At 37.6% G+C, this 57,671-nt stretch carries 52 protein-coding genes (2 of these 52 only partly in view); 36 read left to right on the top strand and 16 right to left on the bottom strand.

What is annotated here, in order from left to right; genetic code table 11:
• The 4 genes in view from porW to NAT51_RS00990 are tightly spaced (at most 5 nt apart) and all read left to right on the top strand, a layout consistent with a single transcriptional unit that may run on beyond the window.
• Positions 1-2,462, top strand: the 3' portion of a protein-coding gene (porW, locus tag NAT51_RS01005) for a type IX secretion system periplasmic lipoprotein PorW/SprE (protein ID WP_250594178.1). The gene continues 139 nt to the left of window position 1, outside the view; 2,462 of the gene's 2,601 nt are visible here — the last part of the coding sequence; the start codon falls outside the window, past its left edge; the stop codon is at positions 2,460-2,462.
• Between the two features lie 5 nt (positions 2,463-2,467).
• Complete coding sequence (locus tag NAT51_RS01000) at positions 2,468-2,854, top strand: bactofilin family protein (protein ID WP_250594176.1); 387 nt, start codon at positions 2,468-2,470, stop codon at positions 2,852-2,854.
• Positions 2,844-3,074: an AtpZ/AtpI family protein gene (locus tag NAT51_RS00995; RefSeq protein ID WP_250594174.1), complete on the top strand. Its 231-nt coding sequence runs from the start codon at positions 2,844-2,846 to the stop codon at positions 3,072-3,074. The genes NAT51_RS01000 and NAT51_RS00995 overlap by 11 nt, the downstream gene beginning before the upstream one ends.
• A gap of 3 nt (positions 3,075-3,077) precedes the next feature.
• Complete coding sequence (locus tag NAT51_RS00990; RefSeq protein WP_250594172.1) at positions 3,078-3,467, top strand: hypothetical protein; 390 nt, start codon at positions 3,078-3,080, stop codon at positions 3,465-3,467.
• Here NAT51_RS00990 and NAT51_RS00985 read toward each other — a convergent pair.
• Positions 3,457-4,848, bottom strand: coding sequence for an RCC1 domain-containing protein (locus NAT51_RS00985; RefSeq protein ID WP_250594170.1), 1,392 nt, complete (start codon positions 4,846-4,848; stop codon positions 3,457-3,459). The genes NAT51_RS00990 and NAT51_RS00985 overlap by 11 nt on opposite strands.
• A 301-nt stretch (positions 4,849-5,149) precedes the next feature.
• Between NAT51_RS00985 and atpB the strand changes: the two genes are divergently transcribed.
• The 6 genes from atpB to atpG all read left to right on the top strand — a co-directional run bounded on the left by atpB (position 5,150) and on the right by atpG (position 10,195).
• A complete protein-coding gene (gene atpB, locus NAT51_RS00980) occupies positions 5,150-6,319 on the top strand; it encodes a F0F1 ATP synthase subunit A (RefSeq protein WP_250594168.1) in 1,170 nt (389 codons plus the stop codon).
• A gap of 43 nt (positions 6,320-6,362) precedes the next feature.
• Positions 6,363-6,554, top strand: a complete 192-nt coding sequence (gene atpE, locus NAT51_RS00975; protein ID WP_073308008.1) for an ATP synthase F0 subunit C — start codon at positions 6,363-6,365, stop codon at positions 6,552-6,554.
• A gap of 81 nt (positions 6,555-6,635) precedes the next feature.
• Positions 6,636-7,133 (top strand): F0F1 ATP synthase subunit B, encoded by a 498-nt coding sequence (locus NAT51_RS00970; RefSeq protein ID WP_262921774.1) that lies wholly within the window; start codon positions 6,636-6,638, stop codon positions 7,131-7,133.
• A gap of 7 nt (positions 7,134-7,140) precedes the next feature.
• Positions 7,141-7,674, top strand: coding sequence for an ATP synthase F1 subunit delta (gene atpH / locus NAT51_RS00965; protein ID WP_250594166.1), 534 nt, complete (start codon positions 7,141-7,143; stop codon positions 7,672-7,674).
• Between the two features lie 14 nt (positions 7,675-7,688).
• On the top strand, positions 7,689-9,266 hold the full coding sequence (gene atpA / locus NAT51_RS00960) for a F0F1 ATP synthase subunit alpha (protein WP_250594164.1): 1,578 nt from the start codon (positions 7,689-7,691) through the stop codon (positions 9,264-9,266).
• Between the two features lie 71 nt (positions 9,267-9,337).
• Positions 9,338-10,195 (top strand): ATP synthase F1 subunit gamma, encoded by an 858-nt coding sequence (atpG, locus tag NAT51_RS00955; protein WP_250594162.1) that lies wholly within the window; start codon positions 9,338-9,340, stop codon positions 10,193-10,195.
• Positions 10,196-10,260: 65 nt separating this feature from the next.
• Here the strand turns inward: atpG and NAT51_RS00950 are convergent, their stop codons facing one another.
• Positions 10,261-12,339, bottom strand: a complete 2,079-nt coding sequence (locus tag NAT51_RS00950; protein WP_250594160.1) for a prolyl oligopeptidase family serine peptidase — start codon at positions 12,337-12,339, stop codon at positions 10,261-10,263.
• Positions 12,340-12,392: 53 nt separating this feature from the next.
• Between NAT51_RS00950 and NAT51_RS00945 the strand changes: the two genes are divergently transcribed.
• From NAT51_RS00945 to NAT51_RS00880, 14 genes are all read left to right on the top strand, one after another.
• On the top strand, positions 12,393-12,833 hold the full coding sequence (locus NAT51_RS00945) for a GNAT family N-acetyltransferase (RefSeq protein WP_250594158.1): 441 nt from the start codon (positions 12,393-12,395) through the stop codon (positions 12,831-12,833).
• Positions 12,834-12,922: 89 nt separating this feature from the next.
• Complete coding sequence (locus NAT51_RS00940; RefSeq protein WP_250594156.1) at positions 12,923-13,585, top strand: kinetochore protein SPC24; 663 nt, start codon at positions 12,923-12,925, stop codon at positions 13,583-13,585.
• 1 nt (position 13,586) lies between these two features.
• Entirely contained in the window at positions 13,587-14,708 is a 1,122-nt protein-coding gene (locus NAT51_RS00935; RefSeq protein WP_250594154.1) for an MFS transporter, read from the top strand.
• A gap of 31 nt (positions 14,709-14,739) precedes the next feature.
• Complete coding sequence (locus NAT51_RS00930; RefSeq protein WP_250594152.1) at positions 14,740-16,554, top strand: OmpA family protein; 1,815 nt, start codon at positions 14,740-14,742, stop codon at positions 16,552-16,554.
• 51 nt (positions 16,555-16,605) lie between these two features.
• On the top strand, positions 16,606-17,376 hold the full coding sequence (locus NAT51_RS00925) for an ABC transporter permease (protein WP_250594150.1): 771 nt from the start codon (positions 16,606-16,608) through the stop codon (positions 17,374-17,376).
• A gap of 3 nt (positions 17,377-17,379) precedes the next feature.
• Positions 17,380-18,210 (top strand): ATP-binding cassette domain-containing protein, encoded by an 831-nt coding sequence (locus NAT51_RS00920; RefSeq protein WP_250594148.1) that lies wholly within the window; start codon positions 17,380-17,382, stop codon positions 18,208-18,210.
• A gap of 11 nt (positions 18,211-18,221) precedes the next feature.
• Positions 18,222-19,736, top strand: coding sequence for an AAA family ATPase (locus NAT51_RS00915; protein WP_250594146.1), 1,515 nt, complete (start codon positions 18,222-18,224; stop codon positions 19,734-19,736).
• 2 nt (positions 19,737-19,738) lie between these two features.
• Positions 19,739-20,209 carry a hypothetical protein gene (locus tag NAT51_RS00910; protein WP_250594144.1) on the top strand — a complete coding sequence of 157 codons (471 nt, stop codon included), beginning with the start codon at positions 19,739-19,741 and terminating at the stop codon, positions 20,207-20,209.
• 25 nt (positions 20,210-20,234) lie between these two features.
• A complete protein-coding gene (locus NAT51_RS00905) occupies positions 20,235-21,683 on the top strand; it encodes a lipopolysaccharide biosynthesis protein (RefSeq protein WP_250594141.1) in 1,449 nt (482 codons plus the stop codon).
• A 163-nt stretch (positions 21,684-21,846) separates the two neighbouring features.
• A complete protein-coding gene (gene dut / locus NAT51_RS00900; protein ID WP_250594139.1) occupies positions 21,847-22,281 on the top strand; it encodes a dUTP diphosphatase in 435 nt (144 codons plus the stop codon).
• Positions 22,282-22,359: 78 nt separating this feature from the next.
• A complete protein-coding gene (locus tag NAT51_RS00895) occupies positions 22,360-23,373 on the top strand; it encodes a sugar phosphate nucleotidyltransferase (RefSeq protein WP_250594137.1) in 1,014 nt (337 codons plus the stop codon).
• On the top strand, positions 23,374-24,720 hold the full coding sequence (locus NAT51_RS00890; protein WP_250594135.1) for a tetratricopeptide repeat protein: 1,347 nt from the start codon (positions 23,374-23,376) through the stop codon (positions 24,718-24,720).
• Between the two features lie 4 nt (positions 24,721-24,724).
• Positions 24,725-25,504 (top strand): DUF4292 domain-containing protein, encoded by a 780-nt coding sequence (locus NAT51_RS00885; RefSeq protein ID WP_250594133.1) that lies wholly within the window; start codon positions 24,725-24,727, stop codon positions 25,502-25,504.
• 14 nt (positions 25,505-25,518) lie between these two features.
• Entirely contained in the window at positions 25,519-26,733 is a 1,215-nt protein-coding gene (locus tag NAT51_RS00880) for a murein hydrolase activator EnvC family protein (RefSeq protein WP_250594131.1), read from the top strand.
• A gap of 36 nt (positions 26,734-26,769) precedes the next feature.
• Here the strand turns inward: NAT51_RS00880 and NAT51_RS00875 are convergent, their stop codons facing one another.
• Together NAT51_RS00875 and NAT51_RS00870 are read right to left on the bottom strand one after the other, a co-directional pair.
• Positions 26,770-27,282, bottom strand: a complete 513-nt coding sequence (locus tag NAT51_RS00875) for an acyl-CoA thioesterase (protein WP_250594129.1) — start codon at positions 27,280-27,282, stop codon at positions 26,770-26,772.
• Positions 27,283-27,361: 79 nt separating this feature from the next.
• Complete coding sequence (locus NAT51_RS00870; RefSeq protein WP_250594127.1) at positions 27,362-28,297, bottom strand: HU domain-containing protein; 936 nt, start codon at positions 28,295-28,297, stop codon at positions 27,362-27,364.
• 100 nt (positions 28,298-28,397) lie between these two features.
• Between NAT51_RS00870 and dprA the strand changes: the two genes are divergently transcribed.
• From dprA to NAT51_RS00820, 10 genes are all read left to right on the top strand, one after another.
• Positions 28,398-29,501 (top strand): DNA-processing protein DprA, encoded by a 1,104-nt coding sequence (gene dprA, locus NAT51_RS00865; protein ID WP_250594125.1) that lies wholly within the window; start codon positions 28,398-28,400, stop codon positions 29,499-29,501.
• 74 nt (positions 29,502-29,575) lie between these two features.
• On the top strand, positions 29,576-30,943 hold the full coding sequence (trhO, locus tag NAT51_RS00860; protein WP_250594123.1) for an oxygen-dependent tRNA uridine(34) hydroxylase TrhO: 1,368 nt from the start codon (positions 29,576-29,578) through the stop codon (positions 30,941-30,943).
• A 162-nt stretch (positions 30,944-31,105) separates the two neighbouring features.
• Positions 31,106-32,401, top strand: a complete 1,296-nt coding sequence (locus NAT51_RS00855; protein WP_250594121.1) for a PSP1 domain-containing protein — start codon at positions 31,106-31,108, stop codon at positions 32,399-32,401.
• Positions 32,376-32,876 carry a gliding motility lipoprotein GldH gene (locus tag NAT51_RS00850; protein WP_250594119.1) on the top strand — a complete coding sequence of 167 codons (501 nt, stop codon included), beginning with the start codon at positions 32,376-32,378 and terminating at the stop codon, positions 32,874-32,876. The genes NAT51_RS00855 and NAT51_RS00850 overlap by 26 nt, the downstream gene beginning before the upstream one ends.
• A gap of 1 nt (position 32,877) precedes the next feature.
• Positions 32,878-35,214 carry a penicillin-binding protein 1A gene (locus NAT51_RS00845; RefSeq protein ID WP_250594117.1) on the top strand — a complete coding sequence of 779 codons (2,337 nt, stop codon included), beginning with the start codon at positions 32,878-32,880 and terminating at the stop codon, positions 35,212-35,214.
• A 96-nt stretch (positions 35,215-35,310) separates the two neighbouring features.
• Positions 35,311-36,012: a CoA transferase subunit A gene (locus NAT51_RS00840; protein ID WP_250594116.1), complete on the top strand. Its 702-nt coding sequence runs from the start codon at positions 35,311-35,313 to the stop codon at positions 36,010-36,012.
• Positions 36,013-36,014: 2 nt separating this feature from the next.
• The gene (locus tag NAT51_RS00835; protein WP_250594114.1) at positions 36,015-36,671 is read left to right on the top strand and encodes a CoA transferase subunit B; all 657 of its coding nucleotides are present in this window, start codon (positions 36,015-36,017) and stop codon (positions 36,669-36,671) included.
• Between the two features lie 264 nt (positions 36,672-36,935).
• The gene (locus NAT51_RS00830; RefSeq protein ID WP_250594112.1) at positions 36,936-39,668 is read left to right on the top strand and encodes a M4 family metallopeptidase; all 2,733 of its coding nucleotides are present in this window, start codon (positions 36,936-36,938) and stop codon (positions 39,666-39,668) included.
• 59 nt (positions 39,669-39,727) lie between these two features.
• A complete protein-coding gene (locus NAT51_RS00825; RefSeq protein WP_250594110.1) occupies positions 39,728-42,970 on the top strand; it encodes a GEVED domain-containing protein in 3,243 nt (1,080 codons plus the stop codon).
• 199 nt (positions 42,971-43,169) lie between these two features.
• A complete protein-coding gene (locus NAT51_RS00820; protein WP_250594108.1) occupies positions 43,170-44,336 on the top strand; it encodes a class I SAM-dependent rRNA methyltransferase in 1,167 nt (388 codons plus the stop codon).
• Positions 44,337-44,418: 82 nt separating this feature from the next.
• Here the strand turns inward: NAT51_RS00820 and NAT51_RS00815 are convergent, their stop codons facing one another.
• The 7 genes from NAT51_RS00815 to hemB form a co-directional block, all read right to left on the bottom strand.
• On the bottom strand, positions 44,419-46,020 hold the full coding sequence (locus NAT51_RS00815) for a fumarate hydratase (protein ID WP_250594106.1): 1,602 nt from the start codon (positions 46,018-46,020) through the stop codon (positions 44,419-44,421).
• Between the two features lie 72 nt (positions 46,021-46,092).
• Complete coding sequence (locus NAT51_RS00810; RefSeq protein WP_250594104.1) at positions 46,093-47,022, bottom strand: leucine-rich repeat domain-containing protein; 930 nt, start codon at positions 47,020-47,022, stop codon at positions 46,093-46,095.
• A 107-nt stretch (positions 47,023-47,129) separates the two neighbouring features.
• Entirely contained in the window at positions 47,130-48,569 is a 1,440-nt protein-coding gene (locus tag NAT51_RS00805) for a nucleoside recognition domain-containing protein (protein WP_250594103.1), read from the bottom strand.
• Positions 48,570-48,633: 64 nt separating this feature from the next.
• Positions 48,634-49,347 carry a 3'-5' exonuclease gene (locus NAT51_RS00800; protein ID WP_250594101.1) on the bottom strand — a complete coding sequence of 238 codons (714 nt, stop codon included), beginning with the start codon at positions 49,345-49,347 and terminating at the stop codon, positions 48,634-48,636.
• A 74-nt stretch (positions 49,348-49,421) separates the two neighbouring features.
• Positions 49,422-49,892 (bottom strand): methylated-DNA--[protein]-cysteine S-methyltransferase, encoded by a 471-nt coding sequence (locus NAT51_RS00795; protein ID WP_250594487.1) that lies wholly within the window; start codon positions 49,890-49,892, stop codon positions 49,422-49,424.
• A 59-nt stretch (positions 49,893-49,951) separates the two neighbouring features.
• On the bottom strand, positions 49,952-50,332 hold the full coding sequence (locus NAT51_RS00790; RefSeq protein WP_250594099.1) for a c-type cytochrome: 381 nt from the start codon (positions 50,330-50,332) through the stop codon (positions 49,952-49,954).
• Positions 50,332-51,330 (bottom strand): porphobilinogen synthase, encoded by a 999-nt coding sequence (gene hemB / locus NAT51_RS00785; protein ID WP_250594097.1) that lies wholly within the window; start codon positions 51,328-51,330, stop codon positions 50,332-50,334. Before hemB ends, NAT51_RS00790 begins: the two co-directional genes overlap by 1 nt.
• A gap of 111 nt (positions 51,331-51,441) precedes the next feature.
• Here hemB and NAT51_RS00780 point away from each other — a divergent pair, with 111 nt between their 5' ends.
• Both NAT51_RS00780 and NAT51_RS00775 read left to right on the top strand, forming a co-directional pair.
• On the top strand, positions 51,442-52,065 hold the full coding sequence (locus tag NAT51_RS00780; protein ID WP_250594095.1) for a hypothetical protein: 624 nt from the start codon (positions 51,442-51,444) through the stop codon (positions 52,063-52,065).
• A gap of 6 nt (positions 52,066-52,071) precedes the next feature.
• A complete protein-coding gene (locus NAT51_RS00775; RefSeq protein WP_250594093.1) occupies positions 52,072-53,934 on the top strand; it encodes a hypothetical protein in 1,863 nt (620 codons plus the stop codon).
• Positions 53,935-54,243: 309 nt separating this feature from the next.
• On the opposite strand, the gene hemF is transcribed toward NAT51_RS00775, so the two are convergent.
• The 5 genes from hemF to hemC all read right to left on the bottom strand — a co-directional run.
• Positions 54,244-55,167, bottom strand: coding sequence for an oxygen-dependent coproporphyrinogen oxidase (hemF, locus tag NAT51_RS00770; RefSeq protein WP_250594091.1), 924 nt, complete (start codon positions 55,165-55,167; stop codon positions 54,244-54,246).
• Positions 55,157-55,723, bottom strand: coding sequence for a DUF3575 domain-containing protein (locus NAT51_RS00765; protein WP_250594089.1), 567 nt, complete (start codon positions 55,721-55,723; stop codon positions 55,157-55,159). The genes hemF and NAT51_RS00765 overlap by 11 nt, the downstream gene beginning before the upstream one ends.
• A complete protein-coding gene (gene hemE / locus NAT51_RS00760) occupies positions 55,724-56,749 on the bottom strand; it encodes a uroporphyrinogen decarboxylase (protein ID WP_250594087.1) in 1,026 nt (341 codons plus the stop codon).
• A gap of 74 nt (positions 56,750-56,823) precedes the next feature.
• A complete protein-coding gene (locus NAT51_RS00755; protein ID WP_250594085.1) occupies positions 56,824-57,504 on the bottom strand; it encodes a uroporphyrinogen-III synthase in 681 nt (226 codons plus the stop codon).
• A gap of 2 nt (positions 57,505-57,506) precedes the next feature.
• A protein-coding gene (gene hemC, locus NAT51_RS00750) for a hydroxymethylbilane synthase (RefSeq protein ID WP_250594083.1) crosses the window boundary here: on the bottom strand, positions 57,507-57,671 show its 3' end. The gene runs 855 nt beyond the window's last position; only the last 165 of its 1,020 coding nucleotides appear in the window; its start codon lies off the right edge, out of view — the gene reads right to left on this strand; it ends in the stop codon at positions 57,507-57,509.

Here is a 57,671-nt window from a genome sequence, read left to right as displayed (position 1 = left end):
GTGACCTTGCATTGGAATCCGGGATTAACGAACTGAAGTCAGGTTACTCAGATAATTTCTGGGAATTGCTGCCGGTTGAACGTATGCAGATTTCTGAAGAAGCTTTGTTACCGGGTGAAAAAGGGAAAAACAAAAATTTTGAGCGTGCCGAAGAAAAAGCGACCAAGGCCATCCAGAAGCATTCGATGAATATTGAAGGCAAGGAAAAAAACATGCAAATGGACGAAGCACACCTGCTTTTGGGTAAAGCCCGTTATTATGACAAGAGATTTGTACCTGCTTTAGAAGCATTCAATTATATTTTATACAAGTATTCCAATTCGGATAAAATTTATGAAGCTAAAGTATGGCGTGAAAAAACCAATATCCGTCTTGAAAATGATGCATTGGCTATCAAGAATTTGAAATTGATGTTGAGAAGAAACCAATTAAAATCCCAGGTTAAAGCTGATGCAAATGCGATTTTAGCCCAGGCATTCATCAATTTGGAAGAAAAAGACAGCGCAATTACTCCGTTAAAGATAGCAATCGAATCAACAAAACATAAAGAAGAAAAAGCACGCTATCATTTTATCTTAGGTCAAATTTACCAGTCGTTACAATACAGTGACAGTGCTTATGCACAGTTTCAGGAAATTATCGACATGAAACGTAAATCACCACGTCATTATGTAATCAGGGCACATTCAAAACAGGCACAACTTGTAGATCATACTAAAGACACCATTGCATTTCTTGAAAAATATGCCAAGTTGATGAAAGACAGGGAAAACAGACCTTATCTTGATGTACTGAACTTTGAAATAGGATTGTTTTATGACCATTTGAATAAAGAAAAAGAAGCAGTTAAATTTTATAATAAATCATTGCGTTCACCATCAACCGATAGTTATCTTCAAGCTACAACATATAAAAACCTTGCTGCAATTTATTTCGACAAAGCTGAATATACAATTGCCGGAAAATATTACGACAGTACGTTAACACGTTTGGTGAAAAAAAATAAAGAATATTTCAGTATTGCCAAAAAACGCGAAAACCTGAATGATGTTATTAAATACGAAGGAATCGTTAAATACAATGACAGTATTTTAAATGTAGTTTCATTATCACAGGAAGGACGTATTAATTTTTACGAAAAACACATTGAACAATTAAAGGCTAAGGAAGCTGCCAGAAAAGAACTGGAGAAAAAGCAAAAAGAAGCAGCTGAAAATGCAAGAGGTGTAGAGGAATTTAAACCTGCAGAATTAGCTGTAAAACCTAATGGTCAAACCGGTGATCCTACATTAAGTCCGCCAGGATTTAACACAACACAGGATAAATCTCTGTTTTATTTTTATACACCAACAACAGTAGCTTACGGAAAGGTGGAATTCCAAAAAAGATGGGGTAAGAGAGCTTTAAAAGATAATTGGCGTTGGTCTGCCCAAACAGAAACCGACAAAGCAACGGAAGAAAATAAAAACACAGACGTAAAAACTGAAGAACCTGTTTCCGAAATTTACACTGTCGATTATTATTTAAAACAAATACCAACTTCACAAACCAGATTGGACAGTTTAGCCCGTGAACGCAATTTTGCCAATTATCAGTTGGGAGTTATTTATAAAGAGAAATTTCAGGAGCCGGATTTGGCCTCCACTAAATTTGAAAGAGTATTGAGCAGTAATCCTGAAGAAAGATTAGTGCTACCTTCGATGTATAACCTGTATTTGATTTACCAGACTAAAAATCCGTCTAAAGCAGAAGATTTAAAACGAAACATCATTACCAATTATCCTAATACAAGATATGCGCAAATCCTTAGCGGACAAATTTCCGAAGAACCTTCGTTGAATTTAACCCCTAATGAAGTTTATAATAATACGTTTAAATTGTTTGGAAACCAGGAGTATGTTCAGGTATTGCAAACCATTGATAAATGCCTGACACAGTTCGCAGGAGATGATCTGATTCCTAAATTCGAATTATTGAAAGCAAGTGCAATTGGTAAATTACGTGGTGTTGAAGAATATAAAAAAGCAGTTAATTATGTTGCTTTGACCTACCCCGAAAGCAAAGAAGGAAAACAGGCTGAGGATATTTTAAAAGTGAGTGTTCCTGTTTTGGAACAAATGGCTATTTCATTGGATACAGTTTCAACCAACTGGAAAGTACTTTATAAAGTTGGCAAGAAAGATGATCCTGTAACAGTTCAGTTAATCGAAAAAATTAATAAGTATATTAAAGAGAAAGATTACAGCAAATTCAAAGTTTCGTATGACGTATATAATGAAACAGAAAGTTTTGTGGTTATTCACGGAATTTCTTCAAAAGAATTTTCAGTATACTTGATTGAATTGCTCCAAACCACCAAAGATTATAAAATTAAAACACCGGCTCAGGTTATTTCTTCCGAAAATTACGCAGTTATTCAGGTAAGAAAGAATTACAACCTGTTTTTAGAACTTAAAATTTAGAATCGATGTTTAAAGAAAGCTCAAAATCTTATACCGATGCTCTCGGGAAAACGAACCGAATTGTAGAAGGAACATCCATTGAAGGGAATATAGAATCACTAGCCGATTTCAGATTAGACGGTAAACTGGTTGGTAATTTCACATCAAAGGGCAAATTGGTTGTAGGTCCAGCCGGAAGTGTGGTTGGAGATATCAATTGCGTTAATGTGGATGTGGAAGGAAAAGTTGAAGGTAAAATTGTGGTGTCTGAAATTTTGAATGTGAAATCTAATGCGATTGTTAACGGGGAAGTAACCTGCGGTAAACTTGCCGTGGAACCCGGTGCCGATTTCAATGCCAGCTGTGTAATGAAGACACCGGTGAATAATTCTGCACTAACTGATGGAAAATAATAAACCGGAACCTAAAAAAGCAAACAAATGGTTGGTTTTAATCAATATCCCTATTCAAATGGGATTAATCATTTTTTTGTTTTTTAAACTTGGGGAATGGCTTGACATCAATCATCCTAACGATAAAATTTATTATAGTAAACTACTAACGGTTGTGGGTGTTTTTTTAGCATTGTACAGCGTAATCAAACAAGTGAACAGGTTAGGGAATAATAATTAATTAATGGAATTAAGGGAAAATAAACCTGTCCTGCAAATAACAGGTATTGGTTTTTTGGTTTACAGTATTCAAAAAATTCTTTTTGCGGTATTCAATATAGATATTTCGTCTTTTCAAATTCCTTTGGAAGTAATGCATATTATAATGCTTTTCTTTTCAGTGGTAATCATGCTGATACTTAATATGGTTTTTATAAAAAATAAAGATGTAGTGGGAATGACTTTTTTGCTTCTTACTTCTATAAAAGTATCAGGTATTTATTTTATTGGATCGTTTTTTATCCTTGAAGAAGGAAGTATTGTTGAAAAATGGAATTTTTATGGGCTTTTTGCTTTGTATCTCGCTTTGGAGACTCTTTTTACAGCCCGAAGATTAAATAGGACTAATTTCTGATGAATTTAGCCTGGTATAATTGACCATTGGCAGCAGCCTGAATGAAATACATGCCAGAAGATAAGCCTTCCACATTTATTTCTTCTGAGACAAGAGGTTCAATTAAAACTTTCCCAAATAAATCTATAACCTTTATAGATGTAAAAGAAAGATTTTTTTCATTTCTTATACTTATAAAAGAATGCGCCGGATTTGGATATATGGCAATGGATTCCTGATTTTCAAAATCAGTAGTGGTCAATGTTGGACAAGTAATGGCAACGGGAGAACTTTTGGCTATTTGGGAACCATCTCCTAATTGTCCCCAAAGATTACTTCCCCAGGTGAATAAACTCCCATCTGCTTTTATCGCAACGGTGTGTGTTATCTTTGAATCAATATATGCCCAGTTATTACTGAAAGTGTTTTCCTGAGTTGGAACTAATGTTGGTGATGGTGGTGTTGGTGTTAGTGATGAACCAATGCCCAATTGTCCGGTTGCATTTCCTCCCCATGACCATATAGATCCATCATTTTTGATGACTGCTGTATGTTGGTGTCCTTTTGCTATTTTGACTGCACCGTTTAAGGAAGCAATATTAATAGGAGTGGTTTTGTCGACAGTGCTTCCGTCTCCCAATTGTCCTGTTGTATTTCCTCCCCAAGTCCAGAATGTTCCGTTTGTTTTTATTCCCACACCATGATCACGTCCGGCCAAAACTTTTGACCAGTCAGTATCTGTACCTATTTGCATGGGTGCGTAAGAAGTCGCTGGTGTATTGGTTCCGAATCTTGACGTATTGTTTGTTCCCCAAGCCCATAATTCCCCATTGGTTTTTACAGCAAGAGAATGTTGTGTGCCTGCCGAAATACTTACCCAATTTGTTGCGGTACCAATTTGAACAGGAGCATTCCGGTCATCGGTTGAATTATCACCCAACTGTCCGAAGAAATTATCACCCCATGCCCAAAGCGTCCCGTTTGTTTTTAATGCAAGAGAAAATTCATCACCAGCTGAAATATATGCCCAATCAGTGTCTGTTCCTATTTGCTGTGGAGTGTTAAAGCTGGATGCATTTGAACCAATACCAATTTGTCCGTCAGAATTTCTTCCCCACGCCCAAAGTGTTCCATCTGTTTTTATTGCCAAATTATGTGAATTACCGGCGGAAATTCTTGACCAGTTGCCGTCTGTTCCTACCTGTTTTGGTGATTTATTAATGGTTGAATTGTTCTCTCCGGTTCCTAATTGCCCCGAATTATTCCTTCCCCATGACCACAAAGTCCCACCATCTCTTAAGCCTATTGAGTGTATTCCACCGGGAGAAACTTCGGTCCAACACTGAGAATGAGCTATTAAGGAGTATAAAATGAGAGTATAACAAAGTAAAGTTTTTCGCATATATTTCAGATTTAAGGAGCCTACTAAAGTATAAAAAAATAAGTTATTAACAATTTTGAATGTTTCTTATCGACGAAATACTTGTTTTGTCGCTGAAATACAGCATTTTACGCTTATAAAATACGTTAAAATTGTTGATAACTCCATCGGAACGAGTTGATTTTTAAGGGAAAAGGATCTAAAATAAGCACTCAAAAAGTCTTAAAAACAGCTTCAAATAAAAAAAATAATTTAAACGTTTTGGATATTAATAAAAAATGTACCTTTGCACCAAAATTAAACACTAGCATAATAGTTTTTTATGGCGATTACAAAAAAACCGGTATCATTAATATTGTCAGCAATTTTTGGGCTGTTTGCCTCAGCTGTTTTAGCTAATCCTACCACTGATTCTACAAAGGTAACTTCACACGAAAAACATGAGACCCATGCTGTTGCTCATGATTCAACTCATGCAGCTGCTGCTCATGAAGAAAAAGAACTAACCCCAGCTGAAGAAAGAAAAGAGTTTATCCAGCACCACCTTTTGGATTCGCACGATTTTACTCTGTTTTCTTATGATAAAGAATCAGGTCATGAAAAACATTTTGGATTTTCACTACCGGTAATTTTATGGGAAGATGGACTGCATATCTTTTCGTCTGCAAAATTCGAACATGAAACTGCTGTAGTTGAATCTAACGGGAAATACTTCAAAATCGAACACGGTTTAATATACAATTCTGACAAGGATGGTCATATAGATCATGAAGCTCATTTAAATCCGTTAAAAAGGCCACTTGATTTGTCAATTACTAAGAATGTATTGATGATGATTATTGTTGGTTTTTTGATGATTTTATTATTCACAGGTTTGGCAAAATCTTATAAGAAACACGGAAGTGTTCCAAAAGGAATAGGAAGATTTTTTGAGCCTATCATTGTATACATCCGTGATGAAATCGCAATCCCTAACATTGGTGAAAAGAACTATAGAAAATACATGCCGTTTTTATTAACGATTTTCTTCTTTGTTTGGTTCTTGAACATGTTCGGATTAACACCACTGGGAGTGAATGTAACAGGAAACATTGCTGTTACTGCTGCATTGGCAATCTTAGTTTATCTAATAACAACGCTTACAGCTAAGAAAGATTACTGGTTGCATATTTTATGGATGCCGGGAGTTCCAACATGGATGAAGCCAATCTTAGCACCAATTGAATTGTTGGGTACAATTATTAAGCCGTTCTCACTTACAATACGTCTTTATGCTAATATTTTAGCAGGTCACGTTGTATTAATGAGTATCATTGCGTTGATGTATACATTCAACAATGTGGTAGGAAGTGGTTTGTCATTCTTCCTAGCTTTTGTACTTTCATTATTGGAAATTTTAGTAGCATTATTACAAGCATACGTGTTTACTATGTTATCAGCATTATATTTTGGTGCTGCCAGTGAAGAACATCACCATGATGACCATCACTAAGAATTTAAAAATTTGAATGTTTAATTAATTTAATATACACATTATGACTATTCCAAACATTGTAGGAGCTGGTTTGATCGTTATCGGAGCAGCATTAGGAATTGGTAGAATCGGTGGTTCTGCTATGGACGCTATTGCTCGTCAACCAGAAGCTTCAGGTAAAATCCAAACTGCTATGCTTATCGCTGCAGCTCTTATTGAGGGTATTGGTTTCGCTGCGTTATTCGCTGCTTAATAAACCGAAAGCAAACAATAGCATTAACGGTTGGTTAATGCTGTTGTTTTTAAATCAAATTAAAATTAAAATCTATATATAATGAATTTATTAGGTCAATTTTCATTAGGATTATTTATAATTCAAGCTGCATTATTTGTATTACTAGTTATCTTGTTAAGAAAATTTGCATGGAAACCAATCCTTGAGGCAGTTAATACAAGAGAAGAAGGAATCAGAGATGCTTTAAAAGCTGCTGAAAATGCAAAAAAAGAAATGCAGGATTTGCAGGCTAACAATGAGCGTATTTTACAGGAAGCACGTTTAGAGCGTGACACTATGCTAAAAGAAGCCCGTGAGATCAAAGAAAAAATGATTGCTGATGCAAAAGAAGAAGCACAAACGCAAGGTCAAAAAATGATTGAGCAGGCTAAAGCTTCTATCGAAGGTGAGAAAAATGCTGCTATGGCTGAATTGAAATCTCATGTATCTTCACTTTCATTGGAAATCGCTGAAAAATTATTAAAAGAGGAATTGTCTAACAAAGAATCTCAAGTAAAATTAGTTGAGAAATTGTTAGGGGATGTAAAATTAAACTAATTCGAGCATGTCAGGTACAAGAGCAGCCATTCGCTATGCGAAAGCAATTTTAGACTTAGCCAACTCAAAGAGCGTTGCTTCAGAGGTGAGCCAAGACATGACTTTGATTGCGAATACTATTAAAGAAAACAAAGAGTTACAGGCTTTTATTGAAAACCCTACTCTTAAAAATGAAGTAAAAAACAGTGCATTGTTAGAAGTGTTCGCTTCAGTAAATGGTGTTACTAAAGGTTTATTTCGATTGTTGTTCGAAAACAAACGATTCGAGATTTTAGAATTGATTGCTGTAGAATACAACAGATTGTTTGATGAGGCTAATGGAGTTGAAGTAGCTAAAGTTACTACTGCCATCGCAATGACTTCTGAAATTGAAGCAAAAGTTTTGGCTAAAATTAAAGAGTTTTCAAGCAAAAAAATAAGCATTGAAAATATTGTAGATCCTGCAATTATCGGAGGATTTATTTTAAGAATAGGCGATCAGCAGTACAATGCTTCTGTTGCCAACAGGTTACAAGTTTTAAAAAGAGAATTAAGTAATTAATTATTTATATAATTATGGCGGATATTAAACCTGCTGAGATTTCAGCAATATTAAAAAAGCAATTATCAGGTTTTGAATCTGGTGCTACGCTAGAAGAAGTAGGAACAGTACTTCAAGTTGGAGATGGTATTGCTCGTATCTTCGGGCTTTCAAACGTTCAATACGGTGAGTTAGTAGAATTTGATAACGGTATGGAAGGTATCGTTTTGAATCTTGAAGAAGATAATGTTGGTGTGGTATTATTAGGCCCTTCAACAGGTTTGAAAGAAGGTTCTACTGCTAAAAGAACTCAACGTATCGCTTCTCTTAAAGTAGGTGAGCAAATGGTAGGACGTGTAGTAAACACTTTAGGACAGCCAATTGATGGTAAAGGTCCTATCGGTGGTGACTTATACGAAATGCCTTTGGAGCGTAAAGCACCGGGAGTAATTTTCCGTCAACCGGTAACTGAACCGTTACAAACAGGTATCAAAGCAGTAGATGCTATGATTCCGGTTGGACGTGGTCAGCGTGAGTTGGTAATTGGTGACCGTCAAACTGGTAAATCTACAGTTTGTTTGGATACCATCCTTAATCAAAAAGAATTTTATGATGCTGGTAAACCAGTATTCTGTATATATGTAGCGGTTGGTCAAAAAGCATCAACAGTTGCAGGAATTGCAAAAATGTTAGAAGAAAAGGGAGCAATGGCATACACGGTTATCGTTGCAGCTAACGCTTCTGACCCAGCTCCAATGCAGGTTTATGCTCCATTCGCAGGTGCTGCAATCGGTGAGTATTTCCGTGATACAGGTCGTCCGGCTTTAATCGTTTATGATGATTTATCAAAACAAGCGGTTGCTTACCGTGAGGTGTCTTTGTTATTAAGAAGACCACCGGGGCGTGAGGCATATCCTGGAGACGTTTTCTACTTACACTCTCGTTTATTAGAGCGTGCTGCAAAAGTTATCGCTGATGACGATATCGCTAAAAACATGAACGACTTACCTGAGTCATTGAAATCAATCGTTAAAGGTGGTGGATCATTAACAGCTTTACCGATCATTGAAACACAAGCAGGTGACGTTTCTGCATATATCCCAACTAACGTAATTTCGATTACTGACGGACAGATTTTCTTAGAGTCTGATTTATTCAACTCTGGTGTACGTCCTGCGATTAACGTAGGTATTTCTGTATCTCGTGTTGGAGGTAATGCACAAATCAAATCAATGAAGAAAGTATCTGGTACATTGAAGTTAGACCAGGCTCAATTCCGTGAATTGGAAGCATTCGCGAAATTTGGTTCTGATTTGGATGCAGCTACATTAAACGTAATCGAAAAAGGTAAACGTAACGTTGAAATCCTTAAACAAGGATTAAACGCTCCGTTCACAGTTGAAGATCAGGTAGCAATTATCTATGCAGGTTCTAAAAACTTGTTAAGAAACGTACCAGTAAATAAAGTGAAAGAATTCGAGAAGGATTTCTTGGAATTTTTGAACGCAAAACACAGAGATACATTGGATGCTTTGAAAGCTGGTAAACTTGATGACAACATTACTGATGTTATCGAAAAGGTTGCAAAAGAAGTATCTGCAAAGTATAACTAATAAAGTAAATAGTAAATAGTGATTAGTAATAGCTAATCACTATTTACTAGTCACTAATTACTAAAGTAAGAATGGCTAATTTAAAAGAAATCCGTAATAGAATTACTTCCGTATCATCGACGATGCAAATTACATCTGCGATGAAAATGGTTTCGGCTGCTAAGCTTAAAAAAGCACAAGATGCTATTACAGCTATGCGTCCTTACGCTGAAAAATTAACCGAATTATTGCAAAATCTTTCGGCTACTTTAGAAGGTGAGGTAGGTGGAGACTATACTACACAAAGAGAAGTAAAGAAAGTGTTGTTGGTAGCAATTACCTCAAACAGAGGTTTGTGTGGTGCTTTTAACACGAACGTGATTAAAGAAATCAAAAACATCACGGATAAATATCAGGGAGTTCAGGTAGATGTATTGGCTATCGGGAAAAAAGGAAACGATGTCCTGAAGAAAACACATACTATTGTTGAAAACCAAAGTGCTATTTTTGATAATCTTACATTTGATAATGCAGCAACTGTGGCTTCATTGCTAACAGATAAATTTGTTGCAGGTGAGTATGACCGTATCGAATTGGTTTACAATCAGTTTAAAAATGCCGCAACGCAAATTGTGAAAGCAGAACAGTTTTTACCATTGGCACCAATTGAGAAAGGTACTGCAGTTGCGGGTGATTATATCTTTGAACCTTCGAAAGAAGAAATTGTAATGACTTTGATTCCTAAATCATTGAAGACACAATTGTACAAAGCTATCCGTGATTCATTTGCTGCTGAGCACGGAGCACGTATGACGGCTATGCATAAAGCAACTGATAATGCAACAGAATTGAGAAATCAATTGAAATTAACATACAACAAAGCGCGTCAGGCAGCAATTACAGGAGAAATCTTAGAGATTGTTGGTGGAGCGGAAGCGTTGAACGGTTAAGATTGAACAAAATAATAATAAAAAAAGAGTCCATTTTGGACTCTTTTTTTATTAACGATGTTTATTTATTGTTTCATCAAATAATAGATCAAGTAATCATAAAACTCAGCATCTTCCTCTACACTTTTATGATATGTATTTCCTCCATAATGGCCTAAGTTCTTTTTGGTAACTAAGAAAACAGGATTTTTTTGAGCTTCACGATTTTGTAGTGTCGCTGCAAATTTATAGGAATGCAACGGTGGAACACGATCATCATTATCCGCTGTGAAGATTATGGTAGTTGGATAGTTTATATTGTCTTTTATTTTATGTAAAGGAGAATAACTGAATAATGATTTGAAACCGGTTTCCTTTTCAGGATCACCAAATTCATCAAGATGATACCTTCCTACAGTGTATTTATGGGCAATCATCATGTCAAATACTCCCACTTTTGGCAAAGCTAATTTATACAAATCGGGTCTTTCGGTTAAAGCATATCCTACAACTAAACCACCGTGAGAACCACCTGTTATGGCTAATTTTTGCGGATTTGTATATTTTTCTTTTATTAAAAATTCTGAAGCATCTATAAAATCATTTAGACCATTGATTTTATTTAATCCGCTTCCTTTTTTATGCCAATCGTTTCCTTTTTCACCACCTCCTCTTATTTCAGCAAAAGCGTATACTCCTCCTTTGTTAATAAAATTCAATAATGAATTGTCATAATGAGCAGAACTGATTAATCCAAAACCACCATAAGCTTCAAGAAGACATGGAGTGCTTCCGTCAAACTTTATATTTTTTTTGTAAACGACAGTAATCGGAATATCTATATTTTCCCTGTTTTTAAAGCTTATGCATTTTACCTGAAAATCCTGATAATCATAAACTACTTCTTCATTGGGATTAAGAAGTATTGCATTTTCTTTTGAAAGATTTATTTTAAAATTTTTTCGCGGATTAGTATACGAATCAATATTGAAATATAAATCGTTTTCCTTTTCGTCAAAATCGCTATACGTTATATTGGAACCTTCTGGAGCCTGTATTTTTTTTATGAATTTACCATCATAATCATAAACTGATAAATAAGTTTTTCCTTGGGTTTTATACTGGCAAATTATGTTCTTGTCAGTAAAATCATGATCAACAAGTAAATTGTTATAGTATTGGGGAATAATTTGTTTGTCATCTTCTTTGTTATTTAAATCAAAACAACGCACTTCACCCCAATTGTATTTTTTTGTAGAGTAATATATTCTTCCTTTGTGGTAATTTATAAAGTTAAATGAATTATCGAAATCTTCGTGAAATAGAATCAGTTCAAATTTTCCTTTATTTAAATCAGCATAATAATATCTTTTTTTAAATAATTTTTCGTTCTTTTCAATTAAGAAAAACATCGATTTGTCATTAAAAAAACTAATCTCAGAATTTATGTCAGTTCCTTCAAATATTAAGGAATCAACGCTTTGAGATGTGTTTAATTTATGATAGAAAACTCTATAGGTAGAATCTTTTGCAAAATGACGTTTATTGATATTCAATTTGTAAAACACACCCTCGTCTTTATTCCATGAAATATTAGAGAATTTTACATTCGTTAAACTGTCTTTAATCATTTTGTTTGAGTTCAAATCAACAAATCGAACCTCAAGGCGATCGCTTCCGTTTACTCGTAGTGCACATGATAAATATTTAGAATTTAACGAATTGGAAATATCATCAATAGAAACGTTTTTCTTTTTATATACTTTGTTTGGATTAAGAACTTCTACAAATTTTGAATTTTCATCTCTTTGAAGAAACAAAAGGGGAGATTCTTTTGGATTTATGGTCGAATAATAAAATTTAAAACCTTTTTTGAAATTTATTGCGACAGAACCAGTAGTTTCGGAGTTGTATATTTTTAGTTTTTCAATGGTTGATACTTTCTTTTTTACTTTTGAATAATTTGTAGAAGAAATTGAATTTTGATTATTTATCCATTGTTTTACTTCATCCGAATCAAGATTTTCCAACCAGGAATACGCATCATTAAATTGTAAATCAAATTTGGAAATTTTATTGTCAATTTTTTTTGTTAACAAAGAGCCGGTTTGAGAAAAAACATTTGCACTCAGGAAAACAAAAAAGAAAAAGCTTTTTAAATTCATAGTATTATTTTTTGCAAAAGTACCGTAAATTTATAGATGTTAAAAGAACATTTATGCAACTAAAAGAACTCACCACCCTTGAAGAAATGTTGGATCAGCTCGAAACCATTCATTTTCTGTATCCCAAAATGACCCACGAAAAGTACGAAAGTTACCTTCGGTTAATGATCCCACATAATTATAAACAATTGGCTGTTTTTGAAGGAGACAAATGTGTTGGAATTACCGGTTTTTGGAAAGGTGTTAAGCTCTGGTCTGGACCTTATATCGAAATTGATAATTTTGTGGTACATCCGGATTACCGTAAAAACGGCATCGGAAAAATGATGACTGATTATATTGATGCCAAAGCCCATGAACTAGAAAGCACAATGATTGTTCTTGATGCTTACGTTGAAAATTTCACAGCACATAGGTTTTATTACAATCAAGGATTTGTACCAAGAGGATACCATTTCCTTAAAATCATTAATCCGGATCAGTTGAGCTCATAATTCCAAAACTTTTTTATATTTTTATTACATCTAAAAGTAACTTTTTTGATAAGCTTACGTATAAATGAAGTAAACAAAAACCAAAATACATGTCAAAAGAGAGTTTTAATTGGAAAAGTCTTTTTATAAACGAAGAGGCTAACAAATCTGAATCTTCAAGCCAGGAACCTCAAACCGTAATACCAGCGAACAAATTTCCGGAAGTAAACGCTCCCGTGAATATTCCCTCAAATTCCAACAATCCTTTTTTAAATGAAATTTTGGAAGTATACCAAAAAGGATTTGAAGGATTGAACCATGAAGGTTTTGATTTCTTCGAATTGTATAAATCAGTATCAGCTGTTGGAGTGACAAACCCACAAAGTTACCAAATGGCATTTGCGATGGGTAAATCGCTTAATCCGGGATTGAGCAAAGAAGTGCTTATGGAGAAAGCGAAGCATTACCTTTCTGAAATTGATAAAGTACACCAAAAGTATGATGCAACCGGCAATGCTAAAAAAAGCGACCTGAATAATAAATTAACTCAGGAAAAAAATACATTAACAAAAGCAATATCAGATTTAGAACTGAAAATTTCTGAACTTCAAAAGGAGTTGGACCAGAAAAAAAGTGAATTTGAAAAAGTTGACTTGCATAATCAGGAAGACTTCTCTCAAATTGAATTGAAAATTGAAGCGAACAATATTGCAAGACAAAGAATAGTTGATTCAATCAACACAGTTTTAACAGGAGTAAACCAGTATTTATAAGATGAATAAAATCGAACAGGAAAAGAGCACTTTATTGGAATTGCCAATCCTTAAACACTTTGACGAAACAAAAGGTGAGATTGCATTAAAAACCGATGCATTAAAAAAAGGTGAAAAATCATTATTTTGGGTTATAGCACTTGGTTTATTGGGAGTGAGTGGTTATTTGTTATGGACTTACATCATTCCGCCATTGTTTACCATGTTGGGTCAGGCAATTGCTTTGTCAGCAACCGGAATTTTCCTGATCTTTTTGGTGATTATGTTCCCGGTAATCATGAAGGCATTACGCTTTGCTGCCAAAAACATGCACAAAGCCTTAATCCATAGTAATCCATTCAACGAACTGGAAGAGCAAAAACAGAAGATGATCAAAAACCGTGAAGTTTTCAAAAATACCAAAGCGAAGCTTAAAGGTTTAAAAAACGAAATGGAAATGGAAGCCGGTAAATCTGAAAAAGAAGCCAAAGATTTTCAGGAGCAGGTTTTAAGCTTACAACGTCAGTCTGAAAAATTAAAATCAGCTATGGACGAAATGGTGAAGCAGCATGGTGTAGGAGCTAAAGATACGGATGAGTATGTAGCACTTCAAAGTGAATTAGCTAAAAAATTAAGTGACTCACAACGTGTTTCAAATCAATATGAACAAAGTAAGACCTTTATCCAGAAGTATGGTGTAAGAGCCAATGTTCTTGGAAAAATGGACAGAAAATTAACATTGGCAGGAACTGCAATCGATATTAAAATTGCCGATTTCGATACTACAATAACCATGTTGAGAAAAGAATACGAGTTTGCACGAAATGCAAAAGCAGCAACAGAAAGTGCAAAAAACGCGATGATGTTCACAAAAGACTGGGAATTGGAATATGCTTTAGAAGTAGTTACGTCAACAATTGCGCAGGACATCGCCAGAACTTCCGAAAATCTTATCGATATCGATGCGTTAACGTCACAATATTCGGTTGATAATGATGAATTGTACACAAGATTGGATTCTTTGGCCGATAAAATTAAAACAGGCGATAACACAATTCCTGATTCGACAAAGTATACAAGTCCAAATTATAAAATGAGTAAAGAGGACAAACAAAACGCCGGAGGATTCGGTGACATATTTTAATAAACACACTAAAACAAAATAATTACGTAAAATGGGAAAAATTTTAAGAATGGCTAAATTGACGACTTTTTCAGAGTTATTGATTGTAGCTGTAGGTATTGGAGGAATCTTGGGAGGAATATATTTTATTTCCCCAGGAATCAAAACGGCCGTTTCCAAACAATTGGGCGGAATGGAATTAAACTCCACAGATGTTAACAACGTTACCAATGCTGAAAAAATAGCGCTTCCTTCAAAAGAAGTATCAACGGAAGTAGCTAGTAAACCTCTTGTTCGTATCGCAGGTTACGCTTGGAACGGACAATCAGGAATCATCGTTTCAAATGGTGGACCGAAAACCACTAAAGGTTCATTAATGGAGAAAAACGGTGTGAACCTGCAAATCATCCGTCAGGACTGGTTATCGGAACTTCGTAATATGCAAATGAAATTTATCGAAGAATTTGACAAAGGTCAGGAATTCCCTTCTTCAGATAAAAGTGCATTTGCAGTAATGATCATGGGTGACGGTGCGCCGTTTTACATTAGCTCGGTTCAAAAAGCTTTGGATGAAAAATACGGACAGGATAAGTATCACGTTCAGGTTATGGGAGCGATTGGTATGAGTTATGGTGAAGATAAATTAATCGGACCTCCAAGCTGGAAATCTGATCCTAAATCTATGAAAGGTTCAGTTATTTCAGCTGTATTGGGAGACGGTGACTGGGTAACAACTGTAAATTACGCTTTCGCTAACGGTTTGAAAGTAAACCCGGATCCAACAACGTATGATGCTGATGCAGTAAACATCTATCCTTCTGAAAATGACGATTACATGAAATCGGCTGAAGAGTTGATCAAATCACAAACTACAGGTTGGACCGTTTCTTTGAAAGAAGTAAGCAACGGAAAATTAACAGGTAAAACAGTAAACCGCAAAATTGACGGTTGTGCTACCTGGACGCCAGGAGATAAAACAGTTTTCGATAAGTTAACAGGATTCGTGGATATCGTTTCTACTAAAGAATTCAACAACCAGATGCCAACGGTTTTAATCGGTGTGAAAGAATGGGCAACTAAAAATCCTGATATTGTTTCCAATATTTTGAAATCGGCTTTAACAGCTTCTAACCAAATGAAAAACTATGAGGATTGGAAAGTTAGAGCTTCGGAAGCAGTAGCAGATACATACCAAATCGAAAACGCTGAGTACTGGTACAAAATGTTCAAAGGACAACAAGGAACTAAAAACGGTTTAACGTATAACATGGGTGGATCTAAAGTATTCAACTATGCCGATGCAATGCAGTACTTCGGAATGTCAGACGGTGTGAACAGATATAAATCGGTTTACAACCAGGTATCAGGTTATTTAACAGAATTGAACCCGTTTAATTTCAATGAAAATGTTGGTAAAGTAGTTGGATATGAAGAAGCGGTAAACTTATTCTTCCTTAAAAATATCAACGATATCGAATCAACATCGGCAGATAAAGCAGATTACTCAAAACAATCTACTGAGATTATGGCTTCAGGAGAATGGAAAATCAATTTCTCTTCAGGAAGTACTACCATCCAAAATAATTCTACTAGAGATTTAGAGAAAATCTACAACTTGTTAATCCAAGCTGAGAACTCTAAATTGACTATCGTTGGACATACAGACAATGTTGGTAAAGCTGAAAGCAATGTGGTTTTATCAAAAGGGAGAGCACAAGCTGTTGTGGATTACCTGAAACAAAAAGGTATTCCTGAAAGCCGTTTCCAAATGATCGACGGTAAAGGTTCAAACGAACCGGTTGCAGATAATACTTCTGAGTCTGGTAAGGCTAAAAACAGACGTGTCGTTATCACATTCTTGAAATAATAAAATGAACAATATAAACAGGCTATCCTTCGGGGTAGCCTTTTTGCTCTTATGATGAAAATAATCACTCCGTTTGAGAAACTCTCAAAGTCAAACAAAACTTTCATTTTAGCCGGTTGGATAGTTGCCTTATTGGCAGTATGGTTTTTGGGAACCATGGGAGAGAAGCATTTGTTTCCTTCCCCGACACAAGTACTAAAAGGATTTTCAGAATTATACAATGAAGGTTTGGTAGTCCACATCTTCAATTCATTGACACTTTGTTTCCTGTCCATTTTTATTGCGGTAATCTTATCGATGATTTTTGCGTATTCGTTCCCGATTCCTTTATTGAAACCTATTGCTGAATTCGTGACCAAGCTCCGTTTTTTACCGTTCACCGGAATATCGTTTTACATAACAATGGTAATTCATGAAGCACGTAACATGCAAATCTGGATTATGGTTATCTTTTTAACCACATTTTTAACAACCTCTTTAATTGCGGTAATATCATCAATTCCGCAGGAAGAATTTGACCATGCCAAAACCTTGAAATGTTCGCGTTGGGAAGTGTTATGGCAGGTGATCATTTTGGGAAGAATCGATCATGTTATCGATGTAATCCGTCAAAACCTTGCCATCACCTGGATGATGCTGGTTACGGTCGAATCAATTGTGGTAGCATCTGGTGGATTGGGTTTCCTAATCAAAAATTCCGATAAATTCATGAATCATGGCCGCATCATCGCATTGCAGATTATCATTTTGTTAATCGGTCTTTTTTTAGACTGGGCGATAAACTTTTTAAGAAAATCAATATTCAGATACTCAAAAATATAACCGATGGAATACGAGTTAAAAGAGACTTTACTTTATGTAGAAAACCTGAGTGTAGCTTATGATGATGTGACAATCATCAAAGACATCAGTTTGATTGAGAAAGATGTTGTAAGACCGGGAAAAGACCAAACAGGCCAGATTATTGCTGTTGTGGGAAGATCTGGAAGAGGGAAATCGACTTTTTTCAAGGCACTTACCGGATTGGTTGAACCGAATTCAGGTAAGATTCTGATTAAAGATTTCCAAAATGATGAACCTAATTCGGCTAAACCTGTAAAAGAAGGTGATATTGGTTTTGTGGACCAAAAGTATACCTTGTTTCGTCATAAAACCGTTCGCCAGACACTGGAATTTGCGTTGCGTAAAAGCCCGCTTTTAAAAACGGAAAAAGATAAAAAAATTAATGACCACATCCAGAAATGGGGACTGGAAGCCTGTGCCGATAAATACCCAAATGAACTTTCAGGCGGACAAAGACAGCGTACAGCCATCATCGAACAATTGTTTTCTTCGGATAAATTTATTGTGATGGATGAACCGTTCTCCGGATTGGACATCGGAAATATCCAGGAAGTAAAAAAATCATTTGATTTATTGTGTGACGAATCCGAGTTTAATACTGTACTGTTCTCAACCCATGATATCGAATTGGCTATTGAAATGGCTCAGGTAATTTATGTGATTGGTCATCCAACGGTTAATGGCGTAAAACAAAAATACGGATCGATCATAGCGCATTATGACTTAAGGGAAAAAGGAATGGCCTGGAAAGAGTATGGAGATGATCATAAAAAATTATATAAAGAAATTGTTCATCAGATGATGGAATCTTAATTCGCACCGATTTGAAAAACCAAAACCCAATAACATTTTTACAGGAATATCTGCTTTCGCTTAAAAACAATATCGAAGGGCAGGCTGATGGTGTGCAGATGATTATTAAGAAAGAAGATATTATAGCCTTAAAAGAATCTTCGGCAAAACTGCTTTCTTTCTGTAAAGAACTCAATAATGATGAACAATTTGTTCAGTACAGTAATGCTTTGGTTAATAAAGATGCAACCCAAAAAGGACTATACAAAGCCGAACATTTTTTCCTTTCAGACATTGTAGTGTTAATTGAAAGTAAGAAGGAACTGACCGAAAAACAATGGTTCGCTTTGGCCTACTATTACGATGTCTTGCGCAATGAAAAATTTGTTGATGAAACGGCAATCAATACTTTGAACCGATTGGCTGCTTCACCGGATTTTAAACAGAATGTCCAAAAATTATTGTTGGGAAGTAAAATTGCAGCTAATCAAGATGGAGCGCAGTATTTTGTTGTTGAAACATTAATCGATACAAAGAATGCAAAATTAGATGAAGCCAAAAAGCATTTTGAAAACGTATGCTTGAATGTATTGGGATCTTCTCCTGAAATTCAAACGGAAATAAAAAAAATATTGGATACCCAACAACCAAAACAGCCGGTAAATACAGCTATAAGTCTTCCCCCCGAAAATGATACGCTAGAAAAAGTCATGGCCGAACTGGAGACATTGATTGGTTTGGATGATGTTAAAAACGACATCAAAGAACTAATCAATTTATTGGAAATCCAGAAGAAAAGAAACCAGGAAGGACTGCAAAATATTGACATTGCCTTGCATACGGTTTTTTTGGGACCTCCGGGAACAGGTAAAACAACTGTGGCGCGTTTATTGAGCCGGATATTTAAATTATTGGGCTTTTTATCGGCCGGACAATTGTATGAAACCGACAGAGAAGGATTGATCGCCGGTTATGTGGGCCAAACGGCAATCAAAACCGATAAGGTTGTCGATGAAAGTATCGGAGGCGTTTTATTTATTGATGAAGCCTACTCATTGAACCAAAATGCCATGGGTAGCGATTATGGTGCCGAAGCCGTGAACACCATTTTAAAACGGATGGAAGATAACCGTGATAATTTGGCGGTAGTTGTGGCAGGATATACCGAACCGATGCAGCTCTTCATCGAATCCAATCCGGGTTTACGTTCAAGATTTAACCGTTACTTCCATTTTGACCATTTTAAACCGAAAGAGTTGTACGCCATATTTGAAGCATCATGTAAACGATTGGATTTTGTATTAACCGAAGATGCCATAGATAAACTACAGGAAACGTTCGAATTGTTGTACGAGAAAAAAGATGAAGGTTTCGGAAATGCACGTGTGGTTAGGAATTTATTCGAAAAATGCGTCCAGAACCAAGCAAACAGAGTCATTGAAATCAAAGTCATTACCCGTGATGTATTACGCGCTTTAACCGAAGAAGATATTCCCGAACCGAAAGAAACCGTTCAGGATGTATTTTATTTTTCTAAAGAAGAATAGTTATGAAGATGCTGCGCTTATTTCTGATTTTGATTTTCTCTTTGGGTTGCAGCCCAAAACTGCCAACGCAGGAAACCGTAAAATTTCCGGTAAAAATCATAGAAGTATATTATCAGAAATGGGTGGCCGGTGTCCAAGGCGGTGGCTCCGGGATTAATTTTCACATGGAATTTTCGGAAGAATTACCAAAAGATATCGTTTTAAACCAATTGTATTTTAGGGAAAGAAAAGATTCGGTGCGCATGATTGATAAAAAAAATTATGAGGTAGCTTTACTGGGAACCATCAATTGGAAACAGGAAAATGATGCGGATGATGCTGTTAAAACCAAAACTATGAAAGCACCAATCAGCATTTCTGAAAATGAAGCCGTTTTGGAATTTACCCAAAACGGAAAACGAAAACTCTTTAAAATCAAAAGCATTACCGAAAAAGAAATGCTGGCTTATCCTTCGGCACGACCAAGAAATTAATTATTTTTGTTGAAAATAAATTACTTTGAGCGTATATAAAAGCCTTTTCAAACAGACTTTGATTTATGGTTTGGCAACCGTATTGCCGAGAATGATTAGCTTCATGCTTAATCCGTTGTATGTACATGCTTTACCAAAAGTCGAGTTTGCGGACGTTTCCATTATATTTGCCTACCTTGTTTTCTTCAACGTAGTTCTCTCATACGGAATGGAAACCGCTTTTTTCCGTTTCTACAACCTTGAGGAAGATAAAAAAAATGTTATTTCCACATCGACGGTTTCCCTTTTTTGGTCGTCACTTATTTTCCTTTTTGCGACCTTACTTTACAGACAAACCATCGCGCATTGGATTGGTGTAAAAACAGAATACATCACGTACACCATTTGGATTTTAGTTTTGGATGCTTTGGTCATCATTCCGTTTTCAAAACTAAGGGCCGAAAGCAAACCCATGAAATATGCGGTAATCAAAATCGCAAATGTGGGAATCAATTTCGGACTTAACATCTTCTTTTTGTTGATTTTGCCAAAGTTGTCAAAAGAAAATTTCCTGAGCACGATTTACTTCGAAAATTTTCAGGTGGGGTATATTTTTGTTTCCAATTTACTGGCCAGTTTATTCACGTTCATTGTGGTTTCCAAAAACTACTTTACCATCAGCTGGCACTTCGATACCCAGTTATGGAAAAGGATGATGCGTTACGGATTACCCATTCTGGTGGCCGGAATCGGTTTTGCCATCAACGAGCATTTCGATAAAATTTTATTAGAAAAATTACATGTGCCCAAAGCTGACATCGGAGCATACTCAGCGTGCTATAAATTAGGGATGTTCATGGTATTGTTCCGTACCGCTTATACATTGGGGATCGAACCTTTCTTTTTCAGTCATGCCGATAAAGAAAATGCTTCCCAGACTTACGCAACCATCACGAAATATTTTGTCATTTCAGGTTCATTCATCCTGCTTTTTGTAATCGTCTTTATCGATTTGCTTAAAATTTTATTGGTACCCAATAGTAACTATTGGGACGCAATGAATGTCGTGCCTTTAATCATTGTGGCCAATTTCTTTCTGGGTATTTATACCAATCTTTCGGTATGGTATAAATTAATTGATAAGACACATATCGGCGCTATTATTTCCATCATTGGAGCAGTATTGACATTGGTTCTGAACTTTTGGCTGGTTCCAAAATACAGCTATTTCGGATCGGCAATAGCTACAATTGCAGCCTACGGAAGTATGATGTTTATTTCGTATTACCTTGGCCAAAAAAAATATCCAATTCCATACGACAAGCAAAAAATCGGAGGTTATTTAGGGTTATCCACCCTTCTTTCCGCCTTGTCATTTTATATTCCAAAACTGCGTGAAAGTTATGTCTTCGGGATATTTGCTTTAGTAGTTTTTGGTTATTATATTTATCGGAACGAAAAAGAAACCATTTTAAAAATCATAAAGCGAAAATAATTTCCGGGAGCTGATCGCGCTGTCCGCTGCAAGCTTTTTCACCCATGTCTGTTTTTCAGTCATTCTGTAAAGAGCTTCCGTTGGTCGCTTTTCCGGACTGTGAAAAACAAGACATCCGTTTCAAAAGGCTTTCCGCTGCCATCGCGGCTAAAAAAGAGAAAACATGCAAGTAAGAATTATCAATAAATCACAACATCCACTGCCCAATTATGAAACCATCGCTTCGGCCGGAATGGATTTAAGGGCAAATATTGACAATCCCATCACACTTAAACCACTGGAACGTGCGTTAGTGAAAACAGGATTGTTCATTGAACTTCCCATTGGTTATGAAGCACAGGTCCGTCCCCGTAGCGGACTCGCATTCAAAAAAGGAATTACCGTATTGAATTCACCTGGAACTGTCGATGCAGATTATCGTGGGGAAATCGGGGTAATTTTAGTAAATTTATCAAACGAAGCCTTTGTGATTGAAAACGGCGAACGAATCGCGCAATTGGTTATCGCAAAACACGAACGCGCCGAATGGGTTGAAGTTTCTGAATTAACTGAAACCTCTCGTGGGGAAGGTGGTTTCGGGAGTACAGGTGTAAAATAGAAAAATTCAATAATTAAAAAGATCCATAGTTGAAGATTGTAGTCTTCATTATCATAATCTTTCAATTTTAATACATATATGAGAATAATTGTTCCAATGGCAGGTCGTGGTTCACGCCTTCGCCCACATACATTAACAGTTCCAAAACCGTTAATCCCAATCGCAGGAAAACCCATTGTTCACCGTTTGGTAGAAGATATTGCCAAGGTAATCAATCATAAAATTGATGAAATTGCTTTTATCATCCACAAAGACTTTGGTGATAAAGTACCACAGGAATTAATTGAGATTGCAGAAAAACTGGGAGCAAAAGGAAGTATTTACTACCAGAACGAACCTTTGGGGACGGCACATGCCATTCTTTGTGCAAAGGAATCGATGGAAGGCCCGATTGTAGTGGCGTATGCCGACACACTTTTCAGAGCCGATTTTACGTTAGATACTTCAGCAGACAGTGTAATCTGGGTAAAACAGGTTGATGATCCGAGTGCTTTCGGTGTTGTACAATTGAATGCAAATAATGAAATTGTTGATTTTGTCGAAAAACCAAAAGAGTTTGTTTCTGATTTGGCAATCATCGGAATTTATTATTTCAAATCGGGTGAAACCTTAAGAGGAGAATTGGAATACCTGTTGGATAACAATGTTGTGAAAGGCGGCGAATACCAATTAACAGACGGTTTGGAAAACATGAAACAAAAAGGCATGAAATTTGTGCCTGGTAAAGTTGATGAGTGGATGGATTGCGGAAACAAAAATGTAACCGTTGAAACCAATTCACGCATGCTGAATTTCCTTCACAAAGATGCTGAGGAAAATTTAGTTGCCAATAATGTACGAATTGAAAACTCAACCATCATCCCGCCTTGTTATATTGGAGAAGATGTAATTTTGATTAATTCAACGGTTGGACCGAATGTGTCACTTGGAAAAGCATCCCATCTGACTAATGTAAAAATTGAGAACAGTTTGGTTCAAACGCATGCTCATATCCGCAACGCAAACCTGGATAATGCCATGATTGGGAACCATACAACGTTTGACGGGACTTTTAAAAGTATCAGTATAGGAGATTATTCAGTATTGGAATAGATGAAAAAATTTGTGCCAAAAAGTAAATTTTTAGTCGTTGGAATGCTTTGCGTTTCCAGCTTAGCTTTGGCACAAACTGAACCGGATGATATCGCTTTGGCTGAAGATGATTTTCAGGAAGCTTATTATGAATCGCTCAAACAGAAAGGTATTGAGAATTACGACAAAGCCATTGTGTCCCTTGAAAAATGCCTTAGACTTCAGCCGGGAAATGCGGTGATTTACCATGAATTGGGTAAAAATTATTTTTTCCAGAAGAATTACATCGAAGCCGAAAATATGCTCACCAAGGCGACCCAATTGGAACCCGGGAACAAATGGTACTGGATCGATTTGTACGAGGTGTACTATGAAACCAAAAACTTCAATCAAGGAATTTTGACACTTCAGAAAATAATTCCGTTGGATAAAAATTACAAAGAAGATTTATTGGCGTTGTATATGTACACGCGTCAGTATGATAAAGCTTTGGTATTGTTAAATGAATTGGATGATCTATATGGTAAAACAGAAGTAAGGGACCGTTACCGTTTGGATATCAATACACAGGCAGGGAATAATTCGGTCGGTAAAAATGATTTGGAAAAAGCCATCGAGCTAAATCCTTTAATCGAAGAGAATTATATTTCATTGATCTATAAGTATTCGGATAATAATCAGGAAGAGAAAGCAAAACAGGTAGCCCTGAAAATGGAACAGAATATCCCAAATTCAGAATGGGCACAGGTTTTTCTTTTCAAATACCATATTAATGACAACAAAGGGAATGAAGCTTTGAGTTCTTTGGAAAAAGTGTTGAACGGAAGAAAAATTGACAAGAAAATCAAATTCAGAATGTTTAATGAATTCCTGATTTTCACGGTTAAAAATCCTTCGTTTGAAGAACACTTGAAAAAAGTAATCACTTATTTTGAAAGTGATCCCGAAGTAAATGTTTACAAAGAGTTGGGAAAATTTTATTATAAAAGAAAAAATTGGAATCAGGCAATTCAATCCTTGGAAAAATCATTTGCAACTAATAATAATGATTTGGAAACCAATATTTTCCTAATGGCTTCCTATGAAGAGGTTCTTAATTTTGATGCCATGCTTAAAAAAGCATCCGAATTAGTTGATACGTATCCCAATCAACCTGAATACTATTATTTTGCCGGTAAAGCTTCCCTGAAACTTAAAAATTTCAAAAAAGCGACTGATTTTTTGGAAACAGGCATAGATTATGTAGTAGACAATACAGCTCTCGAAGCAGATTTTTGTCTGGCCTTGGCCGAAGCCTTTAAAAACTCCGGCAATGCTACGAAAGGTGCAGAATATGAAACGAGGGCAAACAATCTTAAAAAGAAATAAAATAATGCAAAAAATAATTCCAGTACTGCTTTTGGTTTTAGTGGTTTCCTGCAAACCCAAACAAAAGTTAATTGCGCCAGAAGAAGTCACAGTTAGTGCTTCAAATGAAACGGTTAAAAACATTATCGCAAACCATTATGCAGTAAACCGTAATTTCAAAACGGCTTTTATCAATGCCAATGTGAATTATGTGAGTCCGAAGCAATCATTGAACGTTGCGGCCGATATCCGCATCAAAAAAGATGAAATGATTTTGGTTACCGTAAAGTTTTTCGGGATTACCGGAGCAAAGGCTTTGATTACACCCACACAGGTAAAGTATTACGAAAAAGGAAACAGAACCTATTTTGAAGGCGATTATAAAATGTTAAGCCAATGGTTGGGTACCGATCTGGATTATCAAAAAGTACAAAACATGCTTATCGGACAGGCGATAGACGATTTGTCAAAATCAAAATACGATGTGCTTCAGGAAGATGATGCTCCGCGTTTGGAAGAAATCACAACCGCTAATTTCCTGAAATCGTTCGTGTTTTATCCCGAAACTTTCAATATTAAGAAACAGGAAATCAAACAACTTTCTCCGGAACGTAAAATGTTAGTAAATTATTCTAACTATAAATCGTATGAGGAAAGTGTTTTACCGCAAGAAGTTACTATTTTTGCGATACAGAACAATCAAACTACCTCTATCGCTGTCGAATATAAGGATGCAAAATTCAACGAAGATTTAAATTTTGTATATAGTGTTCCCAGTGGTTATGAACAGGTAATTATCAAATAGTCAAATCAACACGGATGTCAAAATATATTGTTTTCCTTTTCACATTGTTTACCGTAACTTCTTCTTTTGCACAGGAAGAAGACAGACAACGCAAACTTGAAGAGCAAAAAGCCAGACTACAGGAAGAAATACGCCAACAGGAAAAATTACTTCAAACTCAGAAAAAGAAAGAAAAGTCGGCTGTAAAAGTGGTTGAACAGCAGAATGTGAAAATCGGTTTACAACAAAAACTGATCAATACTACTGAAAAACAAAAAAAGGTTTTGGGAAACAGTATGTACATCAATCAAATTAAGGTTAACAAGCTTAAAAAAGAATTGGTTTTGCTGAAAGAAGATTATGCACGCAATATTGTGAAATCATATAAAAGCCGTTCGGAGCAAAGCAAGGCAATGTTTATCTTGTCGTCTGATAATTTTCTTCAGGCTTACAAGCGCTTTCAGTATATGAAGCAATATTCCAGTTTCCGAAAAGTACAGGGAGAGGAAATCAAGAGTAAAACCAATGAACTTGAAACGTATAATAACAAACTTTCGGTTCAGAAAAAAGAAAAGGAAAAGTTGATTGCTGAGAGCGAAGAGGAGAAGCAGGAGCTTGTGAAGCAGCGTCAGGAACAGCAAAAAGAGCTTAATTCCATCAAAAAAGATAAGAATAAGATTATTGCTGATATCCGTAAAAAGCAAAAAGAAGCAAAAGCAATTGAGCGTCAAATTGAACGTTTAATTCGAGAAGCGATTGCGGCTGCAAATAAAAAAGCGGGTAATACAACAAATACGACAACTTTCGTATTAACACCGGAAGCAAAAGAGTTGGCAAATGATTTTAAAGCTAACCGAGGCCGTTTACCGTGGCCGGTCGAAAAAGGAGCACTGACAAAACGTTTCGGACGTCAGCCACACCCACTTGAGCCTTCGATTATGATTGAAAGCAGTGGAATTGAAGTTTCTTCAGAACGCGGTGCAAAAGCACGTGCCGTTTTTAATGGAGAAGTGAGTGATGTACAAATGGCTCCTAACGGAACCGCAACCATCATGATCCGTCATGGGGATTATACGACGACCTATTCAAATATTGGTAAAGTTTTCGTGAGCAAAGGAAGTAAGGTAACAACAAAACAGGCTTTAGGAGAAATTTTCTTTAACCAGTCGGCTGGTAAGTCAGTTTTGAAATTCTTGATTTTCCAGAATACAACTAAATTAAATCCACAATCCTGGATCATTAATATGTAAAAAAAGTCCCTCGAGAGGGACTTTTTTTTATGTTGTTTACGAAGTAAACAATGCTTTTAATTCGGTAGCTTCATCCGGTTTCATTTTTCCGGCCAATACCAAACTCAATTGTTTTCTTCGAAGCGCTGCGTCAAAGCGTGCTTTTTCTTCATCGGTTTGTGGAACGATTTGTGGAACTTCCACCGGACGTCCGGTTTCGTCTACGGCAACAAAAGTATAAATGGCTTCGTTAGCTTTGGTTTTTGATCCTGACTCACGGTCTTCAATCCATACATCAATATAAATTTCCATTGACGATTTGAAACTTCTGGATACTTTAGCTTCAACAGTTACAACACTTCCTAGAGGAATGGCCCGGTTAAAAGCAACGTGATTCACCGAAGCCGTTACAGTAATTCTGCGTGAATGACGACGTGCGGCAATACTGGCAGCTCTGTCCATACGGGCCAGTAGTTCACCACCGAACAAATTGTTTAATGGGTTTGTTTCACTTGGTAAAACCAAATCGGTTAAAACCGTTAAGGATTCTGAGGGAAATTTAGTTTGCATGTTAATTTTTTATAAAGATAATAGTTATGGTGTTTCGATAATAAAAAAGCCTTTCAGAGTATGAAAGGCTTTGAGTATATTATTTTTCCTGCAGGAGAATCCAAGCGTCTTTGTTTTCTTTACCCTGAATTTTTAATAATGCTTCGTCAGCCTCGGCTTGAGTTGAATACGTTCCGTAAAGAACCGAAAATAAATCATCTCCGTTCCGTTCTAAAACAGAAGCCTGATAGCCCTTCTGAATTAGTATATTCATTGCATTTTCAGCATTTTTCTTATTTCTGAACGAACCTGAAACCACATGGAAATCATAATTCAGATTAGGATTTACAACGGCTTGATCAATTGGATTACTAATAAAGAATGTAGCTTCCTGGATTTTATGTTGTACTTCTTTCTGAACTTCAGTCTGAACCAATAAAGTTTCGGCTTTTTCCTGTTGGCCGATGTAAGTAGCATATCCAAATCCTGAACCGCCTAAAGAAAGAATAAACATTGCTGCATATCTTAAATATGGACGGGTAATTTTTCTCTCCTGGATTAATTCAATCGTAGGCTTTTCTTCAACGGAAGCATCTACTAATTTCTTTAATTCTTCACGTTTAACAGCCGGTGAAACAAAAGAACTCAGTCCGAAAGCATCTGTCAGATAGTTTACATGGCTCGAAGCTTCAAATACCATATTGTTTTCGGCATTTAATTTTAAAAGACCAATGCCTTTAAAAATTAAATAGTCACGGTTGCTTAGTTTTGATTTCCAATCCGCAACTTCAGTTTCAATTATGTTTAAAGCTTCTGAATAAGTTAGTTTTTCAACTTGTGAGATATGGTTTGCCAGTAAGCCGTCATTATTTTTAATATTCGCATTAAAAGCGATTACTTTTTTTGGAGGAAAGAAGGTATGGTTGCTTTCCTGTATACCGGCAGAAATTGTTTCGGTTAAAAAAGCACCAAAACCCGGAACCGTCACACATTGGTAACGGTACAGTAACTGAGAAATATGCTGTGGTACATTCATAGCAACAAAAATAAAGAATACAAGGCGAAATAAAAATTTTATCAACAAATGTTATTAACAATTTAAATTTCGCGTAATTTGCCACTCTATTTTATACGCCATGTTACAACAAGATTTATTACACACCTTAGCACTGCTAAAAGTTGAGGGGATTGGAGATGTTACTGCTAAAAAACTACTGACTCACCTGGGTTCGCCCGAAGAAATATTCAAAGCCAAACCATCCCAATTGGCAAAAATTGACGGAATAGGTTCAGCAACCCTGAAAAACCTAAAAGACAAAGAAGTTTTCAAATTTGCCGAGAACGAAATCAAATTTATCCAACAACAAAACATCCAAACGCTTTATTATCAGGATGCTTTATATCCAGAGAAGCTAAAGCAATGCTATGACGCCCCGGTTTTATTGTTCACATCGGGAGATATTAATCTGGACAACCGCAAAATAATCAGTATAGTGGGCACGAGGCAGGTTACTCCATACGGAATAGATTTCTGTAAGAACTTTATCGCTGATCTGGCTTTCCTCAACCCTATTATTGTAAGTGGCTTTGCTTATGGTGTCGATATCGTAGCCCATCAATCTGCGATGGAAAATAATTTGCAAACGATTGGGGTTCTGGCACACGGACTCAATCAGATTTATCCTAAAAACCATAAGAAATACATGGTGAAAATGGAACAAAATGGTGGTTTTATGACTGAATTCTGGAGTATATCCAATCCTGACCGGGAGAATTTTGTGAAACGGAACCGTATCGTCGCAGGTATGTCTGAAGCTACCGTGGTTATTGAGAGTGCCGAAAAAGGCGGTTCGCTGCTAACCGCTAATATGGCAAATGAATACGACCGGGATGTTTTTGCGGTACCCGGAAGAATTACAGATAAATACAGTCAGGGTTGCAACTGGCTTGTTAAAATGAACAAAGCCCAAACCCTTACAAATGCAAGTGATTTGATTTATCATTTGAATTGGGACATAAAGAACTCATCAAAGAGAGCTATTCAAAAACAATTATTTGTGACGCTTGATGATCAGGAGCAGTTGGTTTATGATTACCTGCAAAAAAAGGGGAAAGATCATTTGGATATTATTGCTCTTCACACAGAATTACCGGTTTTTAAGTTATCATCCGTTTTGCTTGGCATGGAGTTGAAAGGAGTGGTCAGGCCTTTGCCGGGTAAAGATTTTGAAATTATCTAAAAAGCAATACCTTTGCACCGGAATCCTTCCATTTAGGGTTCTTATTTATTAATTTCTCACTTAACGTTTATAGCATGCAACTGTATAACACTTTAAGCGCAGAAGAAAGAAAAGAACTGATCGATCAGGCAGGTCAACAACGCCTTACATTGTCTTTCTATGCGTACGCACACATCGAAGATCCTCAAAAATTCAGAGACGATTTATTTATACAATGGAATAAGCTTGATGCTTTAGGCCGTACTTATGTGGCCAAAGAAGGGATCAATGCCCAAATGTCGGTTCCTGCCGAAAACTTTGAAGCGTTCCGTGAAACTTTGGAAGCATATGATTTCATGAAAGGTATCCGATTGAATGTTGCAGTGGAACATGATGATCATTCCTTTTTGAAGTTGACGGTTAAGGTTCGCCACAAAATTGTTGCTGATGGATTAAATGATGATACTTTTGATGTCACTAATATAGGGGTTCATTTAAATGCGAAAGATTTCAATACGATTTTAGATGATCCTAATACGATAATAGTCGATTTCAGGAATCATTACGAAAGTGAAGTGGGCCGTTTCAAAGGGGCCATAACACCTGATGTTGAAACTTTCCGTGAATCATTACCGATCATCAACGATCAATTAAAAAATTTTAAAGAAGATAAAAACCTGGTAATGTATTGCACCGGAGGTATCCGGTGTGAAAAAGCTTCGGCTTATTTCAAGCATCAAGGTTTTAAGAATGTATACCAATTAGAAGGAGGTATCATTAATTATGCGAAGCAAATCAAAGAAGAAGGACTGGAAAGCAAATTCATTGGTAAAAACTTCGTATTCGACCACCGTTTAGGTGAAAGAATTACGGATGACATCATTGCACAATGTCACCAATGCGGAAAACCTTGTGATACCCATACAAATTGTGCGAACGACGGTTGTCATTTGTTATTCATCCAATGTGATGAATGTGCAGAAAAAATGGAAAACTGCTGTTCGTCAGAATGTCTTGAAACTACGCATCTGTCACTGGCTGAACAAGTAAAAAGAAGAAGAGGAATCCAGGTTGGAAATAAAATTTTCAGAAAAGGAAAATCGGATTCATTGGTGTTTAAAAAATCAGGGGAACCGGATGCCGTTTCTTTGGCCAAAGCAACCGGTGAAGAAAAACCAAGAAATATCCGTCAGAAACTGAAAATCAAGAAAACCATTTTGGGCAAAGCAGAACATTATTATGTAAAAGCAGGCGTAGCCCAGTTTTTGATCACTAACGGAGAAGTAAAAAAAGGAGACAAGATTATCATTTCCGGACCTACTACCGGTAATCAGGAAATGGAAATTGGTGAAATGCGTGTGAATGGTAGTTCGGATGCTGTTGGTAAGGCAGGTGATAAGGTAACTTTTAACGTGCCTTTCAGAGTTCGTTTGTCAGATAAACTATTCAAAATCACCGAATAAATTTTCAAAATAAACAGATTTTAAATCCCGGATTCCAAAATGAAAAAATTGGTATTTGGGATTTCTTTTTTGGAACTTAAAATATGTATCTTTACCCTCAGTAAGTAATTTGGCAATAGTAGTTTCGTTACAAAAACGGAATGACCAATATATATAGAAATTATGGCATGTAATAGTTGTTCAACCTCTACTGGCGGAGCGCCAAAGGGGTGTAAAAATAATGGTACCTGCGGCACCGATAGCTGCAATAAATTGACTGTTTTTGACTGGTTGGCAAACATGAGTTTGCCGGGCGGACAGGAAGTTTTTGACTGTATTGAAGTCCGTTTTAAAAATGGACGTAAAGAATTCTTCAGGAATTCAGAAAAGCTGACTTTAAGTATCGGTGATATTGTAGCAACCGAATCTTCTCCGGGGCATGATGTAGGAATTGTGACGTTAACCGGCGAATTGGTTAAGGTTCAAATGAAGAAGAAAGGAGTTAATCATCAAGGAGAAGTTCCGAAAGTTTATCGAAAAGCATCACAAAAAGATATCGACATCTGGAGCGAAGCACGTGACAGGGAAGAACCTATGAAGGTACGTGCCCGTGAATTGGCGATTGCTTTGAAACTGGAAATGAAAATTTCAGATATTGAATTCCAGGGCGACGCATCCAAAGCTACTTTCTATTACACGGCAAATGACCGTGTCGATTTCCGCCAATTGATTAAAGACTACGCTGGCGAATTCAAAATCCGTATTGAAATGAAACAGGTTGGTTTCCGTCAGGAAGCATCACGTTTGGGCGGTGTTGGATCTTGTGGGCGTGAACTGTGTTGTTCGACTTGGTTAACTGATTTCAGAAGCGTAAATACTTCAGCTGCACGTTATCAACAATTATCACTGAATCCTCAAAAACTTGCCGGTCAGTGTGGTAAACTGAAGTGTTGTTTGAATTATGAATTGGATACTTACATGGATGCTTTAAAAGATTTACCCGATATGGAGACCAAACTTTATACGGATAAAGGAGAAGCGGTATGTCAGAAAATAGATATTTTTAAAGGGTTGATGTGGTTTTCATACACCGATAATTTTTCACAATGGCATGTTTTAAAAGCAGAGCATGTAAAAGAAATTATTAAGTTGAATAAACAGAAAACAAAAGTTTCTGCGTTAGAAGATTATGCAATTGAGGCTGGTAAACCTGAAGTTGAAAAAACATTCCAGAATGCAATGGGTCAGGATAGTTTAACCCGTTTCGACCAACCTAAAAAGAAAAACAATAAAAAACGCCGTCCTCAACAACAAAACCAAGGTCAGGCTCAAGGCCAAAAGCAATCTCAGGCTCAAAACCAGGCTCAAGGCCAAAACCAAAGTAAAAATAAAGAGCCAAAACCGGCTGGAGGTGAAAAAAAGGAAAACAAACCAAACCGCTCTAAGTTTAGAAATGACAAGAAAGATACTAAAAAATAGTCTGTTGTTTTTTTTCTCCGCACTGTTACTGGTGTCGTGTGATGAAACACAAATTTACGATGAATACCATACTATTGATAACGGTTGGAATCGTGACAGTGTAGTAACATTCAATTTTGACCGGACGGCATCAAAAGATCCGGTTAATTTATTTATTAATGTACGGAATAACGATGATTACGAATTCAGTAACCTGTTTCTGATTGTTAAAATGGAAGAACCAAAAGGAAAAATCAAGGTGGATACACTTGAATACCAAATGGCAAATCCCGACGGAACATTAATGGGAGAAGGATGGTCAGATATTAAGGAAAGCAAACTTTGGTATCATGAGAATTTTACTTTTCCTGAAAACGGAAAATACAAAGTATCCATACAACAGGCCGTAAGACAAACCGGAAAAGTAAAAGGAGTTGAAGTGTTAAACGGAATTACGGAAATAGGCTTCAGAATTGAATCAACAGAAAAAAAATAAGATGGCAAATCAAAAATTAAATACTAAAAAACCGGATTATTCACCGTATGTGAAAAAATTCTGGAAGTTCTTCTTCATGGGATTTGGAGGAGTTTTATTATTCTTTCTTTTTGCTTCGTGGGGACTTTTTGGATCGATGCCATCATTTGAGGAGCTGGAAAATCCGGAATCAAATTTGGCTACCGAAATTATCTCTTCTGACGGAGTGGTAATTGGTAAATTTTTTAACGAAAACAGAACACCGGTTAAATATGAAGATTTGCCCAAACATTTGGTAAATGCTTTGGTAGCTACAGAAGATGAACGTTTTTATGACCATTCCGGAATAGACGGAAGAGGAACAATGAGAGCGGTCTTAAGTGCAGGTACCAGTGGTGGGGCGAGTACGTTGACGCAACAGTTGGCTAAACTTTTATTCCATGGTGAAGGTTCCCGTTTTTTACCATTCCGTATTATTCAAAAAGCAAAGGAATGGATTATTGCTATCCGCTTGGAACGTCAATACACTAAAAATGAAATTATTGCCATGTATTTGAACAAAGCCGATTTTATTAATACGGCAGTTGGAATACGTTCGGCGGCAAAAGTTTACTTTGCCAAAGAGCCTAAAAATTTAACAGTGGCTGAAGCAGCCATGTTGGTAGGAATGTTGAAAAACCCATCATTGTTTAATCCGTTGAAACGTGAAGAAATGGTGAAAGACAGACGTAATGTGGTGTTGAAGCAAATGGAAAAGAATAAATTCTTAACCACTTCACAAAAAGAAAACTTCCAGGCAAAACCGATCAACTTAACATTTACACCTGAAAAATATAACGAAGGGACTGCAACTTATTTTAGGGAATACCTTCGTGATTACATGAAAAAATGGGTATTGGAAAATAAAAAAGAAGACGGTTCAGATTATAATATCTATTCTGACGGATTAAAAATTTATACAACCATTGATTCGAGAATGCAAGTATATGCCGAAGAAGCATCAAAAGAGCATTTGGCAAACCTTCAGCAGGAATTCTTCATAGAGATGAAGAAAAACAAAACTGCCCCTTTCGTGAATATCCAGGAAGCTGATATCGATAAAATCATGGAGCGTTCTATGCGCAATACAGAGCGTTGGAGAATTTTATCTGAAAATGGAAAAGATGAGGATGAAATCAAAAAATCGTTTTACATTAAAACTAAAATGACGGTTTTTAGCTGGAAAGGCGACAGGGATACCATCATGACACCTTATGATTCCATCCGTTATTACAAACATTTTCTTCAACCGGGATTAATGGCTATGGAACCGCAAACCGGTTTTGTGAAGGCTTGGGTGGGAGGTATCGATTACCGTTATTTCCAATATGACCACGTTGGTTTGGGAGCACGTCAGGTAGGATCAACATTCAAACCGTTTGTATATGCTACGGCTATTGAACAATTAGGAATGTCACCTTGTGATACCATTGTCGATGGACCTTTCATGATCCGTAAAGGGAGACATAATGTTACAGAAGATTGGGAGCCAAGAAACTCTGATCACAAGTATCGCGGTATGATGACCCTTAAAAAAGCATTGGCTAACTCAGTGAATACGGTTTCTGCTAAATTAATCGACCGTACCGGACCAGATGCAGTAATTGACTTAGTAAAAAAACTAGGTGTTGAATCTGATATTCCGTCACAACCTTCAATTGCTTTGGGAGCTGTTGATATGACAGTCAGGGATTTAGTGGCTGCGTTCAGCTCTTTTGCTAATCAGGGAATTTATTTAAAACCACAGGTAATTACTAAAATAGAAGATAAAAACGGAAACGTGATTTTTGAACCGAAACTGGAATCAAAAGATGTATTGAGCAAAGATGTTGCTTATGCTGTTATCAAATTAATGGAAGGAGTTACTGAATCTGGTTCAGGTGGACGTTTAAGAACCCAAGGCGGAGGTTGGAAATTTGAAAGAGTGACTGGATATCCGTATATGTTTGAAAATCCTATTGCAGGAAAAACGGGAACTACACAAAACCAGTCGGATGGTTGGTTTGTGGGAATGGTGCCTAATCTGGCTACAGGAGTTTGGGTAGGTAATGAGGATCGTTCAGCCCACTTTAGAACATTGGCTTCCGGTCAAGGCGCAACAATGGCATTGCCAATCTGGGCATTGTTCATGAAAAAATGTTATGCAGATCCTACTTTAAATGTTTCTAAAGAGGCATTTGAAAAACCTAAAGACCTATCTATAAAAGTAGATTGTTATACAGCTCCTGAAAGAAGAATAGAAAACGATTCTATTTCAAGAGATTCAACAGCCGTAAAACCAGAAGAAGAAAACAACACAGACGAATTTAAAATAAATTAAATTGTATTTGAAGCTTTTCCAGCTGTTGTAGGCTGTATCTCTTATTTTAAAATAATAAAAGGATGCTGCTTCCATCTGGACTAAAACAACCAACTAATGATTAACAGAAAAGTAAACAACGTTCAAGAGGCATTGCACGATATTAAAGATGGTCAGACGATCATGCTGGGAGGTTTCGGCCTTTGTGGAATTCCTGAAAATAGTATCGCCGAATTGGTGGAAAAAAATATAACGGATTTAACCTGTATTTCTAACAATGCAGGAGTTGACGATTTCGGATTAGGATTGTTATTACAAAAACGTCAGATCAAAAAAATGATTTCTTCTTATGTGGGTGAAAACGCCGAATTTGAGCGTCAGATGCTTTCAGGAGAATTGGAAGTTGAATTGACTCCACAGGGAACTTTAGCCGAAAAATGCCGTGCTGCCCAAGCCGGAATTCCTGCTTTTTTTACACCTGCCGGTTTTGGTACCGAAGTAGCCGAAGGAAAAGAAACAAGGGAGTTCAATGGTAAAATGCACGTGATGGAATTAGCTTATAAAGCTGATTTTTCAATCGTAAAAGCATGGAAAGGCGATGAAGCCGGAAACCTGATTTTTAAAGGAACCGCACGTAACTTCAATGCTTGTATGGCCGGAGCTGCAAAAATTACTATTGCTGAAGTGGAAGAGCTTGTACCTGCAGGGACTTTGGATCCCAATCAAATTCATATTCCGGGAATTATGATCAACCGTATTTTTCAGGGAGAGAAATTTGAAAAGAGAATTGAACAACGTACCGTAAGACAAAAAAGTTAATCATGGCATTAGGTAAAGAAGAAATTGCAAAAAGAATAGCTAAAGAAGTAAAAGATGGTTATTATGTAAATTTAGGTATAGGGATACCTACTTTGGTTGCCAATTATGTACGTGAAGATATTTCGGTTGAATTCCAATCGGAAAACGGTGTTTTAGGTATGGGCCCTTTTCCTTTTGAAGGAGAAGAAGATGCTGATGTGATCAATGCCGGAAAGCAAACCATTACAACATTGCCTGGAGCAAGTTTCTTTGATTCAGCTTTCAGTTTTGGAATGATCCGTGCGCAGAAAGTGGATTTAACTATTTTAGGCGCTATGGAAGTTTCTGAAAACGGCGATATTGCTAACTGGAAAATTCCGGGGAAAATGGTTAAAGGAATGGGAGGAGCCATGGATTTAGTAGCTTCTGCAGAAAATATCATTGTTGCCATGATGCACGTGAATAAAGCAGGAGAATCTAAAATCTTAAAAAAATGTACTTTACCACTAACAGGTGTTGGTTGTGTTAAAAAAGTAGTAACTGAATTAGCGGTTCTTGAAATTACGCCAAATGGTTTCAAATTATTGGAAAGAGCACCGGGTGTTTCTGTCGAAGATATTATTAATGCAACCGAGGCAAACCTTATCATTGAAGGGGAAATACCGGAAATGGTATTTTAAATTATAATTTAAAAATCTTTAAAAAGGCCGTGATAATCACGGCCTTTTTTTGTTATGGTATTAACAAATAATATGGTTTTACCATATTTTTATTTCAATATTTTAACATATTTTTGGTTTTAAATGAATAAAACGCGTTTATCATTGAAAAATGTCAAAAAACAACACGTTTTGCTTAGTTTTTGTAATTGTTAAGAATTATGCATAAATATTGATTTTTTGACAAGAAAAACAAATTATTAACCAACCAAAACCAAACAAACTATGAGAAAACAACTACGCGGTTTAGCCTCGCTTACCGCATTGTCGTTGTTTACTTTGTCTTCCTTTGCACAGGAAACAGACAAGAACGTAAACAAAATTGAAAAAAACCAAAACGGAACTCCCGGATTTATTTCTTTCAACGAAGATGCCGGCTACAAAAGTTCAGATTCCCAAACGTTATTCAAAACCCAATTAGGCCTAAGAGGGAATCAGGCCTTCTCAAAAATCAAAACAGATTCAGACAATCTAGGGTTTACCCACGAAAAATTTCAATTATTCCATCAAGGAATTAAAGTAGAATTTGCCAGTTATTCTGTGCATTCTAAAAATGGAAAAGTGAAATCCATGTCGGGTGAATATTACAACATCGGTGACATCGATACAAGAGCTTCCCTTTCTGCAGATGCTGCTTTAAATAAAGCAATTGCACAAATCGGGGCGAAGCAATACATGTGGGATAATTCTGCCGAAGCTTCTAAAATGAATTATTCAAAACCATCTGGAGAATTGGTATTATTACCGGTTGATGGTAATGAGGTTAAATTGGCCTATAAATTTGATATCTACGCAACAGCACCAGTTAGCAGGGGAGATGTTTATGTGGATGCCAAAAACGGACAAATCCTTTTTTACAACGCGACAATCAAACACGTTGGGGAGCATAGCCATGGTAAGCATCTGGATGCCGGAGGAACTTACGTAGATTTGTTCAAGGTACCTTCTATGGTTGTGGCCGCAACAGCAGCTACACGTTACAGCGGTTCACAAACCATCCAAACCTTGTTAAGCGGTTCTTCTTATATCCTGCAGGATAACACAAGAAGTGGCGGAATGCAAACCTATAACATGAAAAAAGGTACTAATTATTCAGCTGCTGTAAATTTTACAGATACAGATAACAACTGGACGGCTGCTGAATTTAATAATACCAATAAAGATAATGCAGCTTTGGATGCACATTGGGGTGCCGAAATGACTTACGACTATTTCAACACGGTACATTCAAGAAACAGCTTCAACAATGCCGGAGCTAAAATCAACAGTTATGTTCACTACAGCAGTAACTATAACAATGCTTACTGGGATGGTTCACGTATGACATATGGTGACGGTAGCGGATCAGGAGGATTCAATGCATTGACTTCTTTAGACGTTGCAGCACACGAAATCGGTCACGCGGTTTGTACCTATACGGCAGATCTTGCTTACCAAAAAGAATCAGGAGCCATGAATGAAGGTTTCTCTGATATCTGGGCAGCTTGTGTAGAATTCTTTGCTGCACCATCGAAACAACCTTGGTTAATCGGTGAAGATATCGAAATGAGATCTGGTCACGCAGCGTTACGTTCCATGAGCAACCCTAATGCTGAAGGCCAACCGGATACTTACGGCGGAACTTACTGGGTGAATCCTAACTGTACACCTACTCAGTCAAACGACTACTGTGGTGTACACACAAACTCAGGTGTATTGAACCACTGGTTCTATATTTTATCTGTAGGTAAATCAGGAACAAACGACATTGGTAATGCATTTAACGTTACAGGTATCACAGTAGATAAAGCGGCTAAAATTGCTTACCGTACTGAAGCAAACTACCTATCGGCAAATTCAACTTTTGCAAATGCAAGAACCTATTCAATCCAATCGGCTACCGAATTATACGGAGCCGGATCTGCTGAAGTAATCGCTACTACAAATGCATGGTATGCTGTAGGTGTAGGTGCTGCTTATTCAGGTGGTGGTACAGATACAACTCCGCCTTCAACACCAACAAGCCTTGCTGCATCCGGAACAACTTCTTCTTCTACGAATTTGACTTGGACAGCTTCAACAGACAATGTTGCGGTTACCGGATATAACATTTACAACGGTTCTACTTTAGTTACGACTGCTACTACTAATTCAGCTACTGTAGCCGGATTAACAGCTTCAACTGCTTACACATTCACAGTAAAAGCAAAAGATGCTGCCGGAAATTTATCAGCTGCAAGTAACGCGGTTAACGTAACTACTTTAGCGGGAGGAACTACTTATTGTAATTCTAAAGGAAACAGTGTGGTTGACGAATACATCGACTACGTGGCGCTTAACGGAATGACTAATACTACAGGTGCTAATGCAGGTTACGGAAACTTCACTGCTTTAGTGGCTAATCTTCCTTATGGTTCAAACACTATCGTTTTCAGTGCCGGATTCACAGGGTCTGCTTATACTGAATACTGGTCAATCTGGATCGATTACAACAAAAACGGTACATTTGAAACATCAGAAAAAGTGGTAGCTGGTTCTTCTTCAAGCAGCGGAAACTTATCATCAACTTTCACCGTACCTACAACTGCTTTGGCAGGTAATACCAGAATGAGGGTTCAAATGAAATATGGTGCTACTTCAACTGCTTGTGAAACTTTTACATATGGTGAAGTTGAAGATTATACGGTTAATATCGGTGCTTCTGCAATTGCTACCGTAGGTGGTGATGCTACTATCGCTGACGAATCAAATGTATTCGACTTCGATATGTATCCAAACCCAACAGAAAACACATTAAGCATCAGAATGTTGGATAACCGCAGTGTTTCTTACCAGATTTTCAATTTAATGGGTCAATCATTAAAAACCGGAAAATTGAGAGGTCAGGAAATCAACGTTTCTGATTTGGCTTCAGGATTATACATCTTGGAAGTTAATGACGGACAAAAAGCGATCACTAAAAAGTTCGCTAAAAAATAGAAAAACTTTAATCAAGAGACCTCACATGAGGTCTCTTTTTTTCTTTAAAACTAAAAAGCATGGAAAACAGGGCATTTAAAAAAATTACTTTCTTAATGAAGATTGGGATGTTAGTTTTGGCTCCTTCATTAAATATGTCTGCTCAGTTTAATTCAGATGCACCCTGGATGGCTGACGCTACAATGAAAGCAAAAGGAAAAGAATTAACCATTGATCAGATGGTAGCTTCTTTTGATGCTTATTGGTCAAATCATGATAAAAATAAAAAAGGATCAGGATACAAACCTTTCATGCGTTGGGAGTATTATTGGAGGAGTAATTCGCATCCAAACGGGACTTTAATCACACCTTCAGAAACATGGGCTGCCTGGAAGAGTAAAAAGAATGCTAAAAAATCTAAAAGAAATACTTTATCTGCTAAAGTAACTAATTGGCAACCTGTTGGACCATTTTCTCATACCATCACCGGATCTTGGTCGGCTGGTCAGGGAAGGGTTAATGTAGTATATGTTGATCCCAATAATGCAAGTGTCATTTATGTTGGTACCCCGGCTGGAGGTATATGGAAATCAACAAACGCAGGAAGCAGCTGGATGCCATTATCCGATGAGTTGCCACAAATTGGTGTCTCAGGAATCGTTACAGATCCCACAAATTCCAATATAATTTATATTGCAACTGGAGATAAAGATGCTGGTGATACTTATTCAATTGGAGTTTTGAAATCAACTGATGGAGGAGCCACATGGAATACCACCGGATTATCATTTGCCAATACATCTACAAGGGCGGCAGATATTTTTATTCATCCTACAAATCCCAGTACCCTATGGGTAGCTACCAGTGCAGGTTTATATAGAACTACTAATGCCGGAGTGGCTTGGACGAATGTTTTGAGCGGTAATATTAAAGATATTAAATTGAAACCGGGTGATCCTAATACAGTATATGCCGTTACTTCATCAGCTTTCTATAAATCAACAGACGCTGGAGCAACATTTTCTGCAGTTACTTCAGGATTACCTGCAAGTTCAGGTAGATTAGCTATTGAAGTTACACCTGCAAATTCAGCATATGTATATGTTTTAAGCGCAACGACTGGAAATGGCTTTCAGGGATTGTACCGTTCCACAAACAGTGGAACATCATTCTCAAAAACTGCCGCAAGCAACGACATTTTTGAATCGACACAGGCGTGGTATGACATGGCTTTGGGTGTTTCAAGAACCAATGCAGAGGTTGTGTTTACAGGATGTCTGAATGTGTGGAAAAGTTCTAATGGAGGAGCTTCATTCACTAAAGTGAATAGCTGGAGCTCACCAACTTCGGCAACTTACACACACGCTGATATTCATTTTCTGAGATATTATGGAGATAAATTATACTGCGGAAGTGATGGCGGTATTTATGTGTCTTCAGATAACGGAACGTCTTTCGCAAGTTTGACAACAGGATTACAAATTGGACAATTTTATAAAATTGCAGTTTCCAAACAATCCTCCGGGAATATGGTTGGTGGATTACAGGACAATGGAGGTTATGCTTACAGTGGTAGTCAATGGAAAAATTATTATGGCGCTGATGGTATGGATACCGGTGTGGATCCTAATAACAGCAGTAAGTATTATGGTTTCATCCAGTCAGGGTCTAATCTATATGTAACAACAAATGGAGGCAACAGTTTGACTTCAACAATTACCGGTCCTGCAACCGGAAACTGGGTAACTCCTTTGGCGATAAACTCAGCCGGAGAAGTCTTTGGAGGGTACACAAAAGTGTACAAATTAAACGGAACTTCATGGACAGGAAGTACGACTACATTCTCTTCCAATGTGGAAAATGTAATCGTTGATCCTTCTAACGATAATGTAATGTATGTATCTGATGCGGCTAACTTATACAAGAGTACAAATAAAGGAACTACTTTTACTCTGATTTATACTTTCCCTACCACAGTTAAGGATATAAAGGTCCATTCTTCAAATAGTACAATTCTGTATGCTGTGACACAGGGAACTTCCGGTCAGGTGTATAAATCAACAGATTCCGGTGCAACTTTTGCCAGTATCAACACTGGATTACCATCAATTGGGAAAAATGTAATTGTACACCAGGGAAATAATTCTTTGAATCCTTTGTATGTAGGAACTTCATTGGGAGTGTATTACAGGGATGACAGTTTATCGGCTTGGGAACCTTTCGATACAAATCTGCCTAATGTTCCGGTAACAGATCTGGAAATTAATTATGTCGATAACAATATTACCGCAGGAACTTACGGAAGGGGAGTTTGGCGGACTTCTATTGATACGGTTGTAGATGCACAGGCACCTACAGCACCAACTAATCTGGCTGCTTCGGGAACAACATCAACATCAACAAATTTAACCTGGACAGCCTCAACAGATAATGTAGGTGTAACCGGATATAATATTTATAATGGCGCAACCTTACTTTCAACATCATCAACTAACAGTGCTGCAGTTTCCGGATTAACATCTTCTACAACGTATTCGTTTTCCGTAAGAGCAAGGGATGCAGCCGGAAATTTATCAGCATCGAGTAATACGGTTGCAGTAACGACATCGCCGGTTACAATTAGCTATTGTGCCTCTAAAGGGAACAGTGTTGCAGATGAGTTTATCGATTATGTTGCCATAGGAGGAATTTCGAATGCAACCGGAGCTAATGCTGGGTATGCTGATTTCACAAACTTAGTGGGGAATGTTCCGTATGGATCAAATACGATTACCTATAGCACCGGTTTTACAGGTTCTGCCTATACTGAATTCTGGGCGGTATGGATTGATTACAATAAAAACGGAACTTTCGAATCTACTGAGCAAGTTGCTTCGGGATCATCCTCAAGCAATGCTAATTTATCAAGTACTTTTACCGTGCCAGCATCAGCCTTGGCAGGTACAACCAGAATGAGGGTTTCGATGAAATACAACGCAGCACCTTCGCCTTGTGAAACCTTCACTTATGGAGAGGTGGAAGATTATACCGTGAATATCGGGGCACCGGCGGCACCGCAAACCATTAATGCGACGGCCATTGCCAATGAAGCTAGTGTTTTTGATTTTGACATGTATCCTAATCCGGTTGAAAGTACCATAAATATCACCATGATTGATGACAGAAGTGTGTCTTATATTATTTATAATCTGAATGGTCAGAGAATTAAAGCAGGTAAACTAAATCAAAAAGATATTAATGTTTCAGATTTAGCCGCCGGATTATACGTTCTGGAGGTTAACGACGGACAAAAGACAATCAGTAAAAAGTTTACTAAAAAATAATCAAATAATTCAAACTATAAAACGAGAGAAGAGGTTGGGCAATCAGCCTCTTTTTTTATTAAAATAAATCATAGCTTTGCAAAATAATTTGGGCGTGTCCTTTTTTTGCCCCTGAAGGGATTCAGGACAAAAAACGGCCGGGCTGTACGCGCTACACGGTAGACTGCTTCCATCCCTCACGCATCTAAACTCATACAAAATGTCCTATCCGAAAGTTATCTTAAAAGCAGGTAAAGAAAAATCAATTCAACGACGCCATCCCTGGGTTTTCAGTGGAGCCGTTTATGGTGTGACACAGGAAATCAACGATGGTGAAATGATCGATGTGGTCGATTCCAATAACAACCATCTGGGTACCGGTTACTTTAGTGATAAAGGAAGTATCGTGGTCCGTATTCTGATGTTTGCCAAAGAAACTTTTTCGGAAACGTTCTGGAAAGAAAAACTGGAATCAGCCTGGGAACTCCGACTGAAATTATTGGATCTGGAAGTTACAAATGCTTTCCGTTTGATCCATGGTGAAGGTGACGGTATTCCGGGTTTGATTATCGATTATTACGATAAGAACTGGGTATTACAGGCACATTCTTCCGGAATTTATTACCAAATCGAAAAAATAGCGGAAGCAATCAAAACCAATTTCCCTGAACATTGTACAACTGTTTACTGCAAAAGCAGCGGTACACTACCTAATACCGGAAAAGACTTTTTCCTTTTCGGTGACACTACTGATACGGTTGCAAAAGAAAACAATATCCTCTTTGCCGTAAACTGGGTGGAAGGTCAAAAAACAGGTTTCTTTTTGGATCAGAGAGATAACCGTAAACTTTTGGGTGAATACGCGAAAGGTAAAAAGGTGTTAAATACATTCTGTTATACCGGAGGTTTTTCTATCTATGCCATGAGTGCCGGTGCCGAATTGGTAACTTCTGTTGATATATCCCAAAAAGCCGTTGATCTGGCCGATAAAAACATGCAGTTGAATTTCCCTGGGTCTAATCATAGTCCGGTTGCTTCAGATGTATTCGAATTCATGAAAGAACATACCCAACAATATGATGTGATTGTTCTGGATCCACCGGCTTTTGCAAAAAGTATCAAAAGCAAGCATACGGCTACCCAAGCATACAAACGTTTGAACATTGCCGGATTAAAAGCATTGGCTCCCAAAGGAATTTTGTTCACATTCTCCTGTTCGCAGGTAATCGATGATGTGTTGTTTTACAATACGGTAGCTGCTGCTGCGATTGAAACTGGAAGAAATATCAGGGTTCTGCACAAATTGTCCCAAGGACCTGATCATCCAACAAATATTTACCACCCGGAAGGACATTACCTGAAAGGATTGGTATTGTATGTTGAATAGTTATCGATTTTGAGATTCATATAAAAATAAACCCCGAAGTTCATCTCCGGGGTTTTCTCTTTTATAAATTATTTTGTAAATCTTATAAGTTGGAAAAGAAATCATTTCCTTTATCATCCGTTATGATGAAAGCCGGGAAATCTTTTACTTCAATCTTACGTACGGCTTCCATTCCTAATTCTTCAAAATCAACCACTTCAACCGATAAGATGTTTTCTTTGGCCAAAATTGCAGCAGGACCACCAATCGATCCTAAATAGAATCCTCCGTATTTGTTACACGCATTCATCACATCTTTACTGCGGTTTCCTTTGGCAAGCATAATCATGCTTCCGCCTGCCGCCTGGAATTCGTCAACGTAAACATCCATACGTCCAGCCGTTGTTGGACCAAAACTTCCAGAAGCCATTCCATCCGGAGTCTTTGCCGGACCTGCGTAATATACAGGATGATTCTTGAAATACTCTGGCATCGGTTTTCCGGCATCGAGTAATTCTTTGATTTTTGCATGTGCAATGTCACGGGCTACAATTAAAGTTCCGTTAAGTTTTAAACGGGTTTTGATTGGGTATTTTGAAAGCTCGGCCAATACTTCCTGCATCGGACGGTTCAGATTAACTTCGACAGCCGGTTCTAAATGCGGGGCTGTTTCCGGTAAATATTGCTTCGGATTGGTTTCCAGTTGCTCTAAGAAAATACCGTCTTGGGTAATTTTTCCTTTGATGTTTCTGTCTGCAGAACACGATACTCCCATTCCAACCGGACAGGACGCAGCATGACGTGGCAAACGGATCACACGTACATCGTGTGTTAAGTATTTACCGCCAAATTGTGCTCCAATCTGGCTCTCCTGGCAAATTTGCTGAACTCTTGCTTCCCATTCCAAATCACGGAAGGCCTGACCCGACATGTTTCCGGAAGTAGGCAAATTATTGAAATATCCTGCCGATGCTTTTTTAACTGCCGCTAAGTTTGCTTCTGCTGATGTACCTCCGATAACGATGGCCAAGTGGTATGGTGGACACGCAGCCGTACCTAAATCCATGATTTTTTCACGGATGAATTCTTCCATCGATTTATCATTCAGTAATGATTTTGTTTTTTGGTATAAGAAGGTTTTATTCGCCGATCCACCACCTTTGGTCAAAAATAAAAACTCATACGATGATCCTTTTTTGGCATAAATATCAATTTGCGCCGGAAGGTTCGAACCTGAATTTTTCTCCTCAAACATTGAGATGGGAACAATTTGTGAATAGCGTAGGTTTTTGTTCTGGAACGTATTGAAAATTCCTTTTGATAACCATTCACCGTCATCTGCACCGGTGTATACACTTTCTCCTTTTTTAGCCATGACAATAGCCGTTCCGGTATCCTGGCATGAAGGTAATTCACCGTCAACGGCAACCGCTGCATTCTGTAATAAGTTGTACGCAACAAAACGGTCATTATCGGTAGCTTCCGGATCGTCAATAATATTTTTCAGTTTTTGTAAATGCGCCGAACGCAACATGAAAGAAACATCATTCATGGCTTCCTGAGCCAATAATTCCAACCCCTTGGGATCTACTGTTAAAATTTCACGGTCACCCAACTGCTCAACTTTTACATAATCAGAGGTTAATTTCTTGTATTGTGTATCATCCTTTAAAATAGGATAAGGGTCTTGGTATATAAAGTCCATGGAGTTATTTTTTGTTGCGTAAAGATACTAATTATTACTAAAAAAGCCGATTGGAAATCGGCTTTAAGAATTTTATGGCTTTGGTGTTGTCACCAGTTTTTTTACTAAATCGGATTGACCGTAAAGCATTTTTTCCAATAAAGGTTTTAAGTTGTCCGGGAATATGGCCCAAGGGTTTGTTCCTAAATACAACTCTTTTAATGCTACGAGATTGATCATTTCTTCAGGAAGTGACTTCAATTGGTTTTCGTCAAGATCAACGACTTTTAATTGAACCAGGTTACCTATAGAATTCGGTATTTTACGGATCAGGTTTTTCTCTACATTGAGTGTCTGTAAATTGGCAAGGTTACCAATCTCATTCGGAAGTACACTAATCCTGTTTTGGTTAACCGATAATGAAGTCAGGTTTGTTAAAGCTCCTACTTCAGCCGGAAGGATCTCAATCCGGTTGCCTCCTGCATTCAACACTTTTAAAGATCGGCAGTTTTCAAATCCGGGGAAAATAGCTTTGATGGTATTCGTCGAAAAGTTCAACTCGGTTAAATTAACCAATCCAGCCATTTCTGCCGGTAACTCATCAATTTTATTATTGCTTAGATCAAGTTTTTTCAATCGGGTCAACTTGGCAATTGAAGTCGAAACATATTCCATTTTATTACGGCTCAATTCCAGTTTTTCAAGTGTGATCAGCTTACAGATTTCGATTGGGAATCTCTGGATCTGATTGTTATTCAGATACAATTCTTTCAGCTTTACCAGTTTACTGATTTCAATCGGCAATGAAACAATCTGATTGTTTCTAAGGTACAATTTCTCAACATTGACAAACCTTCCAATTTCCGGCGGTATTTTGGTAAGTTGCTTATTGGAAAGATCTAAAATTTTTACTTTCTGCGGATTCTCAGCATTGATATCACTCTCGATTACTTCATCTTGCGCAAAAGAAATAACCGGCATCAGAAAAAACAGGGCCAGTAAGGCTAAAGTAGATTTTTTCATATTCATAAATTTGGGCGGGATAAAATTAGCAAATTTGTTCATAACCAGTCCAAAAAAATGGTTTTTTCAGATTAATTTATTGTAAATATGAATAACCTCTTACAAGATTAAAAAAACCAGCTGGCTACCATAATGGCCGTGATAACACAAATCAAATCAACCAGTAACATCATGCCTAAAGTATAACGGGTATTTTTAATATTTACCGAACCAAAATATACGGCAATCACATAGAAGGTGGTTTCGGCACTGCATTGAAAAATACAAGCTAAACGTCCCGTGAAGGAATCCGGACCGAAATTACGCATCGCATCAATCATGAATCCTCTCGAACCTCCCGAGCTGAACGGTCGTAACATGGCTACCGGCAACGAATCAGTGATTTGTTTACTCACCCCGATATTCGAGAAAATAAAGGAAATCCCGTTGCTGATAATTTCGAATAAACCACTGTTGCGGAAGAAAGAAATGGCAACTAACATTCCCATCACATAAGGAAATATCTTGACCCCGGTATTCAACCCGTTTTTGGCGCCGTCAACAAATGTATCGAAGATGGTTGTGCCTTTCTCACTGAACTTTTTCTCATGCTTAAAAGCAAAAATCAAAGTGATGGCAATAATGGAAATCAACATCAATCCGGAAAGGTTCCCGGTGAAATAGTTCTTACCGATTAAATCCAACCGGTTAATATAAAACAACAATCCGGCAATCGCCGCAATAATGGTTGTAATAGCAACAATTAAAGAAGCGCTCTTGAAATTAATACGTTGTTTGATACCCACCAATATAAAAGCGGCTATTGTTCCCACAAATGAAGTAATAATACAAGGTAGCATCACATCGGCCGGGTTGGATGCATTTTCTGCAGCACGGTAACCAATGATGGATGTCGGAATCAAGGTCAATCCCGCAGCATGCAAACACATGAACATAATCTGGGCATCGCTGGCTTTGTCTTTTTCGGGATTGATTTCCTGTAAACTTTCCATGGCTTTTAAACCAAAAGGGGTTGCCGCCGAATCCAATCCAAGGAAATTAGCCGCAAAATTCAGCGTCATATACGATATCGATTCATGGTTTTTTGGAACAGTAGGGAAGACTTTGGCAAAAACCGGACTTAACTTTGAAGCTAATTTTTCCGAAGCTCCCGATATAATCAGCAATTCCATTAACCCACAGAAGAAGGCTAAGTAAGCAATCAAAGGAATAATTAAATCAATTAAACTGTTTTTACAGGTGGGTAATAATCCATCCGATTTTTGTACACCGCTAAAAACTTTTACAGTTTGGTTTTTGTATACATAGGTAGTATCGGCATTAATGGTGTCACGGTTGACCACCATGGTCATGTCCGGCGCTTTTTCAATGCTGTCGGCAATAAATTTTGGTACCTGGTTTAAATATTTCTCCGAAACTAAGATGGGTTCGTCTTTCTTTCCGTTCAATACATAATCAATCGAATAACTGTTTCCGGTAAATAAACTTACCACCACAAATAGAATAGATGAAATAAAAATTACGAGCCAAAATCTGCTTAAAACCATAAAGTGTATTTTTTGTAAAGATATTTAATTTTTTATACGCAATGTGTTTTCGGATTAGAATGCCTTACACATGAATAATTTCATCTTCAATCAACAAATCTTCTCTTCTTAACCGAAGTAAAATCTGGGCCACGGCAATCACGTCTTTCTCACAATAAGTCACGATTCGGTCGATGTCATTATCCACATAAAATACACGGGCCACTTCACTGCCGTCAATATCATCTTTAGGCGACTGGATGCCTAACACATTGGTCAGTAATTTTAGGGATGTGTAATGCTTGAAATCTCCAAACTTCCATAATTCCAAAGTATCCAGATGGGGCACTTCCCAAGGTTTCTTTCCAAATAAATTCAATTTTTGCGGAATTTGGATGTTGTGTATAATCATTCTCCGCGCAATAAACGGAAAGTCAAATTCTTTGGCATTATGACCACACAAAACATGTTGCGCCAAACTGAAATGATTATTGAGTAAGTTCGAGAAGTCTTTGAGTATTTTGATTTCGTCTCCAAAGAAGGAAGTAACCCTGAAATGCCTGATGTCTCCTTTTAAGGTAAAGTAACCTACAGAGATGCAGATGATTTTTCCAAACTCGGCCCAAATTCCCGCACGGTCATAAAATTCTTCTGACGTAAAATCGTCCTTACGCTGGTATCTGGTTTTAAGATCGAACAGTTCTTTTTTGGTTTCATCCAGATCGGTGAAGTTCTCAAATTCAGGAACGGTTTCTATGTCGAGAAAAAGAATGTTGTCGAGCTGTATTTTGTCAAGCATAACAATGGCATTTTGGCGTTTATGTTACGAATGTAAAGAATTGTAGGGATATCTTGTAATCTGCCCTGAAAAAATTAAAACAAACTTTGCTGCTGGGACGGACTCTCATGCTCCAACAACCATTTTTTCCGCCACAAACCGCCGGCGTAACCGGTTAACGATCCGTCACTTCCGATAACTCTGTGGCACGGCACTACAATCCATAACGGGTTTTTACCATTGGCCGAAGCCACGGCACGGATGGCTTTCACATCGCCTAACTTTTTGGATAAATCAAGATATGACATTGTTTTTCCAAAAGGTATGTTAAGCAACTCCTGCCATACTTTTTGCTGGAACTCGGTGCCCTGCGGATTGAGCTTAAAAGTGAATTCGGTTCTTTTTCCTTCAAAATATTCCTGAAGTTGGGTAATGGCTTCTTGTAAAACAACCGGAACTTTTTTGGTTGCTGTACCTTCTGATAAAACAGATATTACAGCAATGCCGTTCTCGTCTCCTTCAATTTTTGTAATGCCCAACGGCGAGGGTATAAAAGCAGTTTCCATTGCATAAAAGTAAGGATTTAAAACAAAAAAAGCCATCCGGGGATGACTTGATTCTTATGCTATTTTGAAAAGCTGAGCATGTAGGCTTCCAATGCTTTTAATTCTTCTTCGGGAAGGTTGCGCGTAATGGCAAAATTGGTTTTCATCGTCGCATACTGACTCGGATCTACAATTGGCTCACTTTTCTCTTTCAGGAATTCAGCAATGCTTCCGCCTTTTTCCTTGTAGATTTTGGCAATGTCTTTTATCGCCGGACCAACGGTTTTAACCTCTGGTTTATGGCAGGAATAACAAACACCCTTACCTTCAAAAATTTCCTTTCCTAATGCAACAGGTGTCTGAACGGTTTCCTGTTCGGCCGGATACAATGATTCTTTTTTTTCTTCTTTCCCACACGAAAAAAGAGTAAATGCAGCAACTGCAAGGACAATATATTTCATTATTTTTTATTCAGTAAAATGGCTGCCTCTTTGGCAAAATAAGTCGAAATTAAACTGGCTCCGGCACGTTTGATGCACATCAGCTGTTCCATCATGATCTTGTCATGGTCCAGCCATCCTCTTTCGGCAGCAGCTTTGATCATGGCATATTCACCTGATACATGGAAAACGGTTACCGGCACGTCAACGGCATTCTTTACCTCACGTACGATGTCTAAATAGGCAATTCCGGGTTTTACCATCACCATATCAGCGCCTTCTTCCACATCCCATAATGCTTCTTTTACGGCTTCAATACGGTTGGCATAATCCATCTGGTAGGTTTTCTTGTCTTTCGGAACCACTACATCGGCTTCTCTCGGAGCGCTGTCCAATGCATCCCTGAACGGCCCGTAAAAAGCTGAAGCATACTTGGCCGAATAACTCATAATCCCCACATTGTGGAAACCTGCAGCATCCAGTCCCTGACGCAAACGCAATACACGCCCGTCCATCATATCACTCGGCGCCACAAAATCGGCTCCGGCCTGTGCATGGGAAACGGCCATTTTTACTAAGGCTTCGTTGGTGGCATCATTGGCTACGTCTCCGTTTTCAATGATTCCGTCGTGTCCGTAAATCGAATAAGGATCCAAAGCTACATCGGGCATGACAATCATCTCAGGACAGGCAGACTTAATGGCGCGGATGGCATTTTGCATCAACCCCTCCGGATTCCAGGCTTCTTTTCCCGTATTGTCTTTTAAATTGTCGCTAACTTTTACATAGATATTAACGGCCCTGATGCCCAAAGCGTAAAGTTCTTTTACTTCTGCTACGGTTAAATCAAGTGTTCTGCGGTAAATCCCTGGCATTGAAGGAACTTCAATCTGGTTGTTTTCTCCTTCCATGATAAACATGGGAAACATGAAATCGGTCGGACTTAAACTGGTTTCGCGGACTAAACTTCTGATCGATTCGTTCACGCGCAATCTTCTGCCTCTGTGTATTGGAAACATATTCTGATATTCAAATGTTGGGCTGTAAAGGTACTCATTTTGCATTAAATTCTTTAACCTGTAAATGATGGGAGTATGTTAATTATATCTTATTTTTGCAGCATGAAAAAAATGGTTTTAATAAGTGTTTTCTTTCTGCTCACGGGCTGCTTTGAGATTACCGAAAAAATTAAGCATAACAAGGATCAATCGGGGGATTACAGTCTTGTAATCGATTTTTCAGATTCATGGCTTAAGATGAAATCGGCCATCATGCTGGAGGAAGTCGACGGGGTTGCCATTCCGAATGAGGAGGAAATCAAATCGAAATTAAACCGGTTCCGTACCGAAGCGTCTAAAATCAAAGGGATTTCCAATGTTTCTACCTCACATGATTTCAGTAACTATATCTTCAAAATCAATTTTTCATACGCTTCAATAGAGGCACTCAACAAGGTCCTGAATACAATTGATAAAAAGAACAATCTGGTTCATTTTAAAGAAACGGACGGAAAGTTTGAACGCATGGCTTCCTATCCGTTACCTAAAAACCTGACGAAAAATGAAGACAGAAAGGAAGATTTGACGAAAGCGAGCATCACGGCAGTTTATACTTTTGACAAAGAGGTGGCTGCTGCCCAGAACCCGAATACGAAACTGTCTAAATCTAAGAAAACGGTGTTTTTAAAACAAAATATATGGAGTGTTTTAAATAACAATAAACTCATGAATAACTCCATAAGCTTTATCCCTTAATACATTATGAAAAAGTATTTTTACTTGCTTTTGATGCTTCCGGTATTGACTTTCGGTCAGGTGAAGAAGCAAAATTATGACTATTTTGTCCAGTTCAACACGCAACGGTTTGCCCAAAAAGTAAACATTGACAGCCTGCTTAACCACAAAGCTGTCAAGATGATTACCGGTGAGGAAGCCAAAACTAAACTGAGTGAATTTGCCTCTTTTATCGATAAATCGAAAGCCGTTACACTGCATGGGAATTTTACCGATACAATCCCGTATTACCAAATCAACATGCCGTTGCTGGATGTGAAAGGATTAAATGGTTTCATCCAGAAGAAAGTGGATGAGTCAAATGAAGCCAAAAATGATTCTATTCCGGCTACGATTAAAATCTATCCGAAATACAGGGTTTACTCGCCTAAAAATGCAGATTATACAATGGCGTGGAACGATAATAATCTGGTGGTTTATAAACTTTTGGAACCAAATTACAACTCTTTCAGGGAGATTAGCTTTGATTCTGCTGCAGTTGCTGTCGATACTGCCATGGTTGTTGTTGATACTGCTGCTTATGAAGTGGTAGAAGAATTGAAGGAAAAACAAATCGGGGATCCTGAAGAATTTGACGTAGCACCCCCGGCAGTTGTTGAGGACGATGCTGTTGTCGATACCGTTGTAGCAGATTCGATATATAATGAAGAATACTACAAAAAACTGGACGAAGAGTATGAAAGGGAAAAACAACTGAAACGTATCGAAGATCAGGTGAAACAGGAAGCCCAATTGGCAACAATGTTCGAAAACGGATTTGTGGCACCAACTTCCGATAAGGTGAAAACCGATTCTGATATTTCAATTTGGTTTAATTTCCAATCGGTATTCGATAAAATAAACTCCTTTAAATACATGTTGCATAGCATGCCAACAGTTCCAATCTATAAATCAGTATACACCATCGAAGGGATGTACGCCGATTTTTATTTCGAAGACCAAAAAGCCCGTATCGAATACTCAGCCGAATACTCGGAACCAATGGCTAAAATTGCCCGTAAAATAATCAACAGAAAACCGAATAAGGATATCTTTAAATTTTTCCCGAAGGAGGAACCGCTGGCGTATATGTCTTACCACTTTGATACCGGAGAAATGCTTAAAAACTATCCTTTATTGATGGAGCAATCGTTTTCACAGCTTCCTCTCGACAGTCAGGATGTTGAGATCATAAATGATTTCTTTACGACTGTCATTGATGAAAAAGAAACGGCAAAATTACTGGATGGCGACATCTCAATGTTCCTTCACAATATCAAAACTTACGATGAAACCATTACCACAACATCGTATAATGAAGAATATGAAGAAGTGGAAGAGGAGAAAGTGGTTAAAAAAACAAAACCGGTTTTCTCATTCGTAATTACATCAACGCATCCTACAATGGCCGATAAATTGCTGAAGCTGGGGTTGAGAAAAAACCTTCTGCAAAAGGAAAACGAGTACTATTTTGTTAAAAAATCAGCTGAGTTTGGCGGACTTTTCATCAGGAAGGAAGGCGATGCCATTATATTCACAAACGGATTGGATTACCTGAAAGATAACGGCAAATCTGACTTTTCAAAAAAGGTTAAAAAGCAACTGTCTAAAAACTATATGTACGGAAACTTTGACATGAGAAACTTTATCAAGAGTTATTTCCTGAACCAGGATCTGGGTACCGATACGGCAAAATACATCCAGCTAAGCAACCGCTTTAAAAACATTGAGTTTAAAGCTTCTAATAAATTGGAAAACAATAAAACGAAAATGCTATTGGAACTGAACTCGAATCTATCGGATAAAAACATCATCCTGCAAACACTGGATTTGTTTACTCTTCTGAAATAACAGCAGGTTTACAATATGATATATCAAACAAGGCCCGATTGTATATCGGGCCTTGTTTCGTTTAATAAGGTGATATCCTGTATACTCTTGTGCTGTTCTGTGTAAATGACAGAGATATAGCGTAGTTATAGCGTGTTTATAGCGTATATATGTCGTATTTAAGTAATGTACAAACCTTGTTTTAGAGTAATAACACTGATAGGTTATCCGTTTCCCGCTGTACTCTTGCTTGAGGGAACCTTTCATCAGGGCTTTATGGTATAGAGTATTTGAAAAGAAACAGCCCCAATTTGGGGCTGCTTATTATTTTTAAATCCACTCAACCGGATTTGCAAGTATGTTCAGTAACTTTTCTTCTTGACTTCCGGCTTCGGGATGATGGTCATATACCCATTGTACATGTGGTGGTAAACTCATCAGTATCGATTCGATTCTTCCGTTGGTCTTCAACCCGAACAAGGTTCCTTTATCGTGAACCAAATTGAATTCAACATAACGGCCGCGTCTTATTTCCTGCCAGATTCTGTTGGCTTCGGTATAAGGCAAATCTTTTCTTCTTTCGACAATTGGTAAATAAGCTGTTAGGAAACTGTTGCCCACCTCAGTTACAAAATCATACCAGTTATCCATGGTCATGTCTTCCGTTGCCTGGCAATGGTCAAAAAATAATCCGCCAATACCTCTTGCTTCATCGCGGTGTGCATTCCAGAAGTACTCATCACACTGTTTTTTGAACTTTGGATAAAACTCAGGACTGTGTTTGTCACAGGCTGTTTTACAAGTCTCATGGAAATGTTTTGCATCTTCTTCAAAAAGGTAATACGGGGTCAAATCCTGTCCGCCGCCAAACCATGAATTGATAACTTTTCTGTCACTTGCCCCGGGCGGAGTCGAGGGGTCGTACATTTCAAAGTAACGCCAGTTGGCATGTACTGTCGGAACCATCGGGTTTTTAGGATGAATGACCAGGCTTAATCCGCAGGCAAAGAAATCAACTTCCCCCACATTAAAGTAGGTCTGCATCGCTTTGGGTAATGCACCGTGCACTGCCGAAATATTAACACCGCCTTTTTCAATAACAGCCCCGTTTTCAATCACACGGGTTCTTCCACCGCCGCCTTCGGGACGTTCCCATAAATCCTGACGGAACTTTGCTTGGCCGTCTATATCTTCCAGGCCTTTGCAAATTTGGTCCTGAAGGATTTGTATGTATTGATAAAACTTATTTTTCATTTTTACTGCCTAATTTATAGACGATCATTATTCCTCCACGGTAAGGTAACCATTCACCGCTTTTGTTGTAATTGCGTGCATGTTCATAGGCTTCGCCGGTACTTAACAGATACCCTTTGTAAAATCCTTGCTGGGAACCTCCGCCCAAGAAAGCATCTAAGGAAAAACGGTCGTTTATTTTTACCTGATAGCCTACTGTGCCACCATACATGACGCTGTATCCTTCCTGATAAAAATCAGTATTTATATAATTCCATTTTTGGAATTTATACTTTGAACCGCCAATGTGCAACCCGAAGTATAATCCATCCATCGATTTCCTGGTATAGTATCTCAATTCAGGAAAAACCATATACACTTCCTGTGGACCGCCATTAATGGATTTCCAAAGTGAAGCAAATGCGTCAACCTGGAAAGTGGTCTTTTTACCTAAAGTGAATTCGGCTCCAATCTGAGGGAAACCAAGTAAGGCAGATACATTACCCTTTACGGCAGTCTGACTCTGCACAAAAGAATAACTCAATATTAAGACAAAAAGGAAACCGAGCTTTCTCATTTAGTTGTTGTATTCTTTAACGGCTTCGATAAAAGCTTTGGCATGATCCACCGGAATATTAGGTAAAATTCCGTGGCCAAGGTTAACGATGTATTTGTCTTTCCCGAATTCGTCAATCATTTCGTGAACCATTTTTTTAATGGTTGGAATAGGGGATAATAAACGGGAAGGGTCAAAATTACCCTGTAATGTTATGTTTCCGCCTGTTAAATAGCGCGCATTTCTGGCTGAACAGGTCCAGTCAACTCCTAATGCCGAAGCTTTTGATTTTGACATTTCGTTCAAAGCAAACCAACATCCTTTACCAAATACAATCACTTCGGTATCTTCAGCCAAAGCATCCACTATCTGGTTGATGTATTTCCAAGAGAATTCCTGATAATCAGCCGGGGAAAGCATTCCGCCCCAAGAATCAAAAATCTGAACGGCATTCACTCCTGATTTTACTTTTTCTTTTAAGTATAAAATGGTTGTATCTGTAATTTTCTGCAATAAAGTATGGGCAGCAACCGGATTGGAAAAACAAAATCCTTTTGCCGTATCAAAGCTTTTGGAACCTTTGCCTTCTACCGCATAACAGAAGATGGTCCACGGTGAACCTGCAAAACCAATTAATGGTACTTCATCATTCAACATTTCCTTGGTCAGTTTGATCGCATCCATTACATATCCTAAACTCTCTTCGATATTAGGGATGAATACTTTTTCAACCTGTTCTGTCGTACGGATTGGATCTGGTATAATCGGACCAAGATTGTCTTTTAATTCTACATGGATTCCCATGGCTCTTGGTACTACCAGGATATCAGAGAAAAGGATTGCAGCATCCGGCTTCACAATACGGATGGGCTGTACCGTGATTTCGGCAGCCAGTTCCGGAGTTTCACAACGGGTGAAGAAATCATATTTGTCACGCAGTGCCCTGAATTCAGGTAAATATCTTCCTGCCTGACGCATCATCCATACCGGCGGACGTTCAACAGTTTCTCCTTTTAAAGCTCGTAGAAATAGGTCGTTTTTTATCATTTTTTTATACTTTAAGCTTGCCTTGTAGGACTTAAGCTATTTTAATCAATTTGTTTTGTTCGTGTCCTGAATGTTTAATGTTTGGGATTAAAATAATTTATGGCTTGGATAATCGTATTCTCAACCGTCGGCTGATTGGCGATTACAATATTTTTATATCCCAAATCTGCTGCTGCACTGGCAGTGGTTTCCCCTATACAGAAAGCAGTTTCCTTGTCTATTTTGTTTTTTTGGGTGTAGCTTTCAACGGCAGACGGACTGAAAAACAATATACCATCCGCTTTGGAATCTATTTTTTTTGGTGTCAGTACCGTTTCGTATACCTGAATTTCATTCAATGCAATTCCGGCTTCGGTTAAAATATCCGGCAGCGTATCTCTTCTTAAATTACCGCTAAAAAAAGTGTATTGGTTATCGGAATAAACTAATGCTATAATTTGGGCCAGGTCCTCAGCATAACCGGCATAAGCTTCAACTTTGAAGCCGTTGTCCTCTAATAAAGCTTTGGTTTTGATGCCTACACAAAAAACGGTTTTCGATTTTATTTTTTCAGCTTCCGGATGTTCCAAAAGAGCCTTTACAGCATTTTGGCTTGTAAAGATCAAAGCGTCATTAACTTTTTTTAAATCAAAATCTATTGTCTCGGTTTGGATAAAATCGGCTTCAACAACCAAAAAGTCAGCATTCAGTAAAAACTGTATCTGATTGCTCAAAAGGGATTTGGTAGATAATATACGGATATCCTGTCTGGCCATTATTACTTTTTTAGACTTTGTTTGATGGAAGCCATTAGTTCGGTTCCACCGTTATCCAGTATTTCCTTTGCGCAGTTGAATCCTAATTTTTTCCACTCGGAAATATCAAAAGTACGGTCAATTTCAATTTTTTGCTGTCCGTCAATCGAGAATAAAACCCCTTGAAA

It is taken from the genome of Flavobacterium amniphilum, from assembly GCF_023634845.1.
Lineage (GTDB): Bacteria > Bacteroidota > Bacteroidia > Flavobacteriales > Flavobacteriaceae > Flavobacterium > Flavobacterium amniphilum.
The sequence above is the reverse complement of the archived record's forward strand: the minus strand, read 5'-3'. Positions and strand labels throughout refer to the sequence as shown.

What these genes read in the sequence shown, in the direction of transcription:
- NAT51_RS00810 (WP_250594104.1), bottom strand. Translation starts at nt 47,022, where the DNA reads ATGAAAAAATCTACTTTAGCCTTACTGGCCCTGTTTTTTCTGATGCCG.
- NAT51_RS00780 (WP_250594095.1), top strand. Translation starts at nt 51,442, where the DNA reads ATGGTTTTAATAAGTGTTTTCTTTCTGCTCACGGGCTGCTTTGAGATT.
- NAT51_RS00775 (WP_250594093.1), top strand. Translation starts at nt 52,072, where the DNA reads ATGAAAAAGTATTTTTACTTGCTTTTGATGCTTCCGGTATTGACTTTC.
- hemF (WP_250594091.1), bottom strand. Translation starts at nt 55,167, where the DNA reads ATGAAAAATAAGTTTTATCAATACATACAAATCCTTCAGGACCAAATT.
- NAT51_RS00945 (WP_250594158.1), top strand. Translation starts at nt 12,393, where the DNA reads ATGCAACTAAAAGAACTCACCACCCTTGAAGAAATGTTGGATCAGCTC.
- NAT51_RS00995 (WP_250594174.1), top strand. Translation starts at nt 2,844, where the DNA reads ATGGAAAATAATAAACCGGAACCTAAAAAAGCAAACAAATGGTTGGTT.
- NAT51_RS00820 (WP_250594108.1), top strand. Translation starts at nt 43,170, where the DNA reads ATGTCCTATCCGAAAGTTATCTTAAAAGCAGGTAAAGAAAAATCAATT.
- atpA (WP_250594164.1), top strand. Translation starts at nt 7,689, where the DNA reads ATGGCGGATATTAAACCTGCTGAGATTTCAGCAATATTAAAAAAGCAA.
- NAT51_RS00885 (WP_250594133.1), top strand. Translation starts at nt 24,725, where the DNA reads ATGCAAAAAATAATTCCAGTACTGCTTTTGGTTTTAGTGGTTTCCTGC.
- NAT51_RS00910 (WP_250594144.1), top strand. Translation starts at nt 19,739, where the DNA reads ATGAAGATGCTGCGCTTATTTCTGATTTTGATTTTCTCTTTGGGTTGC.
- NAT51_RS00970 (WP_262921774.1), top strand. Translation starts at nt 6,636, where the DNA reads ATGAATTTATTAGGTCAATTTTCATTAGGATTATTTATAATTCAAGCT.
- NAT51_RS00930 (WP_250594152.1), top strand. Translation starts at nt 14,740, where the DNA reads ATGGGAAAAATTTTAAGAATGGCTAAATTGACGACTTTTTCAGAGTTA.
- NAT51_RS01000 (WP_250594176.1), top strand. Translation starts at nt 2,468, where the DNA reads ATGTTTAAAGAAAGCTCAAAATCTTATACCGATGCTCTCGGGAAAACG.
- atpG (WP_250594162.1), top strand. Translation starts at nt 9,338, where the DNA reads ATGGCTAATTTAAAAGAAATCCGTAATAGAATTACTTCCGTATCATCG.
- NAT51_RS00925 (WP_250594150.1), top strand. Translation starts at nt 16,606, where the DNA reads ATGATGAAAATAATCACTCCGTTTGAGAAACTCTCAAAGTCAAACAAA.
- NAT51_RS00895 (WP_250594137.1), top strand. Translation starts at nt 22,360, where the DNA reads ATGAGAATAATTGTTCCAATGGCAGGTCGTGGTTCACGCCTTCGCCCA.
- NAT51_RS00950 (WP_250594160.1), bottom strand. Translation starts at nt 12,339, where the DNA reads ATGAATTTAAAAAGCTTTTTCTTTTTTGTTTTCCTGAGTGCAAATGTT.
- NAT51_RS00790 (WP_250594099.1), bottom strand. Translation starts at nt 50,332, where the DNA reads ATGAAATATATTGTCCTTGCAGTTGCTGCATTTACTCTTTTTTCGTGT.
- NAT51_RS00835 (WP_250594114.1), top strand. Translation starts at nt 36,015, where the DNA reads ATGGCATTAGGTAAAGAAGAAATTGCAAAAAGAATAGCTAAAGAAGTA.
- NAT51_RS00755 (WP_250594085.1), bottom strand. Translation starts at nt 57,504, where the DNA reads ATGGCCAGACAGGATATCCGTATATTATCTACCAAATCCCTTTTGAGC.
- NAT51_RS00920 (WP_250594148.1), top strand. Translation starts at nt 17,380, where the DNA reads ATGGAATACGAGTTAAAAGAGACTTTACTTTATGTAGAAAACCTGAGT.
- NAT51_RS00800 (WP_250594101.1), bottom strand. Translation starts at nt 49,347, where the DNA reads ATGCTTGACAAAATACAGCTCGACAACATTCTTTTTCTCGACATAGAA.
- NAT51_RS00890 (WP_250594135.1), top strand. Translation starts at nt 23,374, where the DNA reads ATGAAAAAATTTGTGCCAAAAAGTAAATTTTTAGTCGTTGGAATGCTT.
- NAT51_RS00940 (WP_250594156.1), top strand. Translation starts at nt 12,923, where the DNA reads ATGTCAAAAGAGAGTTTTAATTGGAAAAGTCTTTTTATAAACGAAGAG.
- hemB (WP_250594097.1), bottom strand. Translation starts at nt 51,330, where the DNA reads ATGTTTCCAATACACAGAGGCAGAAGATTGCGCGTGAACGAATCGATC.
- NAT51_RS00840 (WP_250594116.1), top strand. Translation starts at nt 35,311, where the DNA reads ATGATTAACAGAAAAGTAAACAACGTTCAAGAGGCATTGCACGATATT.
- atpB (WP_250594168.1), top strand. Translation starts at nt 5,150, where the DNA reads ATGGCGATTACAAAAAAACCGGTATCATTAATATTGTCAGCAATTTTT.
- NAT51_RS00870 (WP_250594127.1), bottom strand. Translation starts at nt 28,297, where the DNA reads ATGAATGTACCACAGCATATTTCTCAGTTACTGTACCGTTACCAATGT.
- NAT51_RS00830 (WP_250594112.1), top strand. Translation starts at nt 36,936, where the DNA reads ATGAGAAAACAACTACGCGGTTTAGCCTCGCTTACCGCATTGTCGTTG.
- NAT51_RS00765 (WP_250594089.1), bottom strand. Translation starts at nt 55,723, where the DNA reads ATGAGAAAGCTCGGTTTCCTTTTTGTCTTAATATTGAGTTATTCTTTT.
- dut (WP_250594139.1), top strand. Translation starts at nt 21,847, where the DNA reads ATGCAAGTAAGAATTATCAATAAATCACAACATCCACTGCCCAATTAT.
- trhO (WP_250594123.1), top strand. Translation starts at nt 29,576, where the DNA reads ATGCAACTGTATAACACTTTAAGCGCAGAAGAAAGAAAAGAACTGATC.
- NAT51_RS00805 (WP_250594103.1), bottom strand. Translation starts at nt 48,569, where the DNA reads ATGGTTTTAAGCAGATTTTGGCTCGTAATTTTTATTTCATCTATTCTA.
- NAT51_RS00845 (WP_250594117.1), top strand. Translation starts at nt 32,878, where the DNA reads ATGGCAAATCAAAAATTAAATACTAAAAAACCGGATTATTCACCGTAT.
- hemE (WP_250594087.1), bottom strand. Translation starts at nt 56,749, where the DNA reads ATGATAAAAAACGACCTATTTCTACGAGCTTTAAAAGGAGAAACTGTT.
- NAT51_RS00850 (WP_250594119.1), top strand. Translation starts at nt 32,376, where the DNA reads ATGACAAGAAAGATACTAAAAAATAGTCTGTTGTTTTTTTTCTCCGCA.
- NAT51_RS00985 (WP_250594170.1), bottom strand. Translation starts at nt 4,848, where the DNA reads ATGCGAAAAACTTTACTTTGTTATACTCTCATTTTATACTCCTTAATA.
- NAT51_RS00935 (WP_250594154.1), top strand. Translation starts at nt 13,587, where the DNA reads ATGAATAAAATCGAACAGGAAAAGAGCACTTTATTGGAATTGCCAATC.
- NAT51_RS00815 (WP_250594106.1), bottom strand. Translation starts at nt 46,020, where the DNA reads ATGGACTTTATATACCAAGACCCTTATCCTATTTTAAAGGATGATACA.
- NAT51_RS00855 (WP_250594121.1), top strand. Translation starts at nt 31,106, where the DNA reads ATGGCATGTAATAGTTGTTCAACCTCTACTGGCGGAGCGCCAAAGGGG.
- atpE (WP_073308008.1), top strand. Translation starts at nt 6,363, where the DNA reads ATGACTATTCCAAACATTGTAGGAGCTGGTTTGATCGTTATCGGAGCA.
- dprA (WP_250594125.1), top strand. Translation starts at nt 28,398, where the DNA reads ATGTTACAACAAGATTTATTACACACCTTAGCACTGCTAAAAGTTGAG.
- NAT51_RS00875 (WP_250594129.1), bottom strand. Translation starts at nt 27,282, where the DNA reads ATGCAAACTAAATTTCCCTCAGAATCCTTAACGGTTTTAACCGATTTG.
- NAT51_RS00795 (WP_250594487.1), bottom strand. Translation starts at nt 49,892, where the DNA reads ATGGAAACTGCTTTTATACCCTCGCCGTTGGGCATTACAAAAATTGAA.
- NAT51_RS00990 (WP_250594172.1), top strand. Translation starts at nt 3,078, where the DNA reads ATGGAATTAAGGGAAAATAAACCTGTCCTGCAAATAACAGGTATTGGT.
- atpH (WP_250594166.1), top strand. Translation starts at nt 7,141, where the DNA reads ATGTCAGGTACAAGAGCAGCCATTCGCTATGCGAAAGCAATTTTAGAC.
- NAT51_RS00880 (WP_250594131.1), top strand. Translation starts at nt 25,519, where the DNA reads ATGTCAAAATATATTGTTTTCCTTTTCACATTGTTTACCGTAACTTCT.
- NAT51_RS00825 (WP_250594110.1), top strand. Translation starts at nt 39,728, where the DNA reads ATGGAAAACAGGGCATTTAAAAAAATTACTTTCTTAATGAAGATTGGG.